This is a genomic window from Methanobrevibacter thaueri (assembly GCF_015062905.1).
GTDB lineage: Archaea > Methanobacteriota > Methanobacteria > Methanobacteriales > Methanobacteriaceae > Methanocatella > Methanocatella thaueri_A.
Map to the genome: position 1 here is coordinate 1 of NZ_SUTK01000013.1, position 41,579 is coordinate 41,579.

44 protein-coding genes, 1 tRNA gene and 1 pseudogene are annotated in these 41,579 nt (G+C 35.4%); 10 read left to right on the top strand and 36 right to left on the bottom strand.

Features of this window, described 5'->3' with window-relative positions; translation table 11 throughout:
* Positions 1-52: 52 nt before the first annotated feature.
* From mtnA to E7Z79_RS04045, 9 genes and pseudogenes are all read right to left on the bottom strand, one after another.
* Positions 53-982 (bottom strand): S-methyl-5-thioribose-1-phosphate isomerase, encoded by a 930-nt coding sequence (gene mtnA, locus E7Z79_RS04005; RefSeq protein ID WP_303738688.1) that lies wholly within the window; start codon positions 980-982, stop codon positions 53-55.
* A gap of 248 nt (positions 983-1,230) precedes the next feature.
* Entirely contained in the window at positions 1,231-2,151 is a 921-nt protein-coding gene (locus tag E7Z79_RS04010; RefSeq protein WP_303738689.1) for a manganese-dependent inorganic pyrophosphatase, read from the bottom strand.
* 95 nt (positions 2,152-2,246) lie between these two features.
* Entirely contained in the window at positions 2,247-3,728 is a 1,482-nt protein-coding gene (locus tag E7Z79_RS04015) for a hypothetical protein (protein ID WP_303738690.1), read from the bottom strand.
* 249 nt (positions 3,729-3,977) lie between these two features.
* Entirely contained in the window at positions 3,978-4,844 is an 867-nt protein-coding gene (locus E7Z79_RS04020; RefSeq protein ID WP_303738691.1) for a radical SAM protein, read from the bottom strand.
* 67 nt (positions 4,845-4,911) lie between these two features.
* Complete coding sequence (locus E7Z79_RS04025; RefSeq protein ID WP_303738692.1) at positions 4,912-5,472, bottom strand: methanogenesis marker 17 protein; 561 nt, start codon at positions 5,470-5,472, stop codon at positions 4,912-4,914.
* 19 nt (positions 5,473-5,491) lie between these two features.
* Positions 5,492-6,732: pseudogene (locus E7Z79_RS04030) on the bottom strand (methanogenesis marker 15 protein).
* A gap of 1 nt (position 6,733) precedes the next feature.
* The gene (locus E7Z79_RS04035) at positions 6,734-7,192 is read right to left on the bottom strand and encodes a methanogenesis marker 5 protein (protein ID WP_303738693.1); all 459 of its coding nucleotides are present in this window, start codon (positions 7,190-7,192) and stop codon (positions 6,734-6,736) included.
* Between the two features lie 8 nt (positions 7,193-7,200).
* Positions 7,201-7,671: a methanogenesis marker 6 protein gene (locus tag E7Z79_RS04040; protein WP_303738694.1), complete on the bottom strand. Its 471-nt coding sequence runs from the start codon at positions 7,669-7,671 to the stop codon at positions 7,201-7,203.
* Entirely contained in the window at positions 7,643-9,190 is a 1,548-nt protein-coding gene (locus tag E7Z79_RS04045; protein WP_303738695.1) for a methanogenesis marker 3 protein, read from the bottom strand. Before E7Z79_RS04045 ends, E7Z79_RS04040 begins: the two co-directional genes overlap by 29 nt.
* Positions 9,191-9,318: 128 nt before the next feature.
* Here E7Z79_RS04045 and E7Z79_RS04050 point away from each other — a divergent pair, with 128 nt between their 5' ends.
* On the top strand, positions 9,319-10,065 hold the full coding sequence (locus tag E7Z79_RS04050; protein ID WP_303738696.1) for a thermonuclease family protein: 747 nt from the start codon (positions 9,319-9,321) through the stop codon (positions 10,063-10,065).
* A gap of 1 nt (position 10,066) precedes the next feature.
* Here the strand turns inward: E7Z79_RS04050 and E7Z79_RS04055 are convergent, their stop codons facing one another.
* From E7Z79_RS04055 to E7Z79_RS04070, 4 genes are read right to left on the bottom strand one after another with little or no spacing between them, the layout of a single operon-like run.
* Positions 10,067-10,852 (bottom strand): DUF4013 domain-containing protein, encoded by a 786-nt coding sequence (locus E7Z79_RS04055; protein ID WP_303738697.1) that lies wholly within the window; start codon positions 10,850-10,852, stop codon positions 10,067-10,069.
* Between the two features lie 9 nt (positions 10,853-10,861).
* The gene (locus E7Z79_RS04060; protein ID WP_303738698.1) at positions 10,862-11,836 is read right to left on the bottom strand and encodes a methanogenesis marker 2 protein; all 975 of its coding nucleotides are present in this window, start codon (positions 11,834-11,836) and stop codon (positions 10,862-10,864) included.
* Positions 11,837-11,853: 17 nt separating this feature from the next.
* On the bottom strand, positions 11,854-12,969 hold the full coding sequence (locus E7Z79_RS04065) for a DUF2117 domain-containing protein (RefSeq protein WP_303738699.1): 1,116 nt from the start codon (positions 12,967-12,969) through the stop codon (positions 11,854-11,856).
* Positions 12,966-13,472 (bottom strand): ribonuclease VapC, encoded by a 507-nt coding sequence (locus E7Z79_RS04070; RefSeq protein WP_303738700.1) that lies wholly within the window; start codon positions 13,470-13,472, stop codon positions 12,966-12,968. The genes E7Z79_RS04065 and E7Z79_RS04070 overlap by 4 nt, the downstream gene beginning before the upstream one ends.
* Before the next feature lie 320 nt (positions 13,473-13,792).
* Between E7Z79_RS04070 and E7Z79_RS04075 the strand changes: the two genes are divergently transcribed.
* The 4 genes from E7Z79_RS04075 to E7Z79_RS04090 are packed head-to-tail and all read left to right on the top strand — an operon-like array spanning position 13,793 to position 16,252.
* Complete coding sequence (locus tag E7Z79_RS04075; RefSeq protein WP_303738701.1) at positions 13,793-14,584, top strand: winged helix-turn-helix domain-containing protein; 792 nt, start codon at positions 13,793-13,795, stop codon at positions 14,582-14,584.
* The gene (locus E7Z79_RS04080) at positions 14,581-15,372 is read left to right on the top strand and encodes a winged helix-turn-helix domain-containing protein (RefSeq protein WP_303738702.1); all 792 of its coding nucleotides are present in this window, start codon (positions 14,581-14,583) and stop codon (positions 15,370-15,372) included. The genes E7Z79_RS04075 and E7Z79_RS04080 overlap by 4 nt, the downstream gene beginning before the upstream one ends.
* 19 nt (positions 15,373-15,391) lie before the next feature.
* Positions 15,392-15,721 carry a winged helix-turn-helix domain-containing protein gene (locus tag E7Z79_RS04085; protein WP_303738703.1) on the top strand — a complete coding sequence of 110 codons (330 nt, stop codon included), beginning with the start codon at positions 15,392-15,394 and terminating at the stop codon, positions 15,719-15,721.
* A gap of 24 nt (positions 15,722-15,745) precedes the next feature.
* Positions 15,746-16,252: a molybdenum cofactor biosynthesis protein B gene (locus E7Z79_RS04090; RefSeq protein WP_303738704.1), complete on the top strand. Its 507-nt coding sequence runs from the start codon at positions 15,746-15,748 to the stop codon at positions 16,250-16,252.
* Positions 16,253-16,274: 22 nt separating this feature from the next.
* Here E7Z79_RS04090 and pyrE read toward each other — a convergent pair whose 3' ends face one another.
* Positions 16,275-16,802 (bottom strand): orotate phosphoribosyltransferase, encoded by a 528-nt coding sequence (gene pyrE, locus E7Z79_RS04095; RefSeq protein ID WP_303738705.1) that lies wholly within the window; start codon positions 16,800-16,802, stop codon positions 16,275-16,277.
* A complete protein-coding gene (locus tag E7Z79_RS04100) occupies positions 16,802-17,032 on the bottom strand; it encodes a PRC-barrel domain-containing protein (protein WP_303738706.1) in 231 nt (76 codons plus the stop codon). Before E7Z79_RS04100 ends, pyrE begins: the two co-directional genes overlap by 1 nt.
* Positions 17,033-17,157: 125 nt before the next feature.
* Here E7Z79_RS04100 and xseA point away from each other — a divergent pair, with 125 nt between their 5' ends.
* Together xseA and E7Z79_RS04110 are read left to right on the top strand one after the other, a co-directional pair.
* Complete coding sequence (xseA, locus tag E7Z79_RS04105; RefSeq protein WP_303738707.1) at positions 17,158-18,411, top strand: exodeoxyribonuclease VII large subunit; 1,254 nt, start codon at positions 17,158-17,160, stop codon at positions 18,409-18,411.
* Complete coding sequence (locus E7Z79_RS04110) at positions 18,412-18,630, top strand: exodeoxyribonuclease VII small subunit (protein WP_295609164.1); 219 nt, start codon at positions 18,412-18,414, stop codon at positions 18,628-18,630. It abuts the gene before it with no gap.
* Between the two features lie 38 nt (positions 18,631-18,668).
* On the opposite strand, the gene E7Z79_RS04115 is transcribed toward E7Z79_RS04110, so the two are convergent.
* The 18 genes from E7Z79_RS04115 to E7Z79_RS04200 all read right to left on the bottom strand — a co-directional run bounded on the left by E7Z79_RS04115 (position 18,669) and on the right by E7Z79_RS04200 (position 35,974).
* Positions 18,669-18,965, bottom strand: coding sequence for a putative quinol monooxygenase (locus tag E7Z79_RS04115; protein ID WP_303738708.1), 297 nt, complete (start codon positions 18,963-18,965; stop codon positions 18,669-18,671).
* 177 nt (positions 18,966-19,142) lie between these two features.
* Positions 19,143-19,826: an NADPH-dependent F420 reductase gene (npdG, locus tag E7Z79_RS04120; protein WP_303738709.1), complete on the bottom strand. Its 684-nt coding sequence runs from the start codon at positions 19,824-19,826 to the stop codon at positions 19,143-19,145.
* A 59-nt stretch (positions 19,827-19,885) separates the two neighbouring features.
* On the bottom strand, positions 19,886-20,962 hold the full coding sequence (locus E7Z79_RS04125) for an NAD(P)-dependent alcohol dehydrogenase (RefSeq protein ID WP_303738710.1): 1,077 nt from the start codon (positions 20,960-20,962) through the stop codon (positions 19,886-19,888).
* Positions 20,963-21,479: 517 nt separating this feature from the next.
* Positions 21,480-22,115, bottom strand: coding sequence for a hypothetical protein (locus E7Z79_RS04130; RefSeq protein WP_303738711.1), 636 nt, complete (start codon positions 22,113-22,115; stop codon positions 21,480-21,482).
* A gap of 178 nt (positions 22,116-22,293) precedes the next feature.
* A complete protein-coding gene (locus tag E7Z79_RS04135) occupies positions 22,294-23,142 on the bottom strand; it encodes a winged helix-turn-helix domain-containing protein (protein ID WP_303738712.1) in 849 nt (282 codons plus the stop codon).
* Positions 23,143-23,332: 190 nt separating this feature from the next.
* A complete protein-coding gene (locus E7Z79_RS04140) occupies positions 23,333-24,337 on the bottom strand; it encodes an adenosylcobinamide amidohydrolase (RefSeq protein WP_303738713.1) in 1,005 nt (334 codons plus the stop codon).
* 42 nt (positions 24,338-24,379) lie between these two features.
* Positions 24,380-25,993, bottom strand: coding sequence for a thermosome subunit alpha (thsA, locus tag E7Z79_RS04145; protein ID WP_303738714.1), 1,614 nt, complete (start codon positions 25,991-25,993; stop codon positions 24,380-24,382).
* A gap of 366 nt (positions 25,994-26,359) precedes the next feature.
* Positions 26,360-27,517, bottom strand: a complete 1,158-nt coding sequence (locus tag E7Z79_RS04150) for a glycosyl transferase (RefSeq protein ID WP_303738715.1) — start codon at positions 27,515-27,517, stop codon at positions 26,360-26,362.
* Between the two features lie 230 nt (positions 27,518-27,747).
* A complete protein-coding gene (asd, locus tag E7Z79_RS04155; RefSeq protein WP_303738716.1) occupies positions 27,748-28,797 on the bottom strand; it encodes an aspartate-semialdehyde dehydrogenase in 1,050 nt (349 codons plus the stop codon).
* A 9-nt stretch (positions 28,798-28,806) separates the two neighbouring features.
* Entirely contained in the window at positions 28,807-29,628 is an 822-nt protein-coding gene (dapB, locus tag E7Z79_RS04160; protein WP_303738717.1) for a 4-hydroxy-tetrahydrodipicolinate reductase, read from the bottom strand.
* A 12-nt stretch (positions 29,629-29,640) separates the two neighbouring features.
* Positions 29,641-30,534: a 4-hydroxy-tetrahydrodipicolinate synthase gene (gene dapA, locus E7Z79_RS04165; protein ID WP_303738718.1), complete on the bottom strand. Its 894-nt coding sequence runs from the start codon at positions 30,532-30,534 to the stop codon at positions 29,641-29,643.
* Positions 30,531-31,751 (bottom strand): aspartate kinase, encoded by a 1,221-nt coding sequence (locus E7Z79_RS04170; RefSeq protein ID WP_303738719.1) that lies wholly within the window; start codon positions 31,749-31,751, stop codon positions 30,531-30,533. The genes dapA and E7Z79_RS04170 overlap by 4 nt, the downstream gene beginning before the upstream one ends.
* Positions 31,752-31,946: 195 nt before the next feature.
* Complete coding sequence (locus E7Z79_RS04175) at positions 31,947-32,144, bottom strand: 30S ribosomal protein S17e (RefSeq protein ID WP_287411096.1); 198 nt, start codon at positions 32,142-32,144, stop codon at positions 31,947-31,949.
* Complete coding sequence (locus E7Z79_RS04180) at positions 32,131-32,472, bottom strand: chorismate mutase (RefSeq protein WP_303738720.1); 342 nt, start codon at positions 32,470-32,472, stop codon at positions 32,131-32,133. Before E7Z79_RS04180 ends, E7Z79_RS04175 begins: the two co-directional genes overlap by 14 nt.
* Before the next feature lie 92 nt (positions 32,473-32,564).
* Positions 32,565-33,431, bottom strand: a complete 867-nt coding sequence (locus E7Z79_RS04185) for a shikimate kinase (protein WP_303738721.1) — start codon at positions 33,429-33,431, stop codon at positions 32,565-32,567.
* Complete coding sequence (locus E7Z79_RS04190) at positions 33,428-34,513, bottom strand: glycosyltransferase family 4 protein (protein WP_303738722.1); 1,086 nt, start codon at positions 34,511-34,513, stop codon at positions 33,428-33,430. Before E7Z79_RS04190 ends, E7Z79_RS04185 begins: the two co-directional genes overlap by 4 nt.
* 93 nt (positions 34,514-34,606) lie before the next feature.
* Positions 34,607-35,680: a cobalt-precorrin-5B (C(1))-methyltransferase CbiD gene (gene cbiD / locus E7Z79_RS04195; RefSeq protein WP_303738723.1), complete on the bottom strand. Its 1,074-nt coding sequence runs from the start codon at positions 35,678-35,680 to the stop codon at positions 34,607-34,609.
* A 24-nt stretch (positions 35,681-35,704) separates the two neighbouring features.
* The gene (locus tag E7Z79_RS04200) at positions 35,705-35,974 is read right to left on the bottom strand and encodes a thioredoxin family protein (protein ID WP_303738724.1); all 270 of its coding nucleotides are present in this window, start codon (positions 35,972-35,974) and stop codon (positions 35,705-35,707) included.
* A gap of 127 nt (positions 35,975-36,101) precedes the next feature.
* On the opposite strand from E7Z79_RS04200, the gene E7Z79_RS04205 reads away from it, so the two are divergent.
* Positions 36,102-38,180, top strand: a complete 2,079-nt coding sequence (locus tag E7Z79_RS04205; protein ID WP_303738725.1) for a DEAD/DEAH box helicase — start codon at positions 36,102-36,104, stop codon at positions 38,178-38,180.
* 11 nt (positions 38,181-38,191) lie between these two features.
* Here the strand turns inward: E7Z79_RS04205 and E7Z79_RS04210 are convergent, their stop codons facing one another.
* Together E7Z79_RS04210 and E7Z79_RS04215 are read right to left on the bottom strand one after the other, a co-directional pair.
* On the bottom strand, positions 38,192-38,497 hold the full coding sequence (locus E7Z79_RS04210; RefSeq protein WP_303738726.1) for a DUF2098 domain-containing protein: 306 nt from the start codon (positions 38,495-38,497) through the stop codon (positions 38,192-38,194).
* Between the two features lie 12 nt (positions 38,498-38,509).
* The gene (locus E7Z79_RS04215; RefSeq protein WP_303738727.1) at positions 38,510-38,788 is read right to left on the bottom strand and encodes a PRC-barrel domain-containing protein; all 279 of its coding nucleotides are present in this window, start codon (positions 38,786-38,788) and stop codon (positions 38,510-38,512) included.
* A 102-nt stretch (positions 38,789-38,890) separates the two neighbouring features.
* Here E7Z79_RS04215 and E7Z79_RS04220 point away from each other — a divergent pair, with 102 nt between their 5' ends.
* Together E7Z79_RS04220 and deoC are read left to right on the top strand one after the other, a co-directional pair.
* Entirely contained in the window at positions 38,891-40,555 is a 1,665-nt protein-coding gene (locus tag E7Z79_RS04220; RefSeq protein ID WP_303738728.1) for a tRNA uridine(34) 5-carboxymethylaminomethyl modification radical SAM/GNAT enzyme Elp3, read from the top strand.
* Between the two features lie 54 nt (positions 40,556-40,609).
* Positions 40,610-41,332 carry a deoxyribose-phosphate aldolase gene (deoC, locus tag E7Z79_RS04225; RefSeq protein ID WP_303738729.1) on the top strand — a complete coding sequence of 241 codons (723 nt, stop codon included), beginning with the start codon at positions 40,610-40,612 and terminating at the stop codon, positions 41,330-41,332.
* Between the two features lie 122 nt (positions 41,333-41,454).
* Here the strand turns inward: deoC and E7Z79_RS04230 are convergent.
* Positions 41,455-41,527, bottom strand: a tRNA-Phe gene (locus E7Z79_RS04230).
* Positions 41,528-41,579: the final 52 nt, after the last annotated feature.

The following is a 41,579-nucleotide window of genomic DNA, read 5'->3' on the forward strand; positions in this document are numbered from 1 at the left end:
TGCCAAATATAGGGAGAGAATTAAAAAAAAAATAAGATTTGAGAATTATCGCTTAAATCGGATCAATAATTCCCTTTTCAGTAATTATTCCAGTAATCAGTTCTTTTGGAGTTATGTCAAAAGCTGGATTTATAACTTCGGTACCTTCAGGACAAATCCTTGCCCCACCATAATACCGTACTTCATCTCCATCTCTTTCTTCAATAACTGTATCATAAATGTTGATTTCATTATCAAATGTTGAGTATGGTGCAGCCACATAAAACGGAATGTCATGATGTTTAGCAGCGAGAGCCACCATAAAAGAGCCGACCTTATTTACAACTCCTCCTTTTGCAATTCTATCCGCACCAATGACAACCTTATCAATCATGCCCTGTGACATCAGATATCCTGAAGCAACATCAGGAATTAATTTAACTGGAATGTTCTCCTGTTGCATTTCCCACACGCTTAAGCTTGCGCCCTGTCCACGTGGACGAGTCTCATCACAAATCACGTTTATGTTTTTACCTGCATCGCGTGCTGCTCTAAATACTCCCAAAGCGGTTCCATAATCAACACACGCAAGTGCTCCAGCATTACAGTGAGTTAAAACTGTGTCTCCATCATCAATGACTTCAGCACCGAACTTTCCAATAGCCCTATTTGTTGCCATGTCTTCCTCATACATCTTAAGTGCTTCTGAAAGTGCATCATCACTATTCAATACTCTGTCAACTGCCCAGAACAGATTTACTGCTGTTGGCCTTGCCGCTTTAATTTCATCTGCAGCATCATCCAAATCAACACCTTCAATATCCGCCAATGCCATTGCAAAAGCGGCACTTACTCCAATAGCAGGAGCTCCGCGCACAGTCATATTCTTAATTGCCACTATAACATCCCGATAATCCTCACAGTAAACATAAGTCAACTCATCAGGAAGTTTTCTTTGATCAATAAGTTTTAATTTATTATCTTCCCATTCAAGTGTTTTCATTTTAACACCCAATAATTTAAAAAAAAGTTTAAAAAATATGAAGCATAATTAATGTTAGTTTCTAATTTTTGTTATGCAAAAATGCATAGAGTATTTATAATTATGCTTCCCGTCTAATTTAATATCCAAAAATGGATTGATTAGAGATGTATTAAAAATACATCTACATAATACTTTTTCAATTATCCTTTATAAATTTTTAGAAAAAACCTTAAAAAAACATGATATTTAAGGCAACCTAAAATTAATTAAGCATTCTCGGTCATGATAGGCACTACTTGTTTTTTACGGGAAACAACACCATCAAGTAATACGGTATTGTCCTCAAGTATTACACCGTAAGCCTTTTCAACTAAACCGGCTTCCTTACCTAATGCGATGACTTGAGAATTGCTGTTTACAATGTCTGTAATCAAAAGCATGAACAAGTCCAAATCTTCCTCTTCAATGATTTTATTCATTCCTGCTTCCAATTCATCTTTCATGGCCATGACATCAGAAATATCCGCAGTATTCACTTGATTAACAATTGATTTGACATCCTTAAAGTCTATTTGTTTTGCATCAAGGGACAGAATCTCGTCAATTGTGAAACTGCTTAAATCGGTACCTGCCTTAAGCATTTCCAATCCGTATTCTTCAGCATTGATTTCTGCAATTTCTGCAAGTTTTTCAACAGCAATTTTATCATCTTCAGTTGTAGTAGGTGATTTTAAAAGCAAAGTGTCTGAAATGATTGCAGACAGCATTAATGTAGCAATTTCCTTTGTAATTTCAACATCATTTTCTTCATATAACTTGCATAAAATTGTTTCGGTACATCCTACAGGTTCAAATCTTAAAAACAATGGATATGAAGTTTCCAAAGCAAGTTTGTGGTGGTCAACAACTTTTAAAATGTTTGCATTTTCTAAGTTATCGACTGACTCTGCAGGGGAGTTGTGATCCACAAGAATCACATTTGCATCATCTTCAACGCTTTCCAAAAGCTCAGGCGCTTCAATGCCCAAATAATTTAAGATAAATTCTGTTTCCTTATTGATATTTCCTAACCTATAAGCTTTAGCTTCGCTATTTCCTAATTCCTTTTCCAAGTTGGTCATTACCAAACTTGATGTGATTGAGTCACTATCTGGACTTTTATGTCCAAAAACAAAAGTTTCTACCATATTATTTCTCCTTTTTTAAATTATAACATTAACATAAACATTCAAACTATTTTAAAATAATTAATAATAGGATATGGGAACACATCCTATTAAGATTAACCTTTATACTTCAGTATATAGAACTTGGTATTTTCAACTTTACCCACTTTCTCTTTTGAAACATCTTTAGGTAAATCTATATCAGAACCTTGACGATATGCAAGATAAACTGTTTTGTTCTCATACTTGTTGAAATCGTCAGGCATTAGGAACCTTGTGTCCTTATCATCATAAAACAGAGTAAAATCCTTAGCCTTTTCCCGCTCTCCAACCGAGAATCCTCCATAAACAATAGAATCATTCAATTGATTATAGAAATGGACATACTTTACCATTCCATCAATGATAACAACAGAATTGTTGCTGTTGATACTTTGCAGGAATTCCTGATTTTTAACCAGTTTCTCATGATTGTCAGATATTTCATTAACCTGGTCAGCTATATTCGCTACACTGAACAGCACTAAAATAATTACGACAGGTATTATGACCCTTTTAAGGTCAAATTTAGATATGTATATTGAAAGACATAACCATAATACTGCAGTTGCAGGAATAACGTATCTAACAATGAAAATAGGGTTGAATACGATTGATACGGTAACTCCAACAAGGATTGTTCCAATGAACATTAAGGACCCGATTAGAACAATATCCGCATCCTCTTTTGATTTCCTATAATAAATCAGAATGCTAATAAATATTGCCAAAAATACGATTGCCAAAGCCAGATTTACGTAAAATTCGGCAGTGTCAGTGAATATTGATGCGAAAAACTGCACAAATGTTTCGAATGTAATTTCATCAATCCAATAACTGCCGGATACTGAGTTTATCTGTTTTAACAAGTATGGAACCCATGGGACAAAACATAAGATACCGAATACTGTTGATATAAGCCAATTTTTAATTTGTGTTTTATTCTTAAGGAGCACATGCACCAACAATAACATATACAATAGAATTGATGGGATAGCAACAAAATAATGAGTATATGCCCCACAAACTGAGAAAAATGCCAATAAAATCCAACTTTTCAATGAAGGATTTCTTAAAATTTCACATGCGTATAAAAAGCTTACCACTAAAAACAACAGACCCCAAGGATACATTCTTGCAATTGAAAACATTGTGAAAAAGTCAGCCATAGTCAAAAGTGTAAATGCAAATAACCCTCCAACTAACCATCCATAATCCTTTCTGATTTTGGTTAGGGATATCACAAATATAATAACATATGGAACTACAGACACCATCTTCATTAAGGTAATCATGTCAAATGGAATATGAAGCCATTTAAACAGATACACCGGCATCAAAGCAATGGCATAGTATAATGGGGGATGCACATCCTTAGCGGTTAAATGAACCATTTCTTTAAAGGAAATATTCAAAACACCTTGAGTAAACCATTCGTCAATGTGTAAAAAAGGCTTTTGAATGATTAAAAATATCAATAGCCCCAATACAAATAGACTAAGAATAAACAAGGCTTTTCCCATATTATCTTTAAGTTTATCACCATTATTAATATTCAATTTATTTCACCTTAGAATTTAATTTATAATAATACAAGCAAAATAAGAAAAAATAATCTTATCAAATTATTGAGATATGGATATTTATGATTTTTATATAATTTATTTGTTTTGAAAGAATCATCTTTATGGCGAATCACACAATAATTTTTTAAAAAAGATAGGATTTTAAAATATTTAAAAAATAGAAATGCAAACATTTTCATTCGAAACAAATGTTTACCAAGCAAATAAAAAAAAGTAAAAAATTTAGTAATGACTTTGAGGAGTCATTCCTAAATGATGATCTTCGCTTTTCTTACCAGGTATTCCGTAAGCATCAGCTCTGCATTGAGTACATGCCCTGAATACAGGTATAATCTCTTCAACTTGTTCCCTGACAGATTCCATCATCATACAGTCAGGCCTTTCAAGGTCTTTCATTTTACCTAAAGGAATTAAAGGTAAAACATTCATCAAAGCAGCACCTCGTTTTTCGACTTCACGAGCGATTTCAACAATGTGCTCATCATTGACTGTTGGAATTAAAACTGAATTAACTTTAACAACCAATCCGTTAGCAGCTGCCTTTTCAACACCTTCCAATTGATTTTTGATTAAAATCTCAACAGCTTCACGACCCTTGTAAACTTTACCTTCATATTTGATGAATGAATAAATTTTCTCTGCAATTTCAGGATCAACTGCATTAATTGTAACTGTTACGGAATTCACACCGAGTTCAGCTAATCTGTCTGCATATTTTGGAAGCAGAAGTCCATTTGTACTCATGCATTTTATTAAATCAGGCTGTTCTTCTGCTAATTTTTCAAAGAATTCAAATGTTTCTTCATTTGCAAGTGAATCTCCAGGTCCTGCAACTCCAACAACCGCAATAGGACCCTCTGCAGTAACATCATTAATATGAGTAATTGCATCATCAGGCTTCATTATACATCCTGCAACACCAGGTCTGTCTTCTTCATTGTTAATATCTCTTGTACAGAAATTACAAAAGATATTGCATTTAGGTGCTACCGGTACATGTGCTCTTCCGACTTTATCGTGCATTTTTTCATTAAAACATGGATGTGCCCTTGTTATATGTGCAAATCTTGAACCGTTATGTTCATTCATAATACCACAACTCCATAAATATAACATCTGTTAATTAGTATTGATACGAACAAATATATAAAGCTTTCTACATGCCATTATTTAATTCATCAATAAATTCATGGCATTTTTCAAGCCATTCATCCTTGATTAACTCATCAGTAGCTACAACTGCAACAATATTTTCAGAAGACAAATCTTTAATGTTTTTAAAGCCTTCAGGCAATATTCTAAAGACTGCATCATAAATACGTCTTTGTAAATTAGAATGAGGGTCATCAACAACAACGGAACTTAAGTCAGTGTAATCTCCCTTAATCTCAAGCTGGTATCTGTTGGGCTGGTAGATTTCATCCCTTGAAAATTGCATCCATAAGATTTTCAAAATATTTGGAAGATAATTTTCATTGTCAACCAAAATCATGGTCTTATCGTTAGCTTTATCATAAGTTAAATTAGCAACATCCTCAAATCTAATGACATTTGAAGTTTTTCTCATTTTAATAGCTAAGACAAATACAGGGTCATCAGGATTAACATAAGCCTTTAAATCATCAACAGAAGCACCTAAAACCAAATCTTGAAAGATCTGTTTTATGATGATTTCATAAACTTCAGCTCCACGCTCATCATAGCATTCAACTAACATCAAATCCACCCTTTAAATATTATTTATCATCTTGTCTGTGTCCCATTCCAGATACTAAAAGAGCCGCTCCAACAGCACCAATATGTTGAGAGTATTCAGGAACAATTACTTCGATTCCACCTAAGGTTTCACTTACAGCCTCAACAAGACCTGAAATCAAACTTGTTCCACCTACCTGAATCAATGGTTACGAATGTCAATTTCCTGAAGTTGTTGTTCATAAACTTGTTCAGAAACGGAGTGACATGCAGCAGCTGCAACATCAGCTTTGGAACCTCCTGCAGCAAGTGTGGTAACAAGGTCTTGAATACCGAATACGATACAGTAGGAGTTCAACATTGCCTTTCTCCAATCTCCCTGAACTGCCAATGGACCCAGTTCGGTAATGTCAACATCCAACCTACGGGAAGTCATGTCCAGGAATCTTCCTGATGCACCGGCACAGATACCACCCATGGTAAAGTTATCCGGAATACCGTTATTAACAGTGATTACCTTGTTATCCATACCACCAATATCCAAAACGGTTGCTTCACCTTTTTGACAATCTGCCAGATACACTGCACCTTTTGCATTAACGGACAATTCTTCCTGAATAAGTTCCGCTTTAAATTCCTGACCCATTGTGAATCTACCATAACCGGTAGTTCCAATACCGTCTAAGTCATCCCAGTCGTAATCAGTTTGACCGAAAGCTTCTGCAGCAGCAGTTTTTGCAGATTCGATAATGTCTTTTGTGGCAGTCCAACCGGTTCCAATAACTTGATTGTTTTCCATAAGCACCGCTTTTGTAGTGGTTGAACCTGAGTCAAGTCCAAGAGTAAGGCCTTCTTGTTTTTCACGGGCAAGAATGCTTCTACGAGTTACGGTAGTAGCTAATGCTTCCATACGAATAAACAGTTCGTCAGCTTTTGTCCTTTCAGTGAATGAATAGGTAACAACCGGAATACGAGTGTTATTTTGTATAAACCTTCTTACCTCATTTCTTACCAATGCCGCTTCGGCACACCTGAAACAAGTTGCAATAAATACCGCATCAGGTCTTGATCTACCTTCTACAATAGCCATGGCTCTTGCAATCATCAATTTTAAACTTGAACTTTGAGCTGAAAAACCGAATTTTTCATAAGACTCGTCAATATAATCCAAATCGATTTCAGGAAGAACAATTTCAGCGCCAAACTTATTTGCCGCCTTTTCAATTTCCTTTTGAATTCCACTGTATTCTGTTCCGCATGAAACTAATGCAATTTTAACCATATTATTCTTCCTCCTTAGCAGTTTCTTCAAGTGAATCCACAAAATCGTTGATTTGATTTACCATTGCATAGGTTTCATCTTGATTTGTAGGATAATTTAATTCTAAAACAGGAATTCCCTTATTCCTAAGTAAAAATATTGATAATTCATTGGTTCTTGCACAACCAATACAACCGAATCCATATGGAGCTCCATCTACAACAATTGCGGCCTCCGCTTCATCTATAAGTGGCCCAATAATTGCCATCCTTCCACGAACGCCTGAAGGAACTTCAATTGCAGCATATTTAAGTCCTTGAATTGGGTCGTCTTCTGTAATATTCATTGGAGGAGAATCAATCTCCGGGTCTTTTATTTTTTGCCTAATTTGTTTTTGTAAAACTAAAGGAGTATGACCTTTTCTTTCTAGCAAATCTGCCAGAATTAATGAGTTTGGTGGATAAACAGCGATTTTAACCATATTTTCACCTATTCTTCTTTATCTAAACAATCATTCATGATTCTTTTAAATTCATCAACGCTAACTGGTTTTTTCTCTTCAATTTCTACATCTTTGCGCTCTTCCAACGCATTTGCAACAAAACCAAGTATTCTGTACTCTTTTTCCATTTGATGGAAACCTTCTCGTGGACCGAATCGGTGACCTCTGCAACGTCTAGGGTCACCTGGAGCAAATCCTCTTTCTTTTGTGAAAATGTGGTTTGGATCAAGCTTTCTTATTTCCTCAATCGCCTTATAAACATCTGCACTTTTTCCACTAATCATAGATCCATAACAAGTATTCTTTATTGTAAGCGGCAATCCAAGCATGTGAAACTCAGTGACAATTTCCTGTTCACTTACATGAGCTCCCGGCCCAATAAAAATCATACGAGTAATTACATCCGGATCCCAATCTTCTGTACCTAAATCAGGACTCATTGTCAGATTCTGTGACATAAACTTCCACTCCCTCTTTTAATTTTTCAAGATGATCATAATCAGATGTGATGTCTCCAATTATATTTGTTGCCTCAAAGCTTTCTGCAGTCGGACCAAATTCTAAATTGTCCTCAAATCTAATACCAATCAAACCGGCACTTTTTGAAGCCATGTTTGTAATACCTATTTGGCCCCTGATTACCTTATCTACTGGGTTATTTTCAGGAATTAAACCTTTAGCCAATTTTTTATCCCCTTCAAAGATAACAATATGCATTCCAGGTACCGCAAAGTGAACTTTGATTTTACCAACAGGATTTTCTAAAAGTCCAGACAGGAATTTGAAGTACTTTACAGACCTTGGAGCATTATCTACAAATTTGATAGTGCATAAGTCTTCTTTGTTAACTGCCTTAGTTATTACCTGACCCTCTTTTAGGATATCAATTGTATGTTTTGGAGTCTGTTCGACAATTATTGCATCATCATCGACCAAACCATCTATCATGTGTTCAACACCAACAGCAGACAGCATTTCTGTAGCTTCTTTTTGAGTCTTATTCAATAGCATCAATCTTTGCTGCTCGGATTTGACTGTAATGAAATCATTTTCCTTTGCAATGTCAATGATTTCCATACCATTTACAATATGGCCGACAGTAGTATGATTTGGAGTTAAAACTCTGTTTTCACGATAGATATATAATTTTCCTACACCTACACCGTTATTTCTAACAGTTATTGTTCCCCTATTCCTCAAGGTAGTATCCTCTTTAGGTTTGATTATTCCCGCCAGGTCATAAAAACCTATAAATGATTCGCTATCATAAGAAACCTTAATTCTACCATCTTTAATAAGTGAAAATAAATGTTCTACACAAATCGGTGAGTCCTCATCGATTTCGAATGAAATATAAGTAAATAATTCATTGCCCTCTTGTAAAACTGTGCTTAAATCGGAAACTGAAGCACTGTCTGTTGTTGTGCTTCTTTCGATGATTGGCTCAATGCCTGTTATCTTATCATCGTCTGTCAAATTGTCCAATGTTTTTTTACCACCAATAATACGGGCAAAAATACCTTTGTTATATGGAGGCACACTATAGACATTTGTAGTGTTTTCCTTAAGCATTATTAAATGAGTAGACTCATTACTAAAACTAGATAAACTTAAAACAACATCTCCTTCAAAATATTTATGTTCATCAGAAGTAGGTTCCAAATCAGTTACGATAGGTCCGACAGCCACTTCAGTTGGAGTGGACCATCGAATATCCAAATCAACAAATTCCTCATATTGATTCTTCCAAACATCAATAAGAGGTTTTGCCTCCTCTGACTCGTCTAACTGAATTATTATTGAACCCTTGTTTGTTTTAATTTTATACTTGCTAATATTCTTTTCAAGTTCCTTTTTACCTTTTATTAAGCAAATAATACTTCCTGGAGTATAAGGAGCATTAGTTTCAGCGATTACATCTTGAATTGATGAACCGTCTGCCACTTCAACTTCTTCTCCATTAATTTTAATTAACATACAATCTCCAATAAGAATTTTTAATATTATATATATTTGATGTTTTAATATAAAATAATTATTTATTTGAATTTGGAAAATTATATTAACACAAAGTTATAACAATTATATTAATGGAGGGAAAATTTATGCAGATAAATAAAAAACATATCTTTTCTTTACTGATCATCCTGATTATCCTCGCAGGAGCGATATCAATTGCCAGTGCATACACAAGAACAGGATTTTCACACAGCGTTCCAAGTTCCAAGTACCATGATTTGTCCGCATCAGATATCCTAAATAAATATGAGGACACAAGCTGCAGCGTTGAGGAACGTGCAGTCTGCACACATGTGGTTGATGGAGACACCATATATTTGGACAATGGTGAAAAGGTACGTTTTGTAGGAGTGAACACTCCTGAGAGAGGCGTTGAAGGATATATTACATCAAAAAACTTTGTTCAAAAACTATGTCTGAATAAGGAAGTGGGCATCGACATTGATGATTCAAAACACACCGACCGTTACGGCCGTACATTAGGAGTCGTTATCGTTGGTGGAAAAAACGTTAATGAAATGCTCCTAAAAGAGGGTCTCGCCGAAATCATGTATATGCCTCCAAGCGAATTTTATCCATATGACTGGGCAAACAGCGATACACATGTATCAGAGTCACACAGCTCATCTTCATCAAGTTCCCATCCAACAAGCAGCGAATCTACAAGCTCATCCGATTCCGCCAGCTATGTCGGAAATGCAAATTCAGGAAAATTCCATGAAGCAAGCTGCAATAGCGTGAGCAAAATGTCTGAAGGAAACAAAGTGTTCTTTTCAAGCAGAGATGATGCAATTAATCAGGGATATCAGCCTTGTAAGCGTTGCAATCCCTAATTTAATATCTTAATTGTTTGATTTCCATTTCCAGCCTATCCAAATCATCATAATTTTGAGCAATATTGGAATACAGTAAACCCAATGAGTAGTTTCCGATACTTTCAATCAATGGTATTACAATACCTATATAGATTAAAAATCCGACATATGGGATGGACAGCACAAATGATGTGACAAATGAAATTACAATCATCAATACCAGCATGACTATTGCCCATTTGATTATGTTGGCTATGCCTATGTTTCTAATGTCTCCTACGACCTTATTAATTTTTAAAGCTTCAGGCAAACTGTTTAGGTAAGCCATTCTTGCCTTTGCAAAAAACAGTAGAAACTCAAATATGACATATGTGATTACAATCAAAAGAATTATCAAACCGACTGTCGCCAAAAAGGTATGAACCTGCAAGTTACGAAGCAAATCCACACTTGCGGGACCCAATGTAGTCAGAACAATGAAAAATACGATAGCCGGAACAATCATATAAACGATTCTCAGGAATAATACCCTGACTGAATCATAAATGTTATTGACCAAATTAAAGGAAGGAAGCATTGAAGACTCCCTTGATCCGGTTTTAACAATGGACAATAAATAACCCGGCACAATCAGGATGAATATAAAAAATGCAAATACTCCAAAATACACCATATAATCATTATTCAACGCCATTCCAATTGGAACGATAGACACTGCGATGAACAGAAGAAAAAGAAGGGGCAATTTGGCAAGGTTTCTAAAAGGATACTTAAAAGAATTTGAAATAATCTTTCCTACGTCCATAACATCACCTCATCTGAATATGAATACAGGATTCCTTTCCTGATTAAACACTTCGGCCTGCTGGCCATCATAATTCAAATAAAGGCAATTGGAATCGGTCACCTCACCGACCACTTCCGCAGCAATCGAGAATCTTGACAGATAATCCTTAATGTATTCGCAGTACTCCTCGGAAGCGGTGAATACAAAACCTGAACCCGGATATGACCTGAGCCAGTCAACCCATTCCACGCTCTCATTTCTTGGAATGTCCTCCAGATTGACTACAGCTCCTTTTCTGGAAGTTTCAAGTAGCATTTCCAATGTTCCAAGTATTCCAGGATTTGAAATGTCCTTTCCGGATTTGATATAATCGTTTTCAGCCAGGTATTGTACAGCAGTAATCTGGTCCTGAACTATTTTTGCATCCTTGTCGTATGTAGTGTCCCAATTCAGGCTGAACATTTCATGAGGCTTGCCGTCAAGGTCAATCGCAACAATCACCTTGTCTCCAACTTCCGCCCCAAAGCTTGTTATAATCTTATCCTTTTTTGCAATGCCAACAATTGCGACACCAAGGGAATCGACTTCCCCATCGGGATGCAGGTGTCCTCCAACCATAGGAACTCCAAACTTCAAGCATCCGTCTTTGATTCCCTTCAATAAATCCTCATAAATATCATCATTGCTTATTGACATTATGTTGACCATTGCGAGAGGTTTTCCTCCCATTGCAGCAATATCATTTACATTTACAAGCACAGAACAATACCCCGCCCAGTAAGGGTTTACATTCATAATGTCTCCCCAGATTCCATCTGCGGCGATAAGCATCACCTGATCATTTCCGATGTCAATAGCTGAAGCGTCATCTCCAATATCTATCACAACATCTCCAGAAACGTTGTATGATTCCTTCAAAAGAGATATGACATTATCTATTGAGCCTTTACGAGTAACTCCCTTAAATTCCTGAATTTCTCGAACAAGATTATTAAAATCCAATTTTACACATCCCAGTTTTATTCGATATAATTAATTTTATATTTACAATTAATATTTTTTATAATTTCTTCAATTTTTGCTTCAACATCATCAATATTTCCAAAGTCATGTGATTCCCGTTTGCCGCCGAAGATTTCCTTTTTAATATCTTGGCCGATGATGTCATCAAAACCACTTTCAACCTCAAAGATTATAGAATTCTTGACCTTAAATCCATCTTCCACGACCTTGTCCAAATCCCCATCAGTTATTCCAATTACAGGTATATCAAATCTGTACAGAATGTCCGAAGATATCAATGTGGTGTCATCCCCAACTGTTATAACAAGACTGGAATTTCTAAACTTATAGACATCCTCACCCGCATGGTCAAGAAAAGTAACTATGAACTCCTCAGGTTTATCATTTGAAATGACTCTCGGAGTGACTTTGGCATGTCTTAAAAGACCGGTTTTTATGATTGCGCTCTCCAGGTCAACCTCCCCAAGCTTTTCCAATCCATGACTTTTAAGTTCCCCTCCGACAATATCAACAATGTGATTGTCCTTGGCTATCAGTATCAGCCTATCAGAGTTTGTCTTTCCTATTACGACACTGTTGACCATTATATTCTCACCTGGGCTTACGCCATGGACAATCCTTTGATTTACTCCAACATCGTCCTGCCTAATGTGATTGTCATAGATATCCTCAGGAGTTACAATGTCCAGTCCCAATTTCTGGGACAATTCCTGAACGAGTTCAATATCATTGTTCCAGGCAATTATGCTGCCGTCACTTTCACCAGGACGCTCAATTTGAATCACAGGAACATCATTATCCTCAATCTTATCGACAAAATGATTATAAACCTTATATCCGAAAACTTGTCCGGTCACATCGGATTTTCCATAATTCAGTAAAAATATCACATCAACCCGTTCATCATAAAACAGCTTTAAGGAATCGCTGGGAACCAATTTACGGGAAATATCAATAACGTTTTCCAGATTGGCATCGATTACTGCAGTGCGACCCATTGTCCCCCCTAACCTTGCAGAAACGTCACCGTATGTTTTGAGCAGTTCAATCAATCGCAAGGCATATCCTGAATCAATTATATTAGGGCCATGAACCACAACACCAATTCTCATTTGTTCACCTTTATTCTTTTTTTAAATATGCGAGACCCGCATATTTCACAGTCATCAAATGGATAATCCTCATCATATTCCTTTTTACACCCTTCACAGACTTTTTTCCAGTTATATATTCCCTTGATGCCTTCTGTAATTACACCAGAATATGGAATATCCATGATTTTCAAGGTATTCTGAATTGTATAGTCATCGCTAATCACCTTGACGTCATGCCCCATTTCACGCAGCATATATGCAAGTGATATTAATTTTTTATCAGGGGTGGATAACCTTAAAATATCACCTGAATCAGATATAATATCATTGACACTTGATATGTATTTGGAAGGCACATCTTGTATACATAGACTGCCCTCTTCAAGGGCCATGTCAAACGCCAATTTAGATTTGAAATCCTTTATTTCAGATGTGATTTCCGGAACCGTAAAATTGTTGTCGGAAACAATTTTAAAGCCGTTAATAAAAGCGGATGCATCCAGCACATAAGTAGTTTCCATGAAGTTATATTTGAATTTATAAATTTATAAAACTTAACTATCTCAAAAATATGCCCTTAAAAAATGGGACTGTGAATAAGTTTTGAATAGATTTGGAATAAATTTGGAACAAGTTGTGAATAAAGTTGGAACAACTTCACAACAAGTACTGAATAAATTTACTATAAAGTCTTAAAAAGATTGGAAAATCTTTTAAATAGAATTTGAAGAAATTTAGAACATATTTTGAAAAAGTTATTTAAATTCTAACAAGTAAACTAAAATTAACAAGAAATTTTAAGAAAAAAATTTCTGAAAAGTGACTCTTGGAGGATCAAAATATGAGTATCTCAAACAACATTGACAATGATATTAAATTTCTTGCAAAATCTGAAATAAGACTAAAAATTCTAAGTGAATTGGATAAAAATCCTAATAATGTTCGGGGCATTGTTAAAAAAACTGATATAGCATATAGCTCTGTTTCAAGCAATATTCACAAATTGCAAAGCCACAACTACATTACAAAGGTTGAAAATAAATATCACATCAATCCAATGACCCAGGTCTATTTTAAAACATTGATGGACTTCAAAAACAGCGTCGAACTGGTAAACAACTATGATGCATTTTGGAGCAAGCATGATTTAAATCAGCTAAGCATAACATCAATCAAGAGAATCACAGATTTAAGAGATTCAAAACTGATTGAAACAACACCGATTGACATATACAAGACCCACAACACTATCAAAAGTCAAATTATGGATTCAAGAAATGTGAAGGCGATATTTCCATATATTCATCCTGAATATCCCAACCTGATTGAAGGCGTTTTGGAAAATAACGGAACAGTTGAATTAATTGTGCCTGAAACCATATTCAAGGAACTGATGTTTCGTGTCAACAGCACAATCAGAAGAAAAGCAATCAGAAACAAGAAGTTAAAGGTCTACAGCTTCAAGAATAAGTTGAATCTGTATCTGACAATATGTGACGGCAGCATGAGCCTGGGACTATTCAAAAATGACGGCAGTTTTGATCAGAACCGTGTTTTGGTATCTGACGACGAACAATCCTGCAACTGGGCCGAAGAATTATTCAACCATGTCAAAAAACAGGTGAAAGAATGAACACAGCGGAATCAAAAAAGGAATTGACTAAAGAGTTCAGCGGAATCAAATACATATTGACTTCAGGAATGAGGTCAAAATTACTCCTGGCGATTTATGACGGGCCTAAAAACTTGGATGAATTAAGGAAGGAATTGAAAAAGCCTTCAGCAACAATCCTGCATGGATTGAAAGAATTGGAAACAATAAACCTAATCAGAAAAGTCCAGAAATATTATGAACTCACATCTAATGGATTCCTATTAACAACCAATATGGTAAAACTTATTGAGAATTGGTACTCAATCAAAAAAAATAAGCAATTCTGGAACAGCCATGATTTGGATGGAATTCCTGATGACCTATTGAAGGACATTTATCTTTTAAAAAATGCAGAATATGTCGCATCAACAACAAGCGACCTATCAAACGCATTTAACACATACATCAAATTAATTTCTAAAGCAAAGAAATTGAAAATAATACTTCCAATTTATTCGGAAAACCACTTCAAACATCTGATAAAACTATTGAACGGCAAAAAACTGAAAGAATTGGAACTGGTGGTTAGTGAAGAAATCTTAAATTCAATTGAAGAAAATGAACTGCTCAAAAAAGAACTGATCGGCAATAAAAAAGTGAAAATTAAATGCGTCGAAAGGAAATTGAAAGTCTTTTTGACATACAGCGAAGAATTTATGTCACTAACCCTATTCTTTAAGGACGGTCACTATGATGATTCGCAGCTATTGACTGCAAAAGACAAAAATGCAATCAAATGGGCAAAAACTCTCGAAAAAAGCATATAAAAATAATGGAGGAGGTTAGATGGCAAGTTTACAGAAGACATTAGCAAGTTGGAATCTGCTTGAAATAAAAGATAAGGAACTTTTGAACTTTTTAGTTGGAAGAGAAGGAGGAAAAACAAGCATTCTCATATTAGATTTGATACTTCAAAAACCATATAACAAAAACCAGATAGCAAGACAATTAGGACTAGATTACAACACCGTAAACTATCACATTAAGATTATGTGTGACCACAACTACGTTACCGCAGAAAGATTCGAAAAAAGTGTCTTCTACTATCCTACTGAAAAATTTAATAAGGCTCGTCATGAATATACTATATTAAAAGAATATGTATTAAACAGATAAATTATCAAACAATGGAGAATTTATATGAAAAGTGAAACTACCGAACAACACAAAAGCGAATCATCTTCTGACATTTCATGCGGAATAATAACTCTTAGCGACAGTAGAAAATCTGAAAAATTAGATTTGTCAGGAAAGATAATCTCTGATGAAATCGAATCCAGATATACTTTGAAGTCTAAAAGTTTAATTCCTGATGAAAAAGATGAATTGATTAATGCAATAGAAAAAATGATTTTCGAGGGCGTTGATGTTATTTTGACAACCGGAGGCACCGGTTTGGATATCCGTGACATCACTGTTGAAACAGTGGAATCACTTTTCGAAAAAAAAATAGATGGGTTTGGAGAACTTTTTAGATATAAATCTTTTGAGGAAATAGGTTCTGGAGCTCTTCTTTCAAGAGCAACAGCCGGCGTTTACAAAAAGACACTAATATTTTCCATGCCCGGTTCTCCAAATGCTGTTAAAACAGCATTAAGCTTGATTATTGATGAACTTCCACATTTTGTTCATCATGTAAATAAATGATGAAATTAACTTTCATCATTTTCTAATCAAAAAATTCATTGACAGTGATTAAAGGCTCTAAGGTTATGCCCGCTTTTTCAAACTCTTCAATAGCGCCTTCCTGCCTGTCAACCACAACAAATGCCCTAACTACTTTACCGCCATTATCCTGAATAGCGTTTATTGCTTTTAAAAGTGATCCACCAGTAGTGGAAACATCTTCAACCACAATAACATTATCATCCTGGTTCAGTTCACCTTCAATTAATTTGGATGTTCCGTAGCCTTTCTTCTCTTTACGAATCATCAATAAAGGAAGTTTAGATTCTAAAGAAACTGCAGTGGCGATTGGAACTGCGCCCAAGGCAGGGCCAGCAACTTTATCAACATTTTCGCCAGAAATCTTTTCTGTAATCAGCTTTGAAATTGTGGATAAGATTTCAGGGTCTGTGATTGCCTTTTTCATGTTAACGTAATAATTACTTTTCTTTCCGGAAGCTAGAGTAAAATCGCCTTCAAGAAATACTTCATTTTCCTTTAATAAATCAATCAAATACTCTTTTGAAACCATTATAAATCCTCTTCGCCTTTAAGTAAAATTTTATCCCCAATGACTTTAACAAGCTCCATTGGAACTAGATTTTCACTAGCCTTGATTTGTTCAGAAAATCCTGTCTTTTTAAGAACCAAATCAGTTATTTCATATGTGTCCTTATCTAAAATTACATCAGAAACTTTACCGACAATTTGAATATCCGCATCAAGAACTTCTTTTCCAAATAATTCATCTCTTATTCTCATAAAAAACACCTTTTTAATATTAGATAGTTTTTAATATTAATTAATTCTTTCTAAAAAATAATGTGAAAAAGCAAAATTGTATTAAATAGTAACAATATAATAACAATTAGTTTAAAGGTGAATATATGGAAGAAAAAACTTTCAGCGTATCGGAAATTAATTCATATCTCAATAAAAAGTTTAAAGAAGATCCGAATTTAAAAGTTATTTATGTTAAAGGTGAAATATCTAATTTCAAAACATATCCAAGCGGACATAGCTATTTTACATTGAAAGATGAGAAATCACAAATTCCGGCAGTGATGTTTAAAGGAAGAAAGCACAGCCTCAAATTTCAGCCTGAAAATGGTATGAAAGTGATTATCAAAGGTAAAATCGAAGTTTTTGAAAGAGACGGCAAATATCAGTTATATGCATCAACAATGACCGAAGACGGAATAGGAAATCTGCATGTTGCCTTTGAACAACTGAAAAAAAAGCTTAAAGCAGAAGGTCTGTTTGACGACGCCCATAAAAAGGAAATTCCAGAATACCCTGGAAAAATAGGAGTTGTTACCTCACAGACAGGAGCTGCAATACGGGATATCATAACAACAATCGAGAAAAGATACCCTTATTGCGAAGTCCTTATCTTTTCAACACTAGTTCAGGGAGAACAGGCTGCCCCTCAAATCGTACAGCAAATTAAACATGCCCAGCAATTCGACATTGACACATTGATTGTCGGTCGTGGAGGGGGAAGCATAGAGGATTTATGGCCATTTAACGAAGAGATAGTGGCAAGGACAATTTATGACTGCAAAATACCGGTCATAAGTGCAGTAGGTCACGAAGTTGACTTTACCATATCCGATTTTGTGGCGGATGCAAGAGCTCCAACACCAACAGGCGCTGCAGTGATGGCCGTTCCGGATGTCAATGACGTTAAATTCAAAATTGTGCAATTAAGAAATAGATTGAACAAAGACATTAACGATAAGATTATGCAAAACAGGACCAAATTAAAACATGTTTCTGAAAAGCAGATTTTTAAAAATCCAGAATCCATTTACGAAATTAAATCCATGACATTGGACAATCTGGTTACCAAATTAGAGTTTTCATCTAAAAATATCATTGCAGAAAATCGAAACAAATTGCTGGAACTGGAAAACAAGAATATTATGAAAAATCCTGATGAAATCATCAGAATGAAAAGAGAACCATATCTGAGAAACGTTGATAAACTAGCTGTTCTTAACCCTCTTTTGACATTGAAAAGAGGTTATACATTAACAAGAGTAGAAGGAAAAGTGGTGTCTTCAGCAAAAGACGTGAAGTCTGGGGACAAGCTTGATGTTGAATTTGATGACGGAACTGTAAATACAAGGGTGATATAAATGGAAAATTTAAGTTTTGAAGAAAGTTTAGAAAAATTAGAAGAAATCGTGACCAAATTAGAAAACGGAGACGTGCCGTTGGACGATGCAATCGATGAGTTTAACAATGCTATGCAATTAGTTAAAATCTGTGAAAACAAGTTATCAAAAGCGGAAGAGTCAATTGCAAAAATAGTAAAAGACAATGGAGATGTTGTTGAATTCAATTCAACAGAGTGAAATTGTCTTTAATTTTTTAAAAAAGAAAAAAAGAAAATTTAAAGATCAGTAGCCTCAGCATCAAAAACATCAATGATGAGTTCTGAAGAGACTAAATCTTGAATATTTTCTCCAAATCTTATAAAATGATCAGTTTGCAAATGTGTGCCTAAAATCTCTTTTGATTCCCATTGTTCAACAAATAACAATGTGCCATCTGCAGTATTAGAATATAAATTATAATCTATGTTTCCTTCTTCTTTTTTAGTATTTTCAATTAAATCTTGTGCAAATTCAACAATTTTTGCACATGCATCTTCATCTTTAGGAATTGCTTTAGCTAAAACCATTATCATTAAAATCACCTCATAATTAAGGAATCTCAATTAAATATTAAGAAATTATGAAAATGGACATAATTTCCTAAATATTTAACTGAAGTTGAAATTAAATATATTAGTAATACCTATTATATTTTAAGATAACTATATTTTACAAATAGAGCAGTTAAAAATATTACTCAATTTTCAATCTTATTTCTCGAACTGTGGGATTCCAGTAATTCTAAGTCCACCATAATGGGATCTGTATTTAATATTCAATCCGATTAATAATGGAGTGATTTTTTCGATTATTCTTGATTTTTCTAATATTCCACAGTCAATAGCTTGGACACCTGGAAGTTTGTCTATAAGTTCAATTGCAACTTCTTTAGCTTCCTTATCATCCCCTGCAATTAAACAATCACAGTCTATTTCATTTGGAATATTGGATAAGTGGGAGTTACTGATATTACAGAATGCACAAATTACCTTTGCACCGGTTCCTTCAAGGATTTTAGCAGTTCTTTCTGCAGCAGATCCTTCCATTAAATCAATGAAACGGAAAGGTTTTCCTCCAATAGCTGTTTCAAGAGGAACAGTTGCATCAAGAACAATTTTGTCAGCACAAAATTCTTTAATTCCTTCTAGTGTAGGTTTTTGAGCTGCAAGAGGTACTGTGAGAATTAATATATCTCCAGCTTTTGCCGCATCTTCGTTGGCCATACCTACAATATTTAAATCATAGTCTTTAAGTTCTTCAATTGTTTCTTCAACAATGGTTAAAGCTTTTTCTTCTTTACGTGATCCAACAATTACTTCAACACCTTCAATTGCAAATCTTTTTGCAATTCCAAGTCCTTGTGGACCAGTTCCGCCAATTACTGCAACTTTCATAATATCACCTTAAAAAAGAAAATATATGTAATGATTAAAAATCATTACATAAAATGTATCTAGTCGAGATCTAACATTACTACAGGTTTGATTAAGTCTTTAGGTTTGTCTTTCATCAAGAGTAAAGCATCTTCGATTTTTTCAAGACCTTTGAATTTGTGGGTAACTAATAATTCTGGGTCTTGTCTGCCGCATAATGCTAAGTCAGCAAGTCTTTCCATTCTTACTGCTCCACCAGGACATAATCCGTTTTTAATGTTGATGTTGGACATACCGCAACCCCATTCTACACGAGGGATTAATACGTTGTCAGCACCACTTAAGTAGTTTACGTTGGATACAGTTCCTCCTGCTTTTGCAGATTTGATTGCTTCAGCCCATGTGTTTTCTAAGTTACCACCTGCAATAACAACTGAGTCTACACCAGCACCGTCGGTTAATTCCCTTACTTGTTCGTCGATAGGTCCTTCTCTGTAGTTTATGATGTCTGTTGCGCCGTATTTTTTAGCAACTTCAACGGAGATTGGACGAGTACCTGCTGCGAACAGTCTTCCTGCACCTAAACATTTTGCACCAGCAATAGCTGAAAGACCTACAGCACCGATACCGATAACTAATACGGATCCACCTAATGGAATGTCAGCGTTTTCTGAACCCATCATACCGGTAGACCACATGTCGGTTAACATACATGCGCCTTCGTCGGATAATCCGTCTGGGATGAATGTTAGGTTTGCGTCTGCCATGTTTACATGGAATCTTTCACCGAATACACCGTCTTTGAAGTTGGAGAACTTCCAACCACCGAGAGGTTCGGTTGTTTGTGATGGGAATCCTCTTTGTGCTGCTTCGTCATCCCAGTCAGGAGTAATAGCAGGAACAATTACACGGTCACCAGGTTTGAATTTGGTAACGTGGCTACCTACTTCAACAACTTCACCAACAGCTTCGTGACCTAAGATCATGTCTCTTCTGTCACCGATAGCACCTTCCCATACAGTGTGAATATCTGAAGTACATGGAGATACACAAGTTGGTTTAATGATTGCGTCTAATGGTCCACATTCAGGAACTTCTTTTTCTACCCATCCGATTTCATTGAGTCTTTTCATTGCAAATCCTTTAAAAGTTGCCATTTTTTTCACCTCTTTTAAGTAAAACATTCATATAAAATTTAAGTGAAAAAACAAGGAAAAATAAACAAAAAATGTTTATAAATAACTCATTTAAACACTTATTTCTTCAAATAACACGATTAAAAACGTGTTAATTTAGAAATAACTAAATAGAATACAAATGTTTTCTATTATAATATTTTACAAGGCCCATATATAAAAGTTACTACTTAACGGTGGCATATTTTCAGTATTACTAAATAATTATGGATTAAATAATATTTTTAAGGGTTCTTGATAATTTTTTATTAAGATGATTTTAATTAATTTGAAAATAAAAATTTTAAAAAAAATGCTAAAAATTCACAAGGCCTATGAAAATTGAAGACAAAATTAAAAAATTAAAATTAAATTTCAGAATTTCAAGGTGATGTAAAAATTTCATGTTGATGATAAAAATTAATATTGATGAAAAATTAAATTCAGAACGTAAAAAAAATAAATTATAAAAAAAAAATAAAGAATGAAATTAAAAAAATTATTTCAAAATATACTTTTTATATGAATTATAGAATCTATATGCATCTTCAATACCTGATTCTCCATCAACTAAAAGCATTTCAGAATTATCAAAGACAGAATCATCATAAAATAAGAATATTGATGCAAAAATGTCTGAGACAGTGAAAAAGATATTTGAAATGTCTTCAACAATATAATAATCAATCTTTTTATCACGAACCAATGCTTTAAAATAGTTTTCAGAATCTGATTTGACAATTAAATCATAGATTGTTTTAGTAGTCAGTAAATCCAAATGCCCTTCGTGATCGATTAAAGCTTCATATATTGAATCCATGAAAATTTTTGAAAATACCGGCAAAATCATACAGATATCTGTAGATTTTTTTATATTTTCAAGATACACATTTATAGGCTTTGCGAATTCTGTGATACTGGACTTTACAGATGAAACTCCGCTGAAGGAAGAAATGCCTTTTAAAAAACGAGTAGGTATCGATTTAATGGCATGGTCTTCCCAAAACCTCTCCTGATTGTCTATATTATCAAAATTAGATGACATATTTTGTAAATTCTTAGCAAATAAAAAACCTATGGAGGTAACAGCATATTTCCTGTTCGGCAAACGTGTAATGAATTTACAGGATTTCAAATCGTTTAACCCTCTGGAAATATTACCTGATTTTCTATTGAACTCTGATTCAAGTTCTTTAATAGTCTTACTGGATTCATATAAACTAAGCAATAATTTTAATCTTGTTTCGGATGAAAGAATAAATTTTAAATAATTAAAATCATTCAAATTGCTGTTTTCATCAAAAAAATTGGAACTAATGATCATCACCCCTGCCGTTTGGATAAATAATATCTTCTAATGAAACATAATCGCCGCATAATTTTTCATATTCATCAAAAAGTTTCAATCCAAATTCTATAGCCTCCTGACTGGTGGAAGTGATAACCGCATTCTGATTGAACTCGCCATTTTTAGTATAAAAGGCTAAGACCAAACATTTGTCAGAAACTGTGAATGCAAATTGAATATTGCAATCATTAGGCTTTAATTTGACAAATTTATTTTTAATGTTCGGACTTTTAGGAACATAATCCTTAATAAAATTTTTTACGGCTTCAGAAACCTCATCGGGAAGAATCAGTTCAACAGTACAATCATTATCAATCCAATAACTTATAATATCGTCATGTTTTGGATGGAAATAAGGAAATATGCCTTTTAAAAATTTGAATCCCATCAATGAACGTTGAAAAATTTCAGTAGCTTTAAATAAATCAACATTATTGGACTCGATTAGTTTAGATCCATCAAATGCAGATAAATCTTTAATTGTATCAATATTGATATCTATGAGAGAATAATTTAAAAAATCGGATTTTTCTTTTAAAAAGGTACATGCTTTGTTAAAATAAAGTACATTAGTTAATTTAAGCTTTGTTTTATTGAATAAATAAAATTTGTCTTCAACACTGAAAATAAATTTTCTTTGTTCAAGTTTATTAATATTATCCAGTATGGAACTATAGCTATAGCCTGTTTTTTCCTCTATTTCTTTTATTGATGCCGAAGAGTTATATAAACATCCTAAAATTTTCAAACGAATTTCAGAGTTAATTAAAAACTTAAGGTCATCTTGAAAATTTAAGAAATTGTTTTTATCCAATGTGTTACCCAGAATTACACCTCCTCAGAATATTCTAATATATATTTTATAAAATATTTATACTTTCTAATTCAGTATCAATATTAATTTTATAATTTTATATTATTATAAACTTATATATGCTATTATCTGTTCAATATTAAATATTCGATAAACGGAGAAATAGCGAATTGAAGATAATTGAGATTAGTTAATTAATGAAATAGTTAATCCAATATTCCAATAAACTTCTTACAGGATAGCTTTCGCAATTCTCTTTTATAAGGCATGCAAGATTAAAGGCATCCTCTTTTTCAATTAAATTATTTTCAAATTCATCAATCAAGTTTAAAATGGAAGTTGTAATTGCCACATTATCCTGTTTTTTCATATCCTTTTGCAATATCCTGACAAATTCCTCTTTGTCGCAATCCATATTATCATAAAACTCATTGATATCCAGGGTATATCGATTTAGTCTAACCAACACATTTGATTGTGATTTTTCAGATATCCAAACCTGTTTTTTAACCGCCTTTTTAATGGATTCACAAACAGCACTTGCAATCAGCTCCCCTAATTTGGAGTGCTTTCCGGCATTTGTCAGATTATTGCCAGATTCCAGATTGGAAAATATGCACAAACCGTCGGTTCCGGTTCCAGTCGCATATCCGTTAGAGTATTGTGATGGAATCTTCAAATCATTTAATGCAACTGTTTTCGCTTCGGTTGCAGTCATGAATGCTTCAAGCAATGTTTCATATTCCAAATGGGCATTGATTAAAATTATCGTATTTATTGTGCCGAACCTGCCGTTTTCCTCATAATATGCTGCAGGATCACCCGCCCTTACTGCATTTGTCCTGACACCGGCGGTAGTCAATGCAACAACTTCAATATTTTTGAACGATTTTGTTGCAATGCTTACGTTTTTCATTCTGGCGAGAGTGGTTAAACCTGTTGAATAATTGGAATCAATATTTAATGACTCGCAATGCTGAATCATATAATCACTAACGTCATGGTTTTCCAAATAATCAATATTCTCTTGGGATAAATGATGATTGAAAACGCTTTTGAAGTTGTTTGAAAATCCTCCATTTAGCTTAGAGGTGGAAATTCCATTACGCTTAACATTAAATTTAACAAAAATAGTGTCTTTTAAGTAATATATTTCATCATTGACTGATGATTGGAAAAATAGTCTGTCTTTCATAAAAATAAAAAAAAGAAAAGAAATTAAAAAATTTCTTTAAATTTACATCATTGGAGGCATTCCGCCAGCCATGGATGGGTCCATACCCATGTCTTCTGGGCCTCTTGTGGATGCAATTACATCATCGATTCTTAAAATCATTTCAGCTGCTTCGGAAGCAGATTGGATAGCTTGTTTTTTGACACGTTTTGGTTCAATTACGCCAGCTTCTTTCATGTCTGCTACTTCACCAGTGAATACATCTAATCCCATGTAGAATGAGTCTTCTTGTGCTGCTCTTAAGTCCACTAAGGAGTCGATGCTGTCTAAACCTGCGTTTTCAGCTAAGGTTTTTGGTACGATTTCTAAAGCTTCTGCAAATGCGTTTACAGCTAATTGTTCTCTTCCGGAAATGGATTCTGCATAGTCTTTGAGTTTTTTAGCCATTGCGATTTCAGGAGCTCCTCCACCAGCAACAACTTTGTCGTCTTCTACGGTAGCTGCTACTACGCCGATTGCGTCTTCGATTGCTCTTACGATTTCGTCAACGATGTGTTTGGTACTTCCTCTTACGAATAAGGTTACGGATTTTGCACCGGAACATTCTTCTACGAAGATCATTTCTTCACCGGAGATTTTTCTTTCTTCTACGGTTCCAGCAATACCTAAGTCGTCAGCGGTTAAGTCATCTAAGTTGGTGATGACGCTAGCGCCGGTTGCTCTGGATAATTTTTCGATGTCTGATTTTTTAACTCTTCTTACTGCTAAAACACCTGCTTTGGATAAGTAGTGTTGTGCTAAGTCATCGATACCTTTTTGTGCGAATACAACGTTTGCTCCAGCATCAACGATTTTGTTGACCATGTCTTTGACCATTTTTTCTTCTTGTTCGATGAAAGCTTGCATTTGAGCAGGATCGGTAATTGTGATTTCAGCGTCCATTTCGGTTTCTTTAACTTCTAATGGAGTGTTGACTAATACGATTTTTGCGTCTTTGATTTCAGATGGCATGCCTGGGTGTACTCTTTCTTTGTCAATGATTACACCTTCAACTAAGTTGGATTCTTCAACAACAGCGCCGTCTTTTTTCTCGATTTTGATGTTGTCAGTGTCAACTGTGCCGTCTTCTTCTGCTACAGCTTCTACAGCTTCTACGATTAATTTTGCTAATGGTTCACGTGCAGCTTCGGTTCCTTTACCTGTCATAGCGGTCATAGCTACTTTGAGTAAAATTTCGGAATCGATATCGTCGATTGCGATTTGGTCTAAGATTTCTTGTGCTTTTTCTGCTGCTTTTCTGTATCCCATAGCAATGATAGTTGGGTGAATGTCAGAATCTAATAATCCTTCGGATTTTTTCAATAATTCACCAGCAATGATTACTGCAGTAGTAGTTCCGTCACCGACTTCGTCTTCTTGGGTTTTTGCTACTTCTACGAGCATTTTTGCTGCTGGATGTTCAATATCCATTTCTTTTAAGATAGTTACACCGTCGTTGGTTACTACGATGTCGCCAAGTCCGTCAACTAACATTTTGTCCATTCCTTTAGGACCTAAAGTAGTTCTAACGGTTTCAGCTAATACTTTACCAGCTAAAATGTTATTTCTTTGTGCATCTCTACCGACAGACCTGTTAGTACCTTCAGGTAAAATAAAAATTGGTTGTCCTTGTGCCATAAATAATCACCTTTTTTTAATTTTTAAATAAATAGATCAGTTTATAATATCAACATGAGTAAAATAAGTTTATAGTGTTGACAAAACCTTTCTACTTAATACATGAGTTTGAGGTTATATAAATACTTTACGGTATAAAGTAAATTCAAGTAAGAAAAAGATTCAAACGTAAAATGCGATGAAAATATATGTCAGAAATATAGAAATCAGGGACAATTATATTGAAAGTTACCTGTCAACATATAGAATTATTAATTGCAAAATCAACTAAATGAAATGTCATCTATAATATTTAGGAATGTTATTGGGATAGATAGATGTGAACACACAAATAATTAAAAAGATAAAAAAATAATTTAGGTAGAATTATCTACCCTGTTTTTTCTCCAGTCTGAAAGGTGGAGTGCTTTCTTGAGTCTCATAAGCTTCCTGCTCTTCTTGCAATTCATTGAAGAAAGCATTGATTTCTTCTAATCTTTTAATCTTATCATCTTTTCTTTGAAGCTCATTTTGAAGTCTCAAGTAATCTTCACGTGAAACTGTCTGTTCCTTCAGATAACGAAGTTCACTTTCACGGGCATTAAGCTCGGTTTGCAATTGATTTTGAAGATTTACATAATCTTCCTTAGGAATTGATCTTTCCCTTAGATATTTGATTTCACTGTCCCTTGCATCGAGTTCAGTGTCAAATCTGGTTTTAAGGGAAATGTAATCTTCTTTAGGAACTGTATTTTCCTGCAGATTAACGATTTGGCCGTCCAATGTTTTGATTTCGGAATCGAATTTGGATTGCAAATCATCATAATCCTCTTTAGGGATAGTGTCCTGTCTCAAATTATCGATTTCAGTATTCATCGCATTGAGCTCAGATTCGAATTGAGTTTGAAGGGATATATACTCATCTTTAGGAATTGTTTGCTGTTTTAAAATATTTAACTCATTATTAATCTGATCAATTTCACTTTCTTTAATGCGAATCTCATTATCCTTAAGCTCAATCTGTTTTTCAAGCTCTAAAATTTGAGCCTGGGATTCCACATCATTTTCTAATTTGATCACTTTGATTTTATATTCATCAATAGTTCTAGAAAGAGTATTAATTTGGGCTTCTTTTTCTGCAATGCTTCTGTAAGACTCATTCAATCTTTCATTTACATCAGACAACTCTTTTTTCTTATACTCACGGAGTTGTTCTGCAAAATATTCCTTAATCTCATCAAGAGAATTGTTTACATAATCAAGTTCATAAATCCTGTCTTCCTGATTTTTGATTAGAATATCCTTTTCGTCCATCTGTTTTTTCAAAAGATTTATTTCGTCTTCAGCTTTGAATTTAATAACAGAAACTTCTTTTTCCTTATCTACAATGTCTTTTTCGAGTTCTTTTATCCTTTGTGGAGTGGTATCATTTGCTCGTTCCACTTCAAGCTCAGTTAATTCATATTTTAACTGATTAAGCTCTAATAGGCAAGACCGAATTAAAGATTGTAGAGTATCTTTTTCAGCATCAATTCCTATTTCCATTCTATCCCTTAGTTAAAATTTTATCCCAATATCGATTTCAAATTATTAATTATTAATGAATTTGAAAACTCCGATATATTGTACAATATAATTCCTTGATATAAAATATTTCTTTTATACTATTTAAATTAAACCCTTAAACTAACTAAAAAATAAAACAAAAAACAAATAGAAAACAAAACGAAAAATCAGTGAAAATTAAAAAAAATAAAAAAAATAAATGGATAAAATTAGAGTATTTTATCATTTATCAATTCAGCATTCAATATTGATGCTCCAGCTGCTCCACGAATGGTGTTGTGACCAACTAATACATATTTGAAACTGTTGTCAAATGCTGCATCTTTTCTGAGCCTACCAACGGTTACAGCCATACCATTACTTGCATTTCTGTCCATTCTTGGTTGTGGTCTGTCTGATTCTTCTTTAACAATGACCGGATTTTCAGGAGCTGAGAATAAATTTAATTCTTGTGGCAAACCTTTAAAGTTTGACATTTTATCGGCCACATCCTCAATGTCAAAATTATCTGCCAATTCAATAAATACCGCTTCAGTATGACCATCAATAACAGGCACCCTATGACATGATGCGCTTAATTTGAAATCTGCATTGATTACATCATTGCCATCATATTTACCCAACAGATATAATGATTCGCTTTCCATTTTTTCTTCTTCCCCACCAATGTAAGGAACAAGATTATCAACAATAGCCATAGATGGAACGCCGTTATAACCTGCACCGGATACAGCCTGCATGGTTGACACTCTAACTGATTTAACATCAAAATTATCAACAATAGGTTTTAATGTTAAGGCAAGAGCAATTGTTGAACAGTTTGGATTGGTTACAATGAATCCATCCCAATTATTTTCCTTTTGCTGAGCATCTATCATGTCTAAACATTCAGGATTGACTTCAGGAATCACTAATGGGATGTTTTTCTTCATCCTGTGTGCGCTGGCATTACTTGCAACAACATAGTCTTTAGCATATTCCTTTTCAACAGTGAGTGCAAAATCAGCCGGAAGTGATGAAAATACAATATCCACATCATCATCCATAGCCTTAGGATCAGTTTCAATAACTTCAATGTCTTTTACAGACTCTGGCATCTCATTATTCATATACCAGGTTGTAGCATCCTCATATCTTTTACCTGCAGATCTGGAAGAAGCCGCAAGTGCAGTCACTTTAAAATCTGGATGATTTTCAAGCAATTGAATAAATCTTTGACCAACCATTCCGGTTGCGCCAAGTACTCCTACATTTACCATATTTAACACCTATTCTAATCCTAAAACATCATTCATACTGCTGACAATACCTTTTTCAGCATTTGGAATGTATCTGATAGCTCTGATTACACCTGCAATAAACACTTCTCTTGTATGTGCCTGGTGTTTGAGCTCTAATCTTTCACCATCTCCCACAAACATTACAGTGTGGTCTCCAACAATGTCTCCACCACGGATAGCATGAACACCGATTTCTTCAGGAGTTCTTTTTCCGACCAGACCGTGTCTTCCGTAAACTCCAACCTCATCAGTGTCACGGCCAAGCTCTTCAGCTATTACTTCAAAAGCAGTCATGGCGGTTCCTGATGGAGCGTCCTTTTTCTGGTTGTGGTGAGCTTCAATAATCTCAATATCAAAATCATATAATAATGGGGCCAGTTTCTTTAGGGTATTGAAGAACACGTTAACTCCAATAGCCATGTTTGATGAAATGACTGCAGGAACATTGTTGTCTTTGACATTTTTAATGTTTGATTCCATCTGTTCATCGCTGAACCCAGTAGTTCCAACAACTATGCCCACTCCACATGAGGTTGCGGTTTTGATTGTCTCAACTGCCGCATGTGCAATGGTGAAATCGACCAATACGTCAGGTTTTGCTGCCTTCAAGGTTTCTTCCAAATTTTCTGAGCCGGTAATTTCAACCCCTAACTCTTCGGTTCCAGCTTGAAGACCAGCATCCCTACCAGCCAGAGGAGTGTTTGGCATTTCAATAGCTGCAACTACTTCCATATCATCTTGTTCTGTGATTTTCCTAATAATTCCGGAGCCCATTCTTCCTGCGGCTCCAGTTACTGCTACTCTAATCATATTATTACCCGATTATATTAATTCAGAATCTTTTAATGCTTTTTTAAGAATTTCAAGATTTTCCGGTTTCATTTCAACTAAAGGTTTTCTTAATGGTCCGGATGGCAATCCCATAAGATTCATTGCAGTTTTAACAGGTACAGGATTACTTTCAATGAACAATGCCCTAATCAATTCGACCATTTCATAGTGAAGTTCCATTGCTCTTGTATAGTCATCATTCAAAACACTGTCAACCATTAAAACCATTCTTCTTGCATCAATATTTGCAGAAGCTGAAATTACACCGGTTGCACCGACTGCCATGAGAGGCAAAGTCAATGAGTCTTCACCTGAAAGGATGTTGAAGTCATCCTCAAGTCCTTCATGGGTAAGTGCTCTGTAAATGTCTGATACTTTGTCGACACTTCCACTTGCTTCTTTAACAGCGTCAATACCATCAACTTTAGCCAATTCGACAATAGTTTCGACATCCATGTTTATTCCAGTACGTGACGGTACATTGTATAGTATAAGTGGAATGTCGGCAGAATTGGCAATTGTAGTGTAATGATCAATCAAAGCATGTTGCTGTGGTTTGTTGTAATATGGAGTAATTAACAATGCAGCATCAGCACCTGCATCCAATGCATATTTAGTTAAAGAAAGTGCTTCTGAAGTTGCATTACTTCCAGTTCCAGCTATGGTTTCGACCCTTCCATTGACTTCGTCAACGAGGATGTCGATGATTCTCTGATGTTCTTCATGGTTTACTGTAGCAGATTCACCGGTGGTACCTGCACCAACCAAACCTGATACGCCCTTATCGATAAGATAGTTTATATTTGATCTAAAACCTTCTTCATCAATTTCTTTATCTTCTGTGAATGGTGTTACCATTGCAACATATGTTCCTTCAAAATTCATTCTAAAACCTCTTTAATTAATTCACGTGCTTTTTCACCATCTTCCCAGTTAACAAATAGTACAATTGCTGTTTGTGATGAAATAATCTCGACAATGTTGATTTCATTTTTTCTTAGTGGTTCTGTAATATCTGAAATTATTCCCGGAGTGTCAATAATATCAGGACTTACAAATGTAATCATTGCTGTGTCTCTTCCCAATGATAGAGAACTTAATACATCAGTTTCTACAACAACCTGATGCAATAAATGATATGCCTTGTTGGAATCTGACTTATCTACAAATGTTGTAATTGAATTCTGGCCTGCTGAAATACCGAAAATGTTAATCTCTGAATCGGCAAGGCTTCCAGATAAAGTAGCGATTAAGCCGGTTTTTTTAAGCATTGCTTCACCAACAATGGCTATAAGTGAAATAGGGTTCTTATACATAGTTACACACTTCAACATGTCTCCTTCAAAAGGGCCTACAATACGTGTTCCCTTTGAAGACAGGTCTCCATGTGCGAAATTGATAATTTTTGCAGAAATGGATGGATCTTTGTATTTTAATGCATGAGGATGCAGGACCTGCGCTCCATGAGTGGCCAAATCCCTCATTTCCTCAACTGATATCTCATCTAACAATTGAGCTTCCTCAATCTTATTAGGATCAGTTGACATTACACCTTCCACATCAGTTACAATAACAACTTCAGTTGCATCCAGGCAGTGCCCAAGCAGGAATGCTGTGACATCACTTCCACCTCTTCCGAGAGTGGTGACCTCACCGCTAGGTCCCTGTCCTAAAAATCCGCAAACAACTGGTATAATTCCTTGATTGACAAGATTCTTAATGCCTTCTACCTTTTTAGTAGTGGTATTGAAATCTATAGTTGCCTCTAAGGAATTAGAATCGGTTACAATTGGCCATAATTCATGATATGGATCAATATATTCAGACTTAACTCCTAAAGATTCAATAGTTGCTGAAAACAATCTGACACTAGTCAATTCTCCCATTGCCATTATCTCTGCCTTCTGCTTATCGGTCAAACTAGCGCCAACGGCTTGATCAGATAATACTATAAGTTCATCAGTAGTCTTGTTTACTGCTGAAACTACTACAACTATCTGATTTCCTTTCATATACTCATTTACAACGGACTGCGCCGCTTTTTTAATCCTGGAACCGTCACCAACCGAGGTTCCACCAAATTTTGCTACTATCAAATCCATTAAGTTCACCTATTTCCTAAAAACTATTCATAGAAATTTTGTTCAGAATATCAACTAAACAAAATATTCATATATATTTTTATTTAATCGTATTAATATACTTTAATTAAAAAAAATCAATTGAAATAATTTAAAAATTATAAATTAAAAAAGAAGATTTTTATAAAAAAAAGAGTAAAAAAATATGAAAAAAGCTTAGTCTTGGGTTTGTTCTAACCTTACAAGCCTTGTAACATATCCTGCAATTTTATTTCTTAAATGTTTAGTACTTACAGTAGAGTATTCTTGTACTAATTTTTTATTTTCTTCAAAATCAGTAGTGAAAACACCTTTGTGAGTTTCAATAAGTTCTTTTGCTAAACGTTTAACAAATGAAGTTCTAATATTGCCCATCAACATTCCTCCTTAAAATTTTTTTCTGCTCATTTTTACTTAAGATTGTTAGCATATCTACGATTTGATCAATAATATCAACATCAAGATCATTTTCTTGAGCCCAACTCCTGATTTTGTCATGAACAATCTTTTCACGATTCTCATCATAAATTGGCATTCCAAGATATTCTTTAGAAAAGACTATGTCACTTGCAAGAGCAGTTCTCTCAGAAATTAAATCAAATAACTCATTATCAATTTCATCAATACGCTTTCGGGATTCCTTGAGAAGTATTTCAGCTTCTTCCTCATTTTCAAAAGATAAAATTTCATTATTACTTTTCAAAAAATCACCAAATTGATAATAATATAATTTATTGGAATCATAGTATATAAACTATATGTTTATTTTTTATTTTTGACAAAAAATCTAATCAATTATAACAAACAACATCCGTCATTGTCGACGACGGTTTCGATTACTCGTCCCTCATATTTGCTCCACACATCCTGGACATCACCTGTTGAATCCACATCAACAACAGCAAAAAAAGCGGAACCAGTTCCAGACAATCCTGATGCCAATGCACCTGCCTGCAAAGCATCAATTGCAATTGAAGAATTGAATCCCAATGTAGATGCATAAATCAAACCATTCAAATTGATTGCCTTGAAATAATCTTTTTTGGATGCGAAATCGAATGCTGTTTCAACAAGTGGTGCTAAAACTTTCATTCTCTCCACATCAGAATCGCCGGATTTTGAATGGAAATTCGGCATGTATATCAAAATGTCATGTTCATCCATATTCTCATTGATGATGAATTTCCTGTTTTTATTATCGGTTACAACGACTCCGCCAAAGTATGAAGCGGTTGCATCATCAAAAGAACCTGTAATTGTAACGCCCGCATCAAGGGATGCATCAATAGCCATATTGACTACTTCCAAATCGGTCAATTGATTCAAATCAAACTCCTCGGCAATAATTTCAGAGGTGACTTTCACAATAGCATTTGATGAAGCGCTGCTGCTTGAAAGGCCTGACGCCATCGGCAAAGTGGATTTTGTCTTTAGACTGATGCCAAAGTCATCCTGATTAATATCATAATGGTCAAATACCTTCTGAACACACAAATCCATCAATTTTGTGTCCGCTCCAACATCATTGGCACATTCGATGCCATTTGAAATTGATTTTGCTTCACATTTTATGTCCAGACCTATTCCGAATGCAGATCCGAATCCTGTTGCAATCGCATTGATTATTGTTGCTGAACCTGGAGACCTGACCGTCTTTTTCATGGTTTGAGCTCCTCATATGGAATGTCAACAACAGCAAAATCCAAAGCCCTGTTTCTTGCATTCATTGACAGGACAAGCCTTAAGTTTTCATCATTGACAAGCCTATCGACTGCCATAGCTATTGATGAGATCTTAGTTGGATTGACCAGCAGGCCAACATCATCGTTGATAATTTCGGTGATACCGCCAACATCACTTCCGATAACCGGTTTTCCACAGGCCAATGCCTCAATCAAAACCAAACCGAAACTTTCCGAAAAGGACGGCAGAATCAATACGTCACAGCTTGGAATGATATCCTCCACATCATCCCGAGCCCCTGTAAATATCACGTCACGAATGTTTTCCTCTTCAACTTTCTTTCTGAGCTTCTTAAATAACGGGCCGTCACCAACAATCACCAGATAGTAGTCACTGTTTGCGACTTTTTTGGCTTCAAGAAGAGAGTCGACATTTTTCCTTTTAATCAAGTTACCTACAAAAAGAACAATAGGCTTATCTGTAAGCCTGTACTCCCGTTTAAATGAATCGTTAGGTTTTGTTGAAAATTTATTGATGTCAACGGAGTTCCATGAAAGTTTGGTTTTGTTGGATATTCCCACAACACCTGTTGCAATTATTTCATGCCTTAAGGCATTACTCACTGCAAATACTCCATCGGCATCTTCCAATACCTTTCTGATGGATGAACGCATGAATGATTGATTCTTATACAATTCAAACATGTCTGAACCGTGTGCAGTCACATATGTCTTGATTCCATGTTCCTTTCCGACCTCAACGGCAGCGGCTCCTGCAGGGAACAGGTAATGACCATGAATAATGTCAATGTCTTCCTTTTCTATAAGCTTGTTCAATGCCTTTTTAGCATTTTTCTTAAACATCAGTCCTCTAACGCCTTTAATGCTAAGGCCCTTTGTTGGAATGACATGAATTCCATCAATATCTCTGATTTCCTTGTGAGGATAAGTTATCACATAAACTTCATGACCCATCTCAACCAATTTTTTTGATAAGGTATGAATATGAACACCAACTCCGCCGACATGAGGCGGGAACTGACCAACCATAGCTATTTTCATAAAATAAAACTCCGAACTTCAATTAATATTATATAATGAAATGATTATTTAAATAATTATATAATTTTTCCACTCTTATTACAAGACCGGTTCTTAAAAATCCATATTATCGTTTAAAAAATTTCCTTCCATATCCACCAGGAACACATTCAAATCCAAATCAAAGCGTTGCTTGCATCTGTCTTTAATCGCATTTGCAATGCTGTTTGAAACCTCAACTGAAACATCAAGTTCATTTAGGATATCCATCATGTCATCGGTTGTTTTGGAATCAAACAATCTCTGAAGGTCTTCCTGACCAACACCACAAATTCCTGCATGGGCAACCATTATCTCACGCCTGCCGTCGGCAACGGCATGTTTGGTGTTGAAGATTCCGCCTGCAACCTTGATCAGTTTGCCCATATGGCCAAAGAATGTGAATTCGGTTATTCCCCTTTTTTCAGCCTCTTCAAACATGAAACCGACATAATTTCCGGTCTGAACTATCTGTTCCTTGTCAACATTCAATTTCTTCAAGGCTAATTTTTCGCCGATGTTTCCAGGAACGAAAACCAGATTATCAATGTTTGAAGCAAGGGCAACATCCAATTGAGTGACAATGGAATTCTTGTAGGCTTCGCTGGACATTGATCTTGCAATGCCTGTGGTTCCCAAAATGGATATTCCTCCAACGATGCCCAACTTAGGGTTCATTGTCTTTTTGGCTATCTTTTCACCTTCAGGAATGGAAATGGTGACCTTTGCAGCTTTGCCTTTAGGTATTTTATCCTTCAAGTTTTCCAAAATCATGCGACGGGGAACAGGATTTATTGCATAATCCCCCACAGGAATCTGAAGGCCAGGCTTTGTGATTTTGCCAACTCCCTCACCGCCGGTAATGATAACATCATCCTCGCCAGCTTTATCAAATATCTCGACAGTTGACACAATCGCCAAGTCCACAGTAACGTCAGGATCATTATATGGGTTTTTATGAGCTACAGCATAGGCTTTGGTTGGCGAAATCCTCTTGCATTCGTCAATGATGATGTCCAAAGTCTTCTTGGGAGTTTCGACCTTAACGCATGCGATATCGGAAGTGTCCAAAATTGCATCCAAAGCGGCCAGGGAACAGGCGGTAGCTATTGTTCCGGTTGTAACGCCCATATAATTATCATTAGTCATTTTAAAAATAAAAAAAGAGAGAATCTATAATTTAGATTCAAGTGCGTCAATCAATTCGTCTTCAGAAGGAGCGCCTACGAAGGTTACTTCACCATCAATTACAATTGTAGGAACTGCCATGATTTGATAATCAACTGCTCTTTGTCTGTATTCTGGGTGTTCAGGATCATCGATTTTAATTGCTTCAACTTCAATCGCTTCACCTAATTTATCTTTAGCTTTTTCTGCCGCATCAATAGCAGCTGGGCAGTGTGGACAGGTACTAGTTGAAAATACTTCTACTTTAATTGCCATAATTTATGTCTCCTTAAATAAGTTGATTTGTAAATATTTTATAAATTAGTTATATATAATTGTTACCCAAATACTTTTCAAATGCTCTCTGGAAATATTTAATATATATTAAGAAAATAAAAATTAAATGATTAAAATGGAAAATTTAAGAGACGACATCAAAACAATAATCAATAGTGCTTATCCTTACATTGAAGAGTTCAATCCTGCTCAAAAAGCCGTGATTGAATCCGGTTATCTGAAAGACAAATCAAATTATATTATCTGCATTCCAACTGCAAGTGGTAAAACCGTTCTGGGAGTGTTGCCCGCCCTGAAAACAATACTTGATGGCGGAAAAGCGGTCTATGCAGCACCACTTCTTTCAATTCAAAACGAAAAAGTTAAAGAGTTCAAGGCTTTTGAGGAACATGGAATCAGCGTTGGAAAGCATCCTGCAAGTTCCGATTTGTCAGTCATGGTTTTTGAATCATTCGATGCACTAACAAGATTTTCCTGGAACACCCTGAGGGATGTTGACACATTAATAATTGATGAGTTCCATATGATTGGGGAATTCACAAGAGGCCCTACCCTTGAAGCTGCAATAACAAGGGCAAAGATCATAAATCCTTCAATGAGAATAATCGCGCTATCCGCCACCTTAAGGAATATTGAAGAAATCGAAGGATGGCTTGAAGGAAAATGCGTTGAGCATGACTACAGGCCTGTGCCACTTCATAAGGAGGTATTGGATGCGGAAATGTTCAATACGAAAAACAAGAACGATGTCATTGTAAAGGTATTGGAAAAATCAATCAAAGACTCATCACAGGCATTGGCTTTTGTTTCAACCAGAAGATTTACTGAAAGCCTTGCAACATATGTTTCCAAAAAGATTGACAAAAAAATTAATGTAAAGCAAAGGGAAAGCTTTAAAGAGGTTGCAGAAAAAATACTTGACGTTCCAAAAAGAAAGGGTTCACTTCCAACAACAACCTGCCTCAAATTGGCCGAAAGCATAGAGCATGGAGTGGCATTCCACCATGCAGGCCTTTTCAATGAACAGAAGGAAATTATTGAAGACGAATTCAGAAACGGGAACATTTTGATGATTACCGCAACTCCAAGCCTTATGTATGGAGTCAACCTGCCTTCAAAGACCGTTGTCATAAGGGACAATACCAGATGGACTGCACAGGGCCCTCAGCCGATTCCTGTCTTTGATTATGAGCAGATGTCAGGAAGAGCAGGAAGGCCGCAGTACGATGATGTGGGATACTCCTATCTGATTGCTAAAACCATGGATGAAGCCATGAATCTGGAGGCATACTATATCGAAGGCGAAATTGAACTGACCAATTCAAAGCTTGTTGACAATAAGGACGCAATCCTAAAACAGATTATTGCCCAAATCGCATCAACGCTTTCCAAAAATTTGGATGAACTGACTGAATTTTTCTCAAAAACATTATACGGATACCAAATGGCAAACAATCCTTCAATGGCGATGTTCGCTGCAGACAGCATAAGATATGAACTTGAGAATTCACTGGAATTCCTACTTCAAAATGGAATAATCAGAGCGACCCCTGAAGGATTAAAAACAACTGATTTCGGAAGCCTGATAGCCAAATCTAACTATTCAGTCGAAACTGCGGTTAAAATCAAGGAATACATTTCAGGAATCACAGAAATCAATGTCAATGAATTCATTTATGCATTATGTGAAACACCGGACGTGCCTCTTATTTCATTCAAGGGCAGAAAATCAAAAGATCCTGTTCGTGACAAATTATCAGAAGCAGGTCTCTTTGCAGTCGATATCGGCAACCCAGAAGCAACTGCAGTATCCCTGATGGAGTGGATTGATGAGAGAAACGAATATGAGATTGAAAACAGATACAGCGTATACTCCGCTTCCACCAGAAGGTCCGCTTATGAAGCATCACGCCTGGTCAAATTTGCAAAGGATACATCAGAAGTTTTAGGCAACTATTCCAACTTAAAAGACTTCGATATCCTATCAGCCAGATTATATTATGGCGTTAAAGAAGACATCATTCCATTGGTCATCAGCGTTAAACGACTTGGAAGAAAAAGAGCAAGAAATCTGGTCAATATCTTTGGAAATGATTTGAGTGGTGTTTCTGAAAATGAGTTACAAAAAGTAGAAGGAATCGGTCCTAAGTTAGCCGAAAAAATAAGATTGTTCGCAAATAATTAAAAAGGTGGGATTTAACCTCCACCTTCTGCGACACTGGAATCCATCTGCATGTCTTCCAATGCATTTGCTTTTTCTTTCATTGCTTCGATGTCAAGGTCCTGATTGTCCCTATCATCATATAGGGTGGATTTTTTAATATCCTTATCATCAAGCAATTCAACTAAATTAGAACGATACCATAATTCGGTTTTATCGAGTTTTACCCATTCCATGCCATCCTGTGTTTTAACATCCAGCACTTCGCCGATTGTTCCGGTATCCACATATCTGACATAGGAACCAAGAGCAATTTCTAATCCTCTTGCATCAAAAACCATTTTAATACCTATCTATTCTTCATCGTCTTCAATTTCTATTTCGACGGTTTCAGCTTCTTCAACTTCTTCTTCTTTGGTGATTTCTTTGTTTAAGATAATGTATGCACCGATAGTTGCAATATCTTCAAAAGCGATTTCAAGTTCGTCTTTGGAGAAGATATTTTTTTGTAAAGTTAAAGTAATAGTTTCGATTTTACCAGTTTCAGTGTCAAAATCAACATTTTCAACTTTACCGACTACATTTGCATTTTTATCTAAAACGGTTGATCCGATAAATTCTCTAATTTGCATTTTTTCACCTTCATAAATTTTTTATTAATATATATTTTATTTCATTAAGTATTTAAATAACACCAATATATAAAGTTAACTATTGTAGTTATGGTGAAAACAATGGAAAAAGCATGCAGAATTATAATTGATGACATTCTTGATGGCAAGATTACAACCCGAAGGGAACTTGAAGTCGAAAAAAGGCAGCTGTGCCGTGACTTGAAGCTGTCCAAGTTCATGAGCAATGCGGATATTCTAGAATATGCCAAGCCTGAAGAAAAGGAAATTGTTTCTGGAATCCTGAAGAAAAAGCCTACCAGAACAATGTCTGGCGTTGCAATTGTTGCAGTCATGTGTCATCCCCACAAATGTCCACATGGAAGATGTTTCTATTGTCCTGAAAGCGATATTGCCCCTCCAAGCTATACTGGTGAAGAGCCTGCAGCACTCAGGGGAAGAATGTATGAATACCACCCTTATGTCCAGTGTTTCAACAGATTGAAGCAGCTTAAAAAAATCGGCCATCCAATCGATAAGGTCGAATTGATCATCATGGGTGGAACTTTCCCTTCAAGGGACTTATGCTATCAGCAATGGTTCGTATCACAATGCCTGAAGGCAATGTGTGATTTCGGATTGATAATGGAAAACAAACCGACCAATTATGATTATAACCTTGACTATGAGGAAATAAGATCCTTTGAAAAAGGAGTGTTGAAGACTTACCCTCCAAACGACTATGTGCTGATTGATGAAGCGCAAAGGGTCAATGAAAATTCAAAAGTCCGATGCGTCGGAATGACCTTTGAGACACGTCCTGATTACTGTAAAAAAGAACATATAAATCGAATGCTTGATTTTGGTGTTACAAGAGTTGAACTTGGCGTTCAAACATTGTCAGATGACCTATACATAAAAATCAAACGTGGACATACAATAGCAGATGTTGTTGAAGCAAATCAGCTTCTAAGAGATTCCGCCGTTAAGGTGGCCATGCACATGATGCCTGGACTCTTCTCAGACCAAAGCCAGGATTTGAAAATGTTCAGGCAACTGTTCAGCGACGACAATTTCAAGCCGGACATGCTTAAAATCTATCCATGCCTTGTCACTAAGGGAAGCGAACTATATGACTTATGGCAAAGCGGAGGATATGAACCTTATAATGACGATGAGGCTGTCGAACTCATTACCAAAGTTAAAGCGATTCTTCCAAAATGGGTCAGAACCATGAGAATACAAAGGGACATTCCTTCAACTCTTATTGAAGCTGGAGTGAAGAAATCAAACCTTGGAGAACTTGTTTACAACAACCTCGAAAAGGAACATATCGATTGCCAGTGCATCCGTTGCCGTGAAATCGGCCATAAGAAAACATCAAGGGAATATACCTTGGATGACTTTGAACTGTTCAGCGAAAACTATACCGCATGCAATGGCCAGGAATATTTCCTTTCGATTGAAGACATTAATGAGGAAAGCATTGCCGGATTCATAAGGCTGAGACTGCCTTCCAGAAATCATTTCAGAGAGGAAATTACCGACACCACCGCATTAATCCGTGAATTGCATGTCTATGGAAACATGATTAAAATAGGCGGTAAAAATCCAAAAATAGGCCAACATACCGGATTTGGTGAAAGACTCCTGAAAGAAGCTGAAAACATTGCCATCGATAACGGCAAGGAGGAAATGGCAATCATCAGCGGAATAGGCACCAGAAACTATTATCGCAAATTCGGCTATGAAAAAGTTGGGCCTTACATGATGAAGAAATTGACATGAAAATATTTAAATATAATGTTCGTACATATACTAACTAATTGAGAGAGTGATATTATGGTCTATAATATAAAAAATTCAAAACAATTGGCAAGCCTAATTAATTACACTAATTTAAATAATATGATTTCTGAAAGTGAAATGAAGGAATTTCTCGAAAAAGCAAAAGAATTGAACTTCCATTCAGTCGTCATATCCCCAACCTATGTACCATTAGCTAAAGAAATATTGGCTGACAGCGACATCAAGGTTGGAAGTGTAGTTGGATTTCCTCTAGGTTTTGATGACACCGAAAGTAAAATCGCAGCAACTCAAGAACTGATTAAAAAAGGAGCAGACGAAATCGAAGTGGTAATCAATTTAAGCTACCTGAAAGATGAAAAATATGATCTGCTTGAAAATGAGATAAAGCAAATCAAGGAAGTGATGGGAGACAAGATTTTAAAAGTCATCATGGAAACCAAAGCTCTTGAAGACTATCAAAAGGCAAACGCTGCAAAAGTTGCTGAAAACTCAGGAGCAGACTTCATTAAAAATTCAACAGGATTCGTAAGCCCAAATCACATCTTTGAAAATGTCAATGATATAAATATCATCCAAAAATATGCTCCAAAAATCAAAATCGAAATCTGTGGAGGCATAAACGAATATAAATTTGCAAACCAGATATTGACCGGTGGAGCAGATTTAATCGGCAGTGACAACGGTTATGAAATCGTTAAGGCATACAAAGATTTAAGAGAAAACACACAGGTAAAACCAAAACCGATCACATTATAACAAAGATTAGATTAAAAAAAAATCCATCACCTCTTAATCTATCTTAAAAACTATTTTTAGAATTGAATTTTTAAAATACTGAATAATATCTAAAGATTGAGAAAAATAAGTTAAAAATTAAATGCCATGGGCCGGACTTGAACCAGCGACATCTAGATCTTCAGTCTAGCGTTCTCCCATCTGAACTACCATGGCATATGGACCGAACGAGATTCGAACTCGTGATCTCCTCCACGTCAAAGAGGAA

Bases quoted from the DNA above. Each gene is read 5' to 3' on its own strand.
- E7Z79_RS04035 (WP_303738693.1), bottom strand. From the start codon at position 7,192: ATGGTTAAAATCGCTGTTTATCCACCAAACTCATTAATTCTGGCAGAT.
- E7Z79_RS04150 (WP_303738715.1), bottom strand. From the start codon at position 27,517: ATGGAAATAGGAATTGATGCTGAAAAAGATACTCTACAATCTTTAATT.
- E7Z79_RS04090 (WP_303738704.1), top strand. From the start codon at position 15,746: ATGAAAAGTGAAACTACCGAACAACACAAAAGCGAATCATCTTCTGAC.
- E7Z79_RS04080 (WP_303738702.1), top strand. From the start codon at position 14,581: ATGAACACAGCGGAATCAAAAAAGGAATTGACTAAAGAGTTCAGCGGA.
- E7Z79_RS04050 (WP_303738696.1), top strand. From the start codon at position 9,319: ATGCAGATAAATAAAAAACATATCTTTTCTTTACTGATCATCCTGATT.
- cbiD (WP_303738723.1), bottom strand. From the start codon at position 35,680: ATGACTAATGATAATTATATGGGCGTTACAACCGGAACAATAGCTACC.
- E7Z79_RS04070 (WP_303738700.1), bottom strand. From the start codon at position 13,472: ATGGAAACTACTTATGTGCTGGATGCATCCGCTTTTATTAACGGCTTT.
- E7Z79_RS04140 (WP_303738713.1), bottom strand. From the start codon at position 24,337: ATGAAAGACAGACTATTTTTCCAATCATCAGTCAATGATGAAATATAT.
- E7Z79_RS04040 (WP_303738694.1), bottom strand. From the start codon at position 7,671: ATGTCACAGAATCTGACAATGAGTCCTGATTTAGGTACAGAAGATTGG.
- E7Z79_RS04210 (WP_303738726.1), bottom strand. From the start codon at position 38,497: ATGGTTTTTGATGCAAGAGGATTAGAAATTGCTCTTGGTTCCTATGTC.
- npdG (WP_303738709.1), bottom strand. From the start codon at position 19,826: ATGAAAGTTGCAGTAATTGGCGGAACTGGTCCACAAGGACTTGGAATT.
- deoC (WP_303738729.1), top strand. From the start codon at position 40,610: ATGGTCTATAATATAAAAAATTCAAAACAATTGGCAAGCCTAATTAAT.
- E7Z79_RS04200 (WP_303738724.1), bottom strand. From the start codon at position 35,974: ATGGCAATTAAAGTAGAAGTATTTTCAACTAGTACCTGTCCACACTGC.
- dapB (WP_303738717.1), bottom strand. From the start codon at position 29,628: ATGATTAGAGTAGCAGTAACTGGAGCCGCAGGAAGAATGGGCTCCGGA.
- E7Z79_RS04215 (WP_303738727.1), bottom strand. From the start codon at position 38,788: ATGCAAATTAGAGAATTTATCGGATCAACCGTTTTAGATAAAAATGCA.
- asd (WP_303738716.1), bottom strand. From the start codon at position 28,797: ATGGTAAATGTAGGAGTACTTGGCGCAACCGGAATGGTTGGTCAAAGA.
- xseA (WP_303738707.1), top strand. From the start codon at position 17,158: ATGGAAGAAAAAACTTTCAGCGTATCGGAAATTAATTCATATCTCAAT.
- E7Z79_RS04220 (WP_303738728.1), top strand. From the start codon at position 38,891: ATGGAAAAAGCATGCAGAATTATAATTGATGACATTCTTGATGGCAAG.
- dapA (WP_303738718.1), bottom strand. From the start codon at position 30,534: ATGAATTTTGAAGGAACATATGTTGCAATGGTAACACCATTCACAGAA.
- E7Z79_RS04190 (WP_303738722.1), bottom strand. From the start codon at position 34,513: ATGAAAATAGCTATGGTTGGTCAGTTCCCGCCTCATGTCGGCGGAGTT.
- E7Z79_RS04100 (WP_303738706.1), bottom strand. From the start codon at position 17,032: ATGAGAATAAGAGATGAATTATTTGGAAAAGAAGTTCTTGATGCGGAT.
- E7Z79_RS04045 (WP_303738695.1), bottom strand. From the start codon at position 9,190: ATGTTAATTAAAATTAATGGAGAAGAAGTTGAAGTGGCAGACGGTTCA.
- E7Z79_RS04025 (WP_303738692.1), bottom strand. From the start codon at position 5,472: ATGTTAGTTGAATGCTATGATGAGCGTGGAGCTGAAGTTTATGAAATC.
- E7Z79_RS04170 (WP_303738719.1), bottom strand. From the start codon at position 31,751: ATGGATTTGATAGTAGCAAAATTTGGTGGAACCTCGGTTGGTGACGGT.
- E7Z79_RS04065 (WP_303738699.1), bottom strand. From the start codon at position 12,969: ATGAGAATTGGTGTTGTGGTTCATGGCCCTAATATAATTGATTCAGGA.
- E7Z79_RS04020 (WP_303738691.1), bottom strand. From the start codon at position 4,844: ATGAATGAACATAACGGTTCAAGATTTGCACATATAACAAGGGCACAT.
- E7Z79_RS04010 (WP_303738689.1), bottom strand. From the start codon at position 2,151: ATGGTAGAAACTTTTGTTTTTGGACATAAAAGTCCAGATAGTGACTCA.
- E7Z79_RS04115 (WP_303738708.1), bottom strand. From the start codon at position 18,965: ATGATAATGGTTTTAGCTAAAGCAATTCCTAAAGATGAAGATGCATGT.
- E7Z79_RS04205 (WP_303738725.1), top strand. From the start codon at position 36,102: ATGATTAAAATGGAAAATTTAAGAGACGACATCAAAACAATAATCAAT.
- E7Z79_RS04055 (WP_303738697.1), bottom strand. From the start codon at position 10,852: ATGGACGTAGGAAAGATTATTTCAAATTCTTTTAAGTATCCTTTTAGA.
- E7Z79_RS04085 (WP_303738703.1), top strand. From the start codon at position 15,392: ATGGCAAGTTTACAGAAGACATTAGCAAGTTGGAATCTGCTTGAAATA.
- E7Z79_RS04175 (WP_287411096.1), bottom strand. From the start codon at position 32,144: ATGGGCAATATTAGAACTTCATTTGTTAAACGTTTAGCAAAAGAACTT.
- thsA (WP_303738714.1), bottom strand. From the start codon at position 25,993: ATGGCACAAGGACAACCAATTTTTATTTTACCTGAAGGTACTAACAGG.
- E7Z79_RS04110 (WP_295609164.1), top strand. From the start codon at position 18,412: ATGGAAAATTTAAGTTTTGAAGAAAGTTTAGAAAAATTAGAAGAAATC.
- E7Z79_RS04185 (WP_303738721.1), bottom strand. From the start codon at position 33,431: ATGAAAAAGACGGTCAGGTCTCCAGGTTCAGCAACAATAATCAATGCG.
- mtnA (WP_303738688.1), bottom strand. From the start codon at position 982: ATGAAAACACTTGAATGGGAAGATAATAAATTAAAACTTATTGATCAA.
- pyrE (WP_303738705.1), bottom strand. From the start codon at position 16,802: ATGGTTTCAAAAGAGTATTTGATTGATTTATTAAAGGAAAATGAAGTA.
- E7Z79_RS04125 (WP_303738710.1), bottom strand. From the start codon at position 20,962: ATGGCAACTTTTAAAGGATTTGCAATGAAAAGACTCAATGAAATCGGA.
- E7Z79_RS04075 (WP_303738701.1), top strand. From the start codon at position 13,793: ATGAGTATCTCAAACAACATTGACAATGATATTAAATTTCTTGCAAAA.